This is a genomic window from Allobosea sp. LC85, from assembly GCF_000735605.1.
Lineage (GTDB): Bacteria > Pseudomonadota > Alphaproteobacteria > Rhizobiales > Beijerinckiaceae > Allobosea.
This window is the reverse complement of record NZ_JPKG01000022.1, coordinates 1-57,671: the sequence shown is the minus strand read 5'-3', so window position 1 is coordinate 57,671 and position 57,671 is coordinate 1. Positions and strand designations below refer to the sequence as shown.

Genomic DNA, 57,671 nt, shown 5'->3' with positions numbered 1-57,671 from the left:
TTTCGGTCCGATGTTCTAGCCTGGCTGCAATGATCATTCGTCAGCTTGTCTATCTGGACGCTCTTGCCCGCGAGAAGCATTTTCGACGCGCGGCCGAGGCCTGCCATGTCTCCCAACCAACCCTGTCGACGGCTATCGGACAGCTGGAGGAGGAACTTGGCGTGCTCATCGTCGAGCGTGGGCGCCGATTTCAGGGGCTGACCAAGGAGGGCGAGGTGGTGCTCGCCCATGCCCGCCGGATCCTGGCGGAGGCAGACCTGCTGAAGGAATCGATCGTCGAGCTCAAGCAGGGCGTGAGCGGTCGCATCAGGCTCGGCGCCATTCCGACAGCCCTGCCGATGATCGCCCATATCACCGCGCCGTTCTCCGAGCGCTACCCGACCGTCTCCCTGACCGTGCTGTCGCTGACCTCGGCGGAGATCCAAAGCCGGATCGACAATTTCGAGCTCGATGTCGGCGTCACCTATCTCGACAACGAACCGCTCGACAGGGTGATCTCGAAGCCGATCTACCAGGAATCCTATGTGCTGCTGACGCGCGAGGATGGCGCGCTCGGCGGACAGGACACCATCACCTGGGCGGAAGCGGCGGAACTCAAGCTCTGCCTGCTGACCGCCGACATGCAGAACCGGCGGATCATCGACGGCATCTTTCGCTCGGTCGGACATGCGCCGCGGCCGGCGATCGAAACCAATTCGATCTTCAACCTGTGCTCCCATGCCGGAATCCAGGGCGTCTCGAGCATCGTCTCGCTGCAGCTTCTCGAGTTCTTCGGTGTGCCGCTCGGAACCAAGGCCCTGCCCCTGGTGGAACCGGACGCCAAACGCACCATCGGGCTGATCGTGGCGGATCGCCAGCCCTTCGCGCCGCTGACGCGCAACCTGCTGATGATGTCGCATCCGATCAGCGAAGCCGGCCTGCCTCGCCTGCCCATCGTGAGATAGCTGCATTCTATCTAACACGGCAGATCCGGCGCATCGCAGCGGGGAACCACAACCAATCGGGCGCGCTTCTAGCGATCGGTACGCAAAATGATGCGACGGGCATCCCGCTACGGCGGTTTTTGATAGCCAAAAACTATCATATAGTTGGAACAAACAATTTGAAATCGTTCCAACCTTGGTCACCCTAGCGACAAGCACGAAAGCCGATTCAACGGCGCCGCTGGAGGAAATATGGCTGAGTTTTCGGCATGGGACCGGGACGTGGCACGCCGGATCATTGGCGGGCTCGTTCATCTCGAGGGCGCAACCCTGCCCATCCTGCACGCCTTGCAGGAAGAGTTCGGCTATATCGACGCCGAAGCTGTACCACTGATTTCCGAAGCCTTGAATCTGTCGCGTGCCGAGGTTCACGGCACGATCACCTTCTATCACGACTTCCGGACTGAGCCGCCGCCGCGTCGCGTCGTCAAGCTGTGCCGGGCCGAGGCCTGCCAGGCGCGGGGCTGCGAAGGCCTCGTCATGCATCTGGCCCAAGCGGGCGGGATCGCCCTTGATAATCCGGCGGCGGGCAGCCCGGTCGTCGTCGAGACGGTCTATTGTCTCGGCAACTGCGCGCTCGGCCCCTCCGCCATGGTGGACGGCGAGTTGATCGGTCGTGTCGACGCTGCGCGCCTCCTCGCGCTTTGCGAGGTGTCGACTGGCTCCGGGGATCAGCGATGAGCGACATGATCCCCCGCATCCGCATCTTCGTGCCGATCGATGCCGCCGCCTTGTCGGTCGGTGCCGAGGGTGTCGCGCAGGCGATCCTGCGAGAAGCAGCGGAGCGCGGCGTCGAGATCGAACTCGTCCGCAATGGTTCGCGCGGCCTGCTCTGGCTGGAACCGATGGTCGAGGTCGAAACCAGCGAGGGCCGTATCGCCTATGCCCCGGTCACGGCTGCCGCGGTGGCGGGCCTGTTCGATGCCGGGTTCATGCATGGCGCTGCGCATGCGCTGCGCCTTGGTCCGGTCGCCGAACTCGACTGGATGAAACGGCAGCAACGCCTGACCTTCGAGCGTGTCGGCGTGACCGACCCGCTCTCGCTGGCCGACTATCGCGCTCATGGCGGTCTGGCCGGATTGCAGGCGGCGCTCGCGCTTCAGCCGGCCGAAATCGTCGAAACGGTTCGCGCCTCCGGTCTGCGCGGTCGGGGCGGCGCCGGGTTCCCGACGGGGATCAAATGGAAGACCGTCCATGATGCCAGGGCCGAGCAGAAATATATCGTCTGCAATGCCGATGAGGGCGATTCCGGTACCTTTGCTGACCGCATGCTCATCGAGGGCGATCCCTTCCTCCTGATCGAAGGCATGGCGATCGCGGCGGTCGCCGTCGGCGCGACCCGTGGCTACATCTATCTGCGCTCGGAATATCCGCATGCCTATCGCGCACTCTGCCGCGCCATTCTGAAGGCGGAGGACGCAGGCCTGCTGGGCGCCTCGGTTCTCGGGTCCGGACAGGCTTTCCACCTCGAGGCGCGGCTCGGAGCCGGCGCCTATATCTGCGGCGAGGAGACTTCGCTGCTCGAAAGCCTGGAAGGAAAGCGGGCGATCGTCCGGGCCAAGCCGCCCCTGCCGGCGCTGCAGGGGCTGTTCGGCAAGCCCACAATCGTCAACAACGTGCTGTCCTTCGCAGCCGTGCCATGGATCCTGGCCCATGGCGCGCAGGCCTATGCCGATTTCGGCATGGGCCGCTCGCGCGGCACGCTGCCGGTGCAGCTTGGCGGCAATGTCAGGCGCGGCGGCCTGATCGAGCTCGCCTTCGGCATCTCGCTGAGGGAGATCATCGAGGGCTTCGGCGGCGGGACGCAGAGCGGCCGGTCGATCCGTGCCGTGCAGGTTGGCGGCCCGCTGGGCGCCTATCTGACTGCGAGGCAGCTCGACACGCCGATGGACTACGAGGCGCTGGCGGCGATGCAGGCGATGCTCGGCCATGGCGGCATCGTCGTCTTCGACGACACGGTCGATATGGCGAAGCAGGCGCGCTTCGCCTTCGCCTTCTGCGCCAAGGAAAGCTGCGGCAAGTGCACGCCCTGCCGCATCGGCGCGACGCGCGGCGTCGAGGTTATGGACCGCATCATCGCCGGGCAGGAGCGTCCGAAGAACATCGCCGTGCTGCGCGATCTTTCGCACGTGATGACCGACGCCTCGCTCTGCGCGATGGGTGGCCTGACCCCGATGCCGGTGCTGAGCGCGCTGAACCATTTTTCCGAGGATTTCGACCGGCCACCGCTGCCGATGGCCGCCGAATGAGGAGCCTCTGATGACCCTGATCAAGGAGATCGATTTCGGGACGCCGATCCGCATGGCGGAGAAACTGGTCACGCTGACGGTCGACGGGCAAAGCGTCACGGTTCCGGCAGGCACCTCGGTGATGGCTGCAGCGATGAGCCTCGGCACCACGATCCCCAAGCTGTGCGCCACCGATACGCTCGAACCCTTCGGCTCGTGCCGGCTCTGCCTCGTCGAGATCGAGGGGCGGCGCGGCACGCCTGCCTCCTGCACCACACCGGCCGAGGACGGCATGGTGGTCAGGACGCAAAGCGAGCAGCTCTCGACGCTTCGCAAGGGCGTGATGGAGCTCTACATCTCCGATCATCCGCTCGACTGCCTGACCTGCTCGGCCAATGGCGACTGCGAATTGCAGGACATGGCCGGCGCTGTCGGCCTGCGCGAGGTGCGCTACGGCTATGAGGGAGAGAACCATGTCTTTGCGAAACAGGATGGCGCGGCCAACGGGCTGTTCCTCGGCAAGGACACTTCGAACCCCTATTTCACCTACGACCCGTCGAAATGCATCGTCTGCAACCGTTGCGTCCGCGCCTGCGAGGAGGTGCAGGGCACATTTGCGCTGACGATCACCGGACGCGGCTTCGAGTCGCGCGTCGCGGCTGGCCCGACGGACTTCCTCGGCTCCGAATGCGTCTCCTGCGGAGCCTGCGTCCAGGCCTGCCCGACCGCGACCTTGATGGAAAACTCCGTCATCGCGATGGGCCAGCCGGAGCATTCGACGGTCACGACCTGCGCCTATTGCGGTGTCGGCTGCTCGTTCAAGGCCGAGATGCAGGGCGACCGCGTCGTGCGGATGGTTCCCTACAAGGACGGCAAGGCGAATGAGGGACATTCCTGCGTCAAGGGGCGCTTCGCCTGGGGCTATGCGAACCACAAGGACCGCATCACGCAGCCGATGATCCGCGCGTCGATCACCGATCCCTGGCGCGAGGTGTCCTGGGAGGAGGCGATCGGCTACGCCGCCTCCGAGTTCAAGCGGATCCAGGCCAGCTACGGCCGGGAATCGGTTGGTGCGATCAGCTCGTCCCGCTGCACCAATGAAGAGGTTTTCCTCGTCCAGAAGCTGGTGCGCGCCGCGTTCCGCAACAACAATATCGATACCTGCGCCCGCGTCTGCCACTCGCCGACGGGCTACGGGCTGAAGACGACTTTTGGCACCTCCGCCGGCACCCAGGACTTCAAGTCCGTGTCCAAGGCGGATGTGATCATCGTCATCGGCGCGAACCCGACCGAGGGACATCCGGTCTTCGCCTCACGGATGAAGAAGCGCCTGCGCGAAGGAGCGAAGCTGATCGTCGCCGATCCACGCAGGATCGACCTTGTGAAGTCGCCGCATGTCGAGGCCGAGCACCATCTTCAGCTCAAGCCCGGCACCAATGTCGCGCTGGTCAATGCGATGGCCCATGTCGTGGTCACCGAAGGACTGATCGACGAGGATTATGTCCGCGAGCGCTGCGACCTCACCGATTTCGAGTTCTGGGCCCGCTTCATCGCCGAGGAGCGCAACTCGCCCGAGGCGAGCGAGGCGTTCACCGGCGTACCGGCGGCGGACGTCCGCGCCGCCGCACGCCTCTTCGCCACCGGCGGCAATGGCGCGATCTATTACGGGCTTGGCGTGACCGAGCACAGCCAGGGCTCGACCACCGTCATGGCCATGGCGAACCTGGCGATGGCCACCGGGAATATCGGCCGCGAGGGCGTCGGCATCAACCCGCTGCGCGGACAGAACAATGTTCAGGGCTCCTGTGACATGGGGTCGTTCCCGCATGAGTTTTCCGGTTATCGCCACGTCTCGGACGATGCGACCCGCGAGATCTTCGAGATGATGTGGGGCGTGCCGCTCGAGACAGAGCCGGGCCTGCGCATTCCCAACATGCTCGACGAGGCGGTCGGGGGCACCTTCAAGGGGCTCTATGTCCAGGGCGAGGACATTGCGCAGTCCGATCCCAACACCCAGCACGTCACGGCGGGTCTCGCTGCGATGGAATGCGTCGTGATCCAGGATCTGTTCCTGAACGAGACGGCGAAATACGCGCATGTCTTCCTGCCGGGCTCATCCTTCCTGGAAAAGGACGGCACGTTCACCAATGCCGAACGCCGGATCAACCGTGTGCGCCAGGTCATGGCGCCGCTCCCGGGCAAGTCGGAATGGCAGGTCACGATCGATCTCGCCAATGCGCTTGGCTATGACATGGCCTATGCGCATCCCAGCGAAATCATGGACGAGATCGCGCGCCTGACGCCGAGCTTTGCCGGTGTGAGCTATGACAAGCTCGACAAGCAGGGCTCGGTGCAATGGCCCTGCAACGAGAAAGCCCCGAACGGCACGCCACTGATGCATGTCGATCGCTTCGTGCGCGGCAAGGGCAAGTTCATGATCACGGAATTCGTGGCGACGCAGGAGCGCACCGGCCCGCGCTTCCCGCTGATCCTGACGACCGGCCGCATTCTCTCGCAGTACAATGTCGGGGCGCAGACGCGCCGGACCGAGAATACGATCTGGCATGATGAGGATGTGCTCGAGATTCACCCGTTCGACGCGGAGAACCGCGGCATCCAGACGGGCGATCTGGTCTCCCTTGCCAGCCGCTCGGGCGATATCGCGCTCCGGGCCGAGGTCTCGGAGCGCATGCAGCCGGGGGTGGTCTACACGACCTTCCACCATGCCTCGACCGGCGCCAACGTCATCACCACCGATTATTCGGACTGGGCGACGAACTGCCCGGAATACAAGGTCACGGCCGTCGAGGTGCGGCGCACCAACGCTTATTCGCAATGGCAGGAGCGCAACCGGGAAGAAGACGTCTCGCTGCGGCTGATTGCAGACAGGTTGCCGGATGCCGCGGAATAATTCGCCCGCCCAGCCCCCGGCCACCTGCGCCGTCCAGGTCGAACCGCTGCGGTTCGATGCCGGCCCGCAGCCGCTCGCGACCGCCGAGGTGCCGGTCGAGATGCCGGTGAACGTCGTCTATGGCACCCTGCCCTATGCGGTGATGATGGCGAGCCCGGCCGACCTGGAGGATTTCGTCGCCGGTTTCAGCCTGACCGAGGGCATCATCACCGGGGTCGAGGAGATCCGCGAGATCCGGGTCGCCCAGCAGGATGACGGCATATTGGTCTCGGTCGAGCTCGCACCCGGTCGTTTCCGCGAGCATCTCGCCCGCCGCCGCAACCTCTCGGGCCGCACCTCCTGCGGCTTATGCGGCGTCGAAACCCTCGCCGATCTGCCGGTCGCGGAGCTGGTGTCCCGCGGCAGCACCCCGATCACGCCCAGCGCCATCCGCGCGTCGCTTGCCGCCCTCGAAGGCCATCAACCCCTGCATCGCCTGACGCACGCCGTGCATGCCGCCGCCTGGTGCGACAGCACGGGTGCGATCCTGGCTGCACGGGAGGATGTCGGCCGCCACAACGCGCTGGACAAGCTGATCGGCGCCCGGCTTCGCGCCGGCAAAGACGCCGAGGGCGGCTTCATCCTTGTCACCAGCCGCGCCTCCTTCGAAATGGTCGAGAAGGCCGCGATCTTCGGGGCGGGAACGCTGGTTTCGGTTTCGGCCCCGACATCCCTGGCGATCGAGCGGGCAAGGCGCCTCGGTCTCACCCTTGTCAGCATCGCCCGCAGCGATGCGGCCATGCTCTTTGTCGGTACGCTCGCGCATGAGCGGGAGGCCCATACATCATGAGCACGACCAGTCATCCGCCCTCCTCCCATGCCGAAGCGGTCCTGGCAGGCAAAGTCGCCAAGCTCGCTCATATGGGCGGCCAGATCGCCGAGTTCTTCAAAGCCTACCCGGACGAGCAGGCCGTGCCCGCCATCGCCGACCACATCAACCAGTTCTGGAGCCGCCGCATGCGGGACGACTTCATTGCAGCCTTTGGCGAGGACCCGTCCGGATTGCCGCCGCTACTGCGCAAGGCGCTGCCCAGGATCAAGGGCGCGCCCCCCGGACACTGACATCTCTGCTGCTCGGGGAAACGTTCGGATAGATCGAGGGCGGCAAGCGTGGCCGGTATTCCAGTTACGCGCCTGACAGCGGCCGTTCCGCCATTTCCTTGGCAACCGACGCGTCGATCGGCGTGTCATAGGTCATCAGGATATAGCCCAGCACGGAATAGAAGCCGACGGTCGCGATCAGGTCGAAGACCGCCTTGCGCCCGAACGCCTCGGCAAGCTCGGCCTCGAGTTCGGCCGGAAGGCGGCGCTGATCGAACAGCGCGTCGACCGCACGCGCGACCAGCCCGTCCTCGCCCTCCGGCATCCCGCGCATCGCGGCGATCCGCGCATCGCTCATCCCCAGCACCCGGGACCGGCTGACATGATGGGCCCATTCATAGGGCGAGCCCATCCGGTGCGCGGCGCGCAGGATCACCAGTTCCGATCGCACGGCTCCGAGCGCGCTGTCCTTCACCACATGCTGACGCAGCGCCGCCCAGGCCTTCAGAAGTTCCGGGTGATGCGCCATCGTCCGGTAGACATTGAGCGCGCCGGCGAATCCGGTTCGCATCTCGGCAATCTGGTCGGGCCAGTCGGCATCCGCGATCGGTGGGCAGGGAGAGGTCGTCATCGTTAATCTCGTTGGAAGGCAGCGCCGGAGGATGCCGGCTCTCCACAGCATCGGCCCGAAACGTGGATAGCGGTTTTCGGGGGACGTCGATGCAAGCACATTAGGTTAGATCATCGGACCGGATACGGGATCCGCTCCAATGATCAAGGCGCGAGATATTTCGCGTAGAGGGCGGGAGCACGATCGGCCCAGATGCCGGTGAAGCTGCGATAGCGCGCGATCTCGGCAAGATCGATGCTCACGCGCAGCACGTCCTCGCGATCATGGTCGAGCGCACCGAGCAGCGTGCCATCCGGCCCCACCGCGCAGGAGCGGCCGAAGAAACGCTGGCCGCCGCGGCTGCCGCTGCGGTTGCAGCTGAGGAAGAAGACGCCGTTCTCCGTCGCCCGCGTATAGGCACGGTGGATGAAGAGTGCCTCATCGCTGACCGGAGCGTTCTCGGCGCCGAAGGAGGCCCAGACCGAGGTAACGATGCTCGCGCCCTGCAAGGCGAGGATACGGGTGATCTCGGGAAAGCGGATGTCGTAGCAGATCTGCATCCCGAGCCGCGTCCCGAAGACCGGGAAGGTCTCGATCCGGTCGCCGCCGGTGAAGAAGAGCTTCTCGTTCTGCCACTGATGGACCTTGGTGTAGGAGCCAAGCACGCCATCTGGCCCGATCAGCAGCGAGGCGTTGTGCATCACCCCGGCGCGTAGCGGATCGCGCAGCCCGAGCCCGATGACGAGATGGACGCGATGCCGGGCGGCGAGCGCCACAAGCGCCCGGACCTCCTCGCCATCCGGTTCGGCGCAGGCCCCATAGAGCGCTTCGCCGAAATGCGGCACGTCGCTGACGATCGAACCACCGGGCACGAGCGGCTCGACATAGCCGGTATTCGCGAGTTCCGGGAACAGGATAAGCTCTGCCCCCCGGGCAGCCTCAGCCGCGACGAACTCATGGATCCGCCGGAAATTCTCGGCCGGCGCCAGCGCGCGGATGTCGAGCTGAACGAGGCTGGCGGAAATCATGCGAACGCTCCGGTGATGCGGCGGCCGGCCGCGAAATCCCAGCCGCGGCCAGGGGCGGCGTTGATCAGCGCACGCGTATACTCGTGATGCGGACGCGCCAGAACCTCTGCGGCCGGCCCATGTTCGACGACGCGGCCGCGTTGCATCACCATCACCTCGTCGCAGATCTGGGCGGCGACGCGGAGGTCATGGGTGATGAACAGCACCGCGAGATTGCGGCGCTGCTGGATCTCGGAAAGAAGCGCGAGCACCTGCGCCTGGACGGAGACGTCGAGCGCCGAGACGGCTTCGTCGGCGACGATGACCTCGGGCTCCATCATCAGTGCGCGGGCGATCGCGATGCGCTGGCGCTGGCCTCCCGAGAACTGGTGCGGAAAGCGCTCGAGGCTGGCGCGCGGCAGGCCGACCACTTCGAGCAACTCGCCCGCGCGCTGCAGCACCGAGGCCCTATCCTCGCCGAGATTCAGCGGCCCCTCGATCAGGCTCTCGCCGATGCGCAGGCGCGGATTGAGCGAGCGGTTGGGGTCCTGAAAGACCATCTGAACCCGTCGCCGGGCCGGCGCCAGCGCCTTCTGCCCCTGAAGCGCGGCGATGTCCTGGCCATTGACCCGGATTTCCCCGCCGGTCGGATGCTCCAGCCGCAGCAGGCAGCGTGCAACCGTCGACTTGCCCGAGCCGCTTTCCCCGACGATGCCGAGCGTGCGGCCGCGGGCAAGGCGGAAGCTGACATCGTTGACCGCGCGCACGGTGCGGATGTCGCGTTTCAGCAGCGCTCCGAGCAGCGAGCCGAAGCTGAAGACTTTTTCGAGATTGCGGACCTCGACGACGGCATCCTCGGCCCCTGCCGCCCGCGGCGCGCGCGGGACCAGGGACGGCACGGCCTGCAGCAGGTCGCGCGTATACTCCTCGCGCGGACGGGCAAGCACCTCCTCGACCGATCCGGTCTCGACGACCTCACCCCGGCGCATCACGCAGACACGGTCGGCGATGTCGACGACCACGCCCATGTCATGGGTGATGAAGAGCACGGCGGTGTTCTGCTTCTCCTGCAGCTCGCGGATCAGGCTCAGGATCTGCTTCTGGGTCGTGACGTCGAGCGCCGTTGTCGGTTCGTCGGCGATCAGGAGCTTCGGCTTGAGGGCGAGCGCCATCGCGATCATCACGCGCTGGCGCTGGCCGCCGGAGAGCTGGTGCGGGTAACTGTCGTAGATCCGCGCCGGATCGGGCAGATGCACCGAGGCGAAGGCGGCGAGTGCGGCTTCGCGGCGCTCCTTCGGCCGCATCCGCGTATGCGCCCAGAAGACTTCGTCCATCTGCAGCCCGATGGTCAGAACCGGGTTCAGCGCCGTCATCGGCTCCTGGAAGATCATCGCCATTTCGGCGCCGCGCAGCGCCTTGGTCCGGGCCGGCGTCGCGGTCAGGATGTCCTCGCCGTTGAGCCGGACCGTGCCGGCTGTCGCCCGCAGCTCGTCGCGCGCCAGCAGGTCCATCGTGACCAGCGAGGTCACCGATTTGCCGGAGCCGGATTCGCCGACGAGGCACAGCGTCTCGCCGGGCTGGATGTCGAAGCTGATGCCCTTCAGGATCTCGACCGGCTGGCGGCCGCAGGTCGCGACGCTGAGGTTCCGGACTGAAAGCACGGGCTTAGGGGTGGCGGCGGGCGTCATCACGGGCTCCTCCCCTTCATCTTGGGGTCGAGGCGGTCGCGCAGCGCGTCGCCGAGCAGGTTGATCGACAGGATGCAGAGCGACAGCACGATGGCCGGCCAGAAGACGAGCCACGGATTGATCGCGAAATAGAGCCTGCCCTCGGCCATGATGTTGCCCCAGGTCGGGATCTCGGTGCCGATGCCGACGCCGAGGAACGACAGGGCCGCCTCGGTGAGGATGGCCGCGGCGTAGATATAGGTTCCCTGCACGATCAGCGGCGCGATGGTGGCGGGGAAGAGATGCCGCGTGATCAGCCTGGTCGCCGGCGTGCCGAGCAGCATCGCCGCATCGACATAGGTTTCCGAGCGGGCCGCGATCACGCGCGAGCGCACCAGGCGCACCACCTGCGGGATCTCTGGCAGGGTGATGGCGACGATCACCGTGACCAGCCCGGCCTTGGTCAGCGCCACGACGGCGATGGCGAGAAGGATGCCGGGAATGGCCATCATCCCGTCCATCATCCGCATCAGCACCGCATCGAACCCGCGGAACCAGCCGGCGAGCAGTCCGAGCGGCAGCCCGATCAGGACCGAGGCCAGCGTGACGCCGCCGCCGACCAGCAGCGAGACCTGCGCGCCATAGACGACGCGCGAATAGAGGTCCCGCCCGAAGCTGTCGGTGCCGAGCCAGTAGGTCGACGAGGCCGGCTTGAGCCGCATCGCCGGATTGAGCTTGGTCGGCTCGAAGGGGGCGATCTGGGAGGCGAAGACCGCCATGGCGATCACCGCGACGAGGATGACGACCGCGAGCACCGTCGTCCAATGCGGCGGCGCGTCGAGCAGGCGGCGGCGAGGCAGCGCGTCTGGTGTGGTGGCTGTCACGGCTGGCCTCACTTGTAACGGATGCGCGGATCGGTCAGCGCATAGGAGAGGTCGATCAGCAGGTTGATCAGGACATAGGCCCCGGCTGTCAGGAGGATGATCGCCTGGATCAGCGGATAGTCGCGTGCGAGCACCGCTTCGACGACGAGCCGCCCGATGCCGGGGATGTTGAATACCGTCTCGGTGACGACCACGCCGGAGATCATCATGGCAAAGCCCGTGCCGACCACCGTCAGGATCGGGATCGCGGCATTGCGCAGGGCGTGGCGGAACAGGACGATCCGGTCGGACAGACCCTTGGCCCGGGCGGTGCGGACGTAATCCTCGCCCAGCACCTCCAGCATGGATGCGCGGGTCATCCGCGAGACCAGGGCGATATAGATCGAGGCCAGGGCGAAACCGGGCAGGACGATGCGATGCAGGAAGGCCCCTAACCCCTCGGCAAGCGGCTTGTAACCCTGCACCGGAAACCATTTCAGGTTCACCGCGAAGATGCTGATCAGCACATAGCCGATGACGAAGATCGGCACGGAGAAGCCGAGCACCGAGAGCGACATGACGAAACGGTCGATCAGCCCGCCATGACGCCAGGCCGCCAGGACCCCGAGCGGCAGCGAGATGAGCACCGTCAGCATCATCGCGACGCTCGCCAGCGCGAGCGTCGGGCCGATGCGCTGGCCGATCATCTCCAGCACCGGCCGCTGCGAGATCAGCGATTTCCCGAAATCCCCCAGAATCATGTCCCCGACCCAGGCCAGGAACTGGCTGGCCAGCGGCTGGTCGAGGCCGAGGCTCTCGCGGATCGCGGCCAGTTGCTGCGGCGTGGCGTGGTCGCCCGCGATCGCCTGGGCCGGGTCGCCCGGCGTCAGGCGCAGCAGCAGGAAGATGAAGAGTGCGATGAAGGCCATGACGGGGACCGCCATCAGCACCCTGCGCAGGAAATAGGAGGCCATGGGCTTCTCCGATCGGGGGAAAGCGAGGACGGCGGCGCAGACGGGCCGTCTCCGCGGGCTCTCGCGTCAGGTCCGGCTTATTTGGCGACGCCCCAGAACAGCGTGAGCGGGCCGGGCTGCAGTCCCTTCAGCGATGTCCGCCAGGCCGCGACGGACTGGAATTCGCCGGCGTTGAAGTAGAAGCCCTCGTCGAAGGCGATCTGCTGGATCTCGCGCGCGATTGTCTTCTGCTCGTCGAGGGTCGTCGCGGCGATATAGGCGGTGCGCAGCTCCTCGACGCGGGCATTGCGCGGCCAGCCCGACCAGGCGGTATCCGAGCCCGAGCCGTCGAGCATCGCATGGACGACCGGGTTCCAGATGCCGGACACGCCCCAATAGGTGAAGAAGAAGTTCCAGCCGCCCTGCGCCACAGGCTGCCAGCCATTCTTGCGCGACTGCAGCGTGGCCCAGTCCATCGAAGCGACCTCGACCTTGAAGCCGGCCTCGCGCAGCCGCTCCGCGGCGACGATCGGCTGGGTGGAGAGCACGGTCAGGTCCGTCGGCTGCATCATCAGCACCGGCTTCCCGTCATAGCCCGAAGCCTTCAGCAGCTCCCTCGCCTTGGCCATGCGCGTCTTGGCGCTGCCGGCGAGATATTCGGAGCCGGCATCGGAGGCCAGCGGCACGTCGCAACCATAGAGCGAGGCGCAGAGCTTGTAGAACTCGCCATCGCCGATCGCGGTCTGCATCAGCTGGTCCTGATCGAGCGCATACATTGCCGCCTGGCGCACCTTGGGATTGTCGAAGGGCGGCTGGCGATGGTTGAAGCGGCCGGTGACCTGGCTGCCGAGCGCATTGATGGCGCCGGTCTTGATCTCGTCATTGGCCTTGAGCAGCGGCAGCAGGTCGATCGTCACCTGCTCGATCAGGTCGACATCGCCCGATTGCAGCGCGTTGATCGAGGTCTGCATGTCGGGCATCGACTTCCAGACGACCTTGTCGACATTGACGAGCTTGCCGCCGGCGGTCCAGCTCATCGGTTCGGAACGCGGCACATAGTCCTTGTTCCTGACATAGACCGCCTGATCGCCCGGCCGGTACTGATCCGCCACGAAGCGGAACGGGCCGGAACCGACCATCTCGGTCACCTGCTGGCCGCTCGGCGTCTCGGCGAGGCGCTTGGGCATCATGAAGGGCGGCACCGGCGAGGGTTTCGCCAGCAGCTCCAGCACCTGTCCGAAGGGTTTTGACAGCCGGATGACGAGTTGCTTGTCGGAGGTCGCCTCGAGGGCGGCGACATGCGCCATCATCGTGCGGCCGGCACCGTCATTCGCCGCCCAGCGCTTGATCGAGGCGACGCAATCCTCGGCCTTGACCGGCGTGCCGTCATGCCATTTCAGCCCGTCGCGCAGGGTGAACGTATAGGTCATCTTGTCGGCAGAGACGGTGTAGTCCGCCATCTGCGGCTGCGGATTGTACTTGGCGTCCATGCCGAGCAGCGTGTCGAACACCATGAAGCCATGCGTGCGGACGATCTGGGCGGTGCTCAGGATCGGGTCGAGCGTCCTGAGCGGCGCCTGCATGACGACGTTCAGCGTGGTCTCCGCCAGCGCCGGCAGGCCGTATAGCGAACCGGCAACCAGCGTTGCTGCGGCGAAACTCCTGAATTGAATGCTCATCTGTCCCCTCATTTTTCTGGTTGGTTATGGTGTCGGCGCGCCATCGTTCCGCCAGGGATAGGCTGCGGCCGTATCAAGCTGTCGGTATGGGATCAGGCGCACATCGGCCGGGCCGAGATCGGGCGTGTCGACCACAAGGATGCGGTCGGCCAAGGGCTCGTAGAAATCGCGGAAATGCGTCTTCGAGCGCAGCAGGATCACGTCGTAGTCCTCGGGGCGCTCGCCGAAGATAAGGAACGGGTCGCCATCGACCGCGAAGGCGAAGTGGGAGACGACCGAGACGCGGATCCGCCCGATCTGGAGCAGCGCGGTGAGGCCGAGATCGACGAAGGAGCCGCGCTGGTAGCGCCCGGAAACGGTGAAGGATTTTGGCCCCGACCAGATCACCCGCGCGGTTGCCTCAACCGGGCCTCCCGTCTCCGGCGCGGTCCTGCCGGCGAGCGCAACGGCGATCTCGGCCCCCGCCCCCGCCGCATGGGCCCGGGCGGCGGTTTCCGGGTCGAGCAGGAACGGGACGTTGACCCGCCCGACATCGCGATCGAGCAAGGCTCGCAACAGATGGGTCGAGTCGTTCATGCGGTCGGCATGCTCGAGCAGCACGATCGGTCGCCCCTGTGCCGGCCGGCGCTCGAGATCGGACAGGGCCTCATCCGCCGTCATGATCGGAATGGCGGCAGCGATGGCGTGCCGGGCGCCGTGGAGCCGCCCCGCATGGGCCTTGGCCTTGGCCTCGGCTGCGGCCTGCCCGTCCCAATCCAGGCAGATCACCGACATGCCGGTGTTCGTGCTGTCGGCATAGGAGAAGCCGGCCATCACCGAGATGTCGCAATCGCCCGCCGCCTCGACTGCCCGCGCCTCGGCCATGATCGTGGCGAGCGGCTCCAGGGCCGTGGCCGACATGATCGAGGGAATGACGATACCGGGCCGAGCCACTGCGAGACCGGGGCGACGCCCCTCGCGCAGCAGGCGCAGCAGGGCCCGCGTCACGCGTTCGCCGGTCTCGCCCATGTCGATATGCGGGGAATGGCGATAGGCGACCGCGATATCCGCGCCGCGCAGCGTCTGGCTGTCGATATTGCCGTGGTAGTCGAGCGCGACCGCGATCGGCAGGGATGGCGCCCTGGCGCGAACGGCGTCGATGACGGAGCGTTCGACGTCTTCATAGCCGGCGGCCCAGCAGGCACCGTGCAGGAACAGGATCACACCATCGAGCGGGCCGGCGTTCTCGATCCCGTCGAGGATCTCCTGCGTGAACTGCGCGACGGCCTCATCCGATGCCGGTCCGAGCGCGCCAAGCAGCGTATGGAACAGGGGCACCAGCTCGGCGCCCTCTGCTTCGCAGACCTTGAGACAGCCGCCCGGAACCGTATTCGTGCCGCGAAACCGCGCGGTGAGCTCCGCCCCGCGCACGCAGACACGCTCGAACGCCTCGCTATCGACCACCTGAGGAACGGCCGTGACCGATTCGAGATTGAAGCCGGCGAAGGCGATGCGCTGTGTCATCGGGCCCGTCAGCTCCGCACCGCGGCGTCGATCGCCGCGCCGATCCGTTCGACGATCAGGTCGATCTCGTCGGGCTGGATGATGTAGGGCGGCGCAAGCAGCACATGGTCGCCAATGCGCCCGTCGACGGTGCCACCCATCGGGTAGCTCATCAGGCCGCGCGCCATCGCCTCCTTCTTGATCCGGGCGTGCAGCTTCAGGGCCGGATCGAAGGGGGCCTTGGTTTCCTTGTCGGCGACGATTTCGATGCCGCGGAACAGGCCGCGCCCGCGGATGTCGCCGACATGGGCGTGCTGGCCGAGCCGTGCGTCGAGCCCGGCCTGCAGGCGCTCGCCCATCAGCCGGACGTTTTCCATCATCTCCGGCTTCGAGATGATCTCGACGACCTTGTTCGCCGCTGCCGCCGCGAGCGGGTGGCAGATATAGGTATGGCCATGCTGGAACAGCCCTGAGCCCTGGGCGAAGGAATCGTAGATCCGCTGCGACAGCAGCACCGCACCGATCGGCTGGTAGCCGCCACCCAGCCCCTTGGCGATGGTGACGAGATCCGGCGAGATGCCGTCCTGCTCGCAGGCGAACATCGTGCCGGTGCGGCCCATGCCGCACATCACCTCGTCGAGGATCAGCAGCACGCCGTATTTGTCGCAGATGCGGCGCACCCGCGCGAAATAATCGGCGACCGGACCGACGGCGCCCAGCGTCGCGCCGACCACCGGCTCGGCCACGAAGGCGATGACCTCCTCGGCGCCGAGCTCGAGGATCTTCGCCTCCAGTTCGTCGGCGAGCCGTGCGGCATAGCCTTCCAAGGTCTCGCCCGGCCTCAGATCGCGATAGGCATAGCAGGGCGAGACATGGTGGGTCTTTGGCAGGATCGGCTGGAACTGGGCCCGCCGCCAGGCATTGCCGCCGGCCGCCAGCGCGCCGAGCGTATTGCCGTGGTAACTCTGTCGGCGGGCGATGAAATGGCGGCGCTGCGGCTGGCCGATCTCGACGAAATACTGCCGCGCCATCTTGAGCGCCGCCTCGACCGCCTCCGACCCGCCCGAGACCAGGTAGACGTAATCCAGGCCCGCCGGCGCCAGGTCGATCAGCCGCTCCGCGAGCTCTTCGGCAATGTCGGTGGTGAAGAAGGAAGTATGGGCATAGCTGATGCGGTCCATCTGCGAGCGCATCGCCGCGAGCACATCGGGGTGGCCATGGCCGAGGCAGGAGACGGCGGCGCCGCCGGAGCCATCGATATAGCTGCGGCCTTCCGCGTCGGTGATGGTGACGCCCTGCCCGGCAACGGCTTCAGGCAACCGCCCATTGAGGGAGCGATGAAGAATCCTGGTCATCTTGGCTTCCGGGTTGTCGTGGACCCCGCCGCCCTCACCGCGGCCCGCAGCTCATCGCACAGCATGGAGATCGATGCAACGATTGTTTTATATGATACATAAACGAAACGATTGAGTCCGATACTGTTTCATCGATACAATCGGACCACAGCGCCCGGAGCGATCGGAAACAGCGACAACGTCCCGAAGTGTTGAGGGAAAGCCGAGATTCCGTTTGAATTCCGGACGCGGCGTGGGAATGGTCGGATCAGGCTGAAGGATGGGCGCGATTCAAATGTTGCAGAACGACGCCATGCGCGAACACATCATCAGCCGCTTCGACGAGATGTCGCCGCAGCTGCAGCAAGCGGCGCGCTATCTGCTTGAGCATCCGCGCGAGGTGGCGCTCGTTTCGATGCGTGAATTGTCCCGGAATGCCGGGGTCCAGCCATCGACGATGACGCGCCTGGCGAAGTTCCTCGGCCTGTCCGGCTATGAGGATATCCGCGCCCATCATGCCGAAGCGATCCGGTTCCGCACCGACGGCTTCGCAGCCCGCGCGATGCAGCACACCAGCGAGGGCGAGCAGGATGTCGCCGGTGCGCAGCTCTCGCGGCGCATGCTGCAAGGGCTTGCCGCCCAGATCGCGCAGCTTTCGGAACCGGCCTCGCTCGACCGCCTCTCGGCCGCGGCGGAGCAACTGGCCCATGCACGCAAGATCTTCGTGCTGGGGCTTCGCTCCTGCCACTCCGTCGCGTGGCAGTTCCATTACGTGATGACGCTGCTCGGCGACAAAACGATCCATCTCGACGGGCCGGCCGATACGGTGGGCGACGGCCTGATCCGCGCGGGGGCGGAGGACGTCCTGCTGGTGATCTCGATCAACCCCTACGCGCTGCACAGTCTCGAACTGGCGCAGCTGGCGCGCGAGAAGGGCCTCGGCATCGTCGCGATCACCGACAGCGAGGTCTCCCCCCTTGTCGGCATCGCCGATCAGGCGATCCTGTGCTCGACCGAGAGCCAGAGCTTCTTTCATACACTGACGCCGGCGCTCGCGATTTCGGAAGTTCTGTGCGGCCTGCTGGCGAACAAGGACCGGACCGCGGCGCTCGAGGCACTGCAGCGCGCCGACCGGCACCTGCTCTCGCTGAACACCTATGCGAGCGCCATTCCGCGCCGCAGGATCTGACGCAGCGGTCGTTTCACCTTCTATTTTGCGGGCGATGAATGGTTGCCAGGTCCTGAGCCCTGCGCAGAGGCAGGGCCTCACTGACGTTACGTTCGTATCTCTTGAAAGCACAAAGGAAGTGCTTTATATCTTCGGCATGGTTCCGCGCTATCAGTCGACCATGAGCTACGTCCTGGCCCCTTCGCCGGATGACATGCGCGCGATCCGCGCGACGCTTGCGGATTATGCCGAGATGATGCGCATTCTCGACGAGATCGAGCGAGATCGCGGTGCCAGCGCAAATCTCGTCGCCCTGCACGAGCAGGCCTACGCCACCATCCGCGAACAGACCCGGTTGCCGGCGCGGCTGGTGACGCTCGGCCTGCGCGATCACGCCGCCCGGACGAGCGGAGCCATCGTCGCAGACCTGCCGCTGGATGGGCGGCTCTATGCCATCAAGACCCCCACGCATCTGAGCCTCTCCACCATCGAGGGGCGCAGGCTCATACCCTACTCTGTTGCCGGCTACGTACCGGGTTGGTCGGATCACGCCGAAGCACGGCTGGTCCTGAGGGATGACGAAACGCTCATCCTCGTCGGCATCGCTGCTGCCATCACACCGAAGGAAACCGTCATGGCCACCGAAGGAATTCTGTCGCGCATCGGGCGTATCATTGCGGGCGCCGCCCACGGCACCGTCGACGCGCTCGAAGGCGCCAACGCCATCGTCACGGTCGAGCAGTCAATCAGGGAGATCGACGCGGTCGCGGAGGATGCGCGGGCGGGCGCCGGCAAGGCGCGCGCTGAGGAGCACCGCCTCAAGGCGAAGATCGCCGAGATCAACGAGGAGATCGAGGATCTCGCCGGCAAGATCGAGCTGGGCCTGGCCAGCGGGCGCGAGGATCTGGTCACGCCCGTGATCGGCCTGCAGATCGACCTGGAGGCGCAGCGCTCGGCCCTCGAGACAGCGCTGGCCGAGGCTGCCGGCAAGATCGAGGAGGCGGGCAAGGCGCTGCAGGCGGTCAACTCCGCCAGGCAGGATGCCGTTGCCCGGCTCGCCGCCCTGAAGAAGAGCAAGGGCGCGGAGGATGCAAGCCAGGGCGTGAGCGCCTCGGTCCGCAACGACAACCGGCTGGCGCAATCGCTGAACGCGATCGAGCGCGTCACCGGTGTCTCGGGTCGGCCGACGACGGGCGCCTCCGAGGTCGAGGAACTCGCCCGCCTGCAACGCGAGAAGGCGATCCAGGAGCGACTGGCCCGCTATAAGGGGCACCGCGGTTCATGAGCGCACTCACTGCGCCGGGCTTCTATCCCTTCACGATCGCAGCGCTGATCCTCGTCGGCATCGTCGCCATCGAGATCCTTGCCATGGTCGTGGGGATGTCGATCTCCTCGCTGGTGAATGACGGGCTCTCCCATCACGGCGTCCATAGCGAGCACGGCCCGCTCGATGCCTGGATGTCCTGGCTCAACCGGGGCGGCGTGCCACTGCTCGTGTTGATCATGATCTGGCTGGCGTCGTTCGCCATCGCCGGCTTCGCCATTCAGGGCCTGGCCCAGGCGCTCCTTGCGCCACTGCCGACACTGATCGCCAGCCTGCTCGCCGTGATGGCGGCGCTGCCGATGACACGTGCGCTGTCCCGTTGGACGGCGCGGATTATCCCGGGCGATGAATCCAACGCCATCAGCCAGTCCGACCTGATCGGGCTGACCGGCACGGTGACGCTGGGCCCGCTCGACCAGGGCAAGCCGGGACGCGTCCGCGTCAGGGACCTGCACGGCAACATCCACGTCCTGCGGGCAAAAGCCGCCGCGGGCCACCTCATCCCGCAAGGGGCGAGCGTCCTGGTGGTCGATGGTTCCAATGGGTTGTTCGAGGCCATTCCTGCGCCGGAGGAACTCGGCGCGCAGACTTGAAGCTGGGTAAGGGGAAATACGTTCATGGACTATGTTTCCGTCCTCACGATTGCCGGAACGGCGATCACGCTCATTATCGGCATCGGCGTGGTCATGGCGGCGCTGTATACGCGCTCGACCCGGGACAAGGCCTATGTCCGCACCGGCCTCGGCGGCAAGAAGGTCGTCCTGGACGGCGGCTCGGTCATCCTGCCGATCTTCCATTCCTATTCCTGGGTGCAGCTGAGCACGCTGCGGCTTGAGGTTCAGCGCAGCGAAGGCGAGTCGCTGATCACGGCCGATCGCATGCGCGCCGATATCACCGCCGAGTTCTACGTGCGGGTGAAGCCGGATGCGGACAATATCGCCCTGGCGGCCCAGACCCTCGGCGACCGCACGAACAATGCCGACCTGCTGAAGACGCTGGTGGAGGCGAAGTTCGTCGACGGACTTCGCTCCGTCGCTGCGACCATGAGCCTGAAGGACCTGCAGGAAAAACGCTCAGAATTCGTGAAGGCCGTGCAGGATGCCGTTGCGGCCGACCTGCAGTCCAACGGTCTCGAGCTCGAATCCGTCTCGCTCACGCGCCTCGACCAGACCGACATCAAGCATTTCAACCCGAACAACACCTTTGACGCCGAGGGCCTGACCGCGCTCACCCGCGTCACCGAGGAGCGGCGCCGCGAACGCAATGAGATCGTTCGCGAAAACGAGGTGGCGATCGCGACGAAGGACCGCGAGGCGGCGTTGCAGCGCCTGACGATCGCGCGCGAGCAACGCGACGCCGAACTCAACCAGCAGCGCGACATCGTCAACAAGACGGCGGAGACGCGCGCGGAACAGGCCCGTGCGGAGCAGGCCGCGCGCCTGGCCGAGGAGACGGCCCGGCTCGAGACCGAACGCGGTGTCGCCAAGAACGAAGCGGAGGCACGACAGGCAAAGGAGACCGCCCGCATCACGGCCGAGCGCGGCATTGCCGAAAGCGAGGCCGAGGCGACGCGCATCACCGAGACGGCCAGGATCGACGCCGCCATCGCCGTCGCACAGAAGAGCGAGGCCGAGTCGCAAGCCAAGGCCAAGGCGGAAGAAGCCAAGGCCGCGGCTGTCACGGCCGAGGAACAGGTCGCGACCGCACGCGCCGTCGAGATCGCCGAACGCGCCAAGAAGATCGCCGTCATCGACGCTCGCAAGGATGCCGAGCAGGCCGCGACCGGGATCACGGTCAAGGCCGAGGCCGAACGGGAAGCCGCCGAGAACCTCGCAGCGGCCATGCTGACCCAGGCGCAGGCCGAGGCCGATGCCGCCAAGTTCCGTGCCGGCGGCATCATCGAGCTCGGCGAGGCGGAAGCGAAGCGCGAGCGCGCGCTCAACGAGGCTCGCAATTCCCTCTCGCCGCAAATGGTCGATTTCGAGCTGACGAAGCAGCGGATCGCCGTCATTCCCGAAGCTCTCGCGCAGGCAATGAAGCCGATCGAGAAGATCTCCGATATCAAGATCTTCAGCGCCGGCGGCCTGCTCGGTGCCATGGGCGCAGGGAGCGCAGGACCTGTCGGCTCCGCGGGCCCGATCGCGGATCTCAGCAGCCAGCTTCTCAGCTACGGCGCGCAAAAGCCGATCGTCGATGCGATCCTGGCCCAGGCCGGCTTCGCAGGAGACGATCCCGTCCATGCCTTGCTCAACGGAACGCAGCGCCAAATCGCGCTTCCGACGACCGAAACCGGCGCGGCGTAAGCGAGCGAGCGCCGCGCGATATCAGGCGCGGCGCTCTCAAGCACCGCTTGGTCCCATGGGTTGAGGGCCAGAAAGCAGGCCGGGCGAAGGTTCCAGTGTGGACCGCCCCGTCGTCAGAGGCCAGAAGACTGATCGATAAGCGTCAACCGGGGGATTTTGGTCCCCCGGCCGATGATGGCGCCGGGGGCGATGACCGCGTTCGCGCCGATCCGCACGTGATCCCCGACGAGCGCCCCGAACTTGTCGACGCCGGGCTCCACGACCTGCCCATCGAAGACAAGGCGGATGGCCTTCTCCTCCCATTCGTTGCGATGGTTCGCAATGATGGCACCGGCTTCGAGATTAACGTCCGCGCCCAGGATCGAGTCGCCGACGAAGTTGAAATGCGCGAGCTTCGATCCCTTGAACATGAAGCTCGACTTGAGCTCGCATCCGGGCCCGATGATGCAGTTCTCGTCGAGGAACACGCCGCCACGCAGATAGGCCCCGGCCGCCAGGAAGCAGCCCGGCCCGATAATCGCGGGCCCCTTCAGGACAGCCCCGCTCTCGATGGTCACGGTCCGGTGCACGGCGATGTCGCCCTCGCGCCTGTAACCGTCATCAAGATAGTGGAGCGTCGCCCCGACCAGTTGCACGGCCCTCTGGGTTACCTGCCAGGCGCAATGATCGCCCCGCCCGAATGGCGAGTCCGGCCAAGACGTGACGAATTGTGCGATCCGCAGATCGGCAGACATGGCGCCTCCTCACTCTCCATGGGCATGAGACGCGATGTCAGCGCCGGTCGTCAGTTGATAGTCGCGTCTGTCTCGCCTTCAAGTCGGGATAGCGCCCACAGCGTTGAATTGCAGTCTGTTCGGCAGGAGCTTGGCGAGATGCTGCCCGTCAAAGCGACGCGGTTGGTGACGCCTCGACCGTCGTCGTCGATGCTCCGGGTCTCCTGAACGTTGCGCGTGCCGCATCGACGTCAGCGCGGATGACGCAATCTTCGCTGTGATCGTTCACGAGGCCCATCGCCTGCATGAAGGCGTACACCGTCGTCGGCCCGACGAACTGCCAGCCGCGCTTCTTGAGAGCCTTCGATAATACAACCGACTCCGGCGAGGTGGATCTGGTCTGCGCTTCGCCCGGCAGCGCTTGGCCGAGATCGAAGCTCCAGACCCACGCTGCCAGGGAGCCGAACTCGCGAACGATCTCTTCGGCCCGCTGCGCGTTGTTGATGACGGCTTCAATCTTGCCGCGATGGCGGACGATGCCTTCGTCCGCGAGCAACCGCTGGACATCCCCCGCATCGAAGCGGGCGACACGGGCGATATCGAAGCCGTGGAACGCCCGCCGGAAATTCTCGCGCTTGGCGAGGATGGTGCGCCAGCTCAGGCCCGACTGGAAGGCTTCGAGGCTCAGCTTCTCGAAAAGGCGATTATCGCTACTGACGGGAAAGCCCCACTCCTTGTCATGGTAGGACAGAAACTCCGGAGCCGCGGCACACCATCGGCAACGCAGGCGGCCATCCGGCCCCGGGATCGTGGTCCCGCTCATGGCAGATCCTTCAGGAAGGCGAGCCGGTCATCGGTCCGGCCGGGCGCGATCTCATGCAGTTCGATGCGGACAACATCCTCCGCGACGAACGGGTCCTCGGCGAGGCGTGCCATCAACTCATCCCGCATCATGCCCTGCGCCAGGATGGCACCGCCGCCCCCGGGCTTCAGGCTGCCGGCGAGCAGAAACGCGCCGTCGTCGAAGCCCTTCTTCAGCCAGGCGTTGTGGCCGTCCATCAAGCGGGCCGCGCTGGGCCTGTTGGTCGACAATCGGAGCAGGACTAAGAACATCGGCTTGCCTCGCGAAAGTGGCGCGCAGCTTGCCGCCGAGCGCGCCGAATGATGTGGGTTGGAATGGCGGACTTCCCGGGAAGTCCACCCTATGCGCTCACGGAAGAAGCGCTGCCTCTCGCATCGGGAGGCCGGGCCAGGCTCGCGCTGACCCATTCACGCATGAGCTGGACTTCCCGCGCGGCGAACTCCGTGTCGTGGAAGGCGTTGAGCAGCGTGGCGACTCCTTGGCTACGCATCAGCAGATGCATCGCCAACCGGTCGGCATCCGCCTCCTCGCAGCCTGCCGCGCGGAACTGCCGGGCGAGCCAGGTCCGGAAGATGGTGAAGAGTTTGTTCGCCTCGCTCCGCGCAGCATGGTTCAGCTTGGCCAACTCGCTCGTCAGCGTGCCGATGGGGCAGCCGTAATGCATGATCTTCGCGCCATTGACGGTGAGGATCTCGACGAAACTCAGGATGCGTTCCTCGGGCGTCGCGCCGCCGATCTCCCATCGCTGCATCATCGCCATCCTGTCCGCGATCCGCTTCTCGATCACGGAATCCAGGATCTCATCCTTGGTCTTGAAGTGATGATAGAAATTGCCGCGCGAAATCCCGACCGCATCCGCGATATGCGCGAAAGACGTGTGGTCGAAGCCTTGCCTGTAGAAGAGATCATCTGCGGCGGCGACGATTTCCTGGCGTGTCGTGGTCCGGCTCATCGCATCTCTCCGCAGGGCGGCATCGACCATGTCAGGCGGCGGCACGCTCGCCGAAAATGAAGGGATAATCGGCGTATCCGGTCGCATCGCCGCCGTAGTCACCAACATCAAAGCCCTCCGATCTACCTAGGACGACCGCCCTAATTCGCTTCTAGGGCAATCGTCCTACTTTGTCGAGTGGCCAGCTCCCCGGGGAACTGGCTCCCGAGGCAGCGTATGGGGGACATTCGCGAACGCTGAAGGCGGAGTCCAAGAAGGGCTGGAACGCTGGCACTGCTCCCGGCTAGGATCGCACTCGGACCCCATCCGCTGCGCCCGCTGGCCGAAACATGCTCAAGCTCGACCATCTCTCCGTGATTGCGCCGACCCTGGACGAAGGGGTTTCCCACGTTCGGAGCTGCCTCGATCTCGATGTCCCCTTCGGACAACGCCATGGCTTTATGGGCACCCATAACCACCTGCTCCAGCTTGGCGGTACCGTCTATCTGGAGATCGTCGCGCTTGACCCCGATGCCGAAGGGCCAGGTCGTGCACGCTGGTTCGGCCTCGATGATAGCAGTGCCGTGAAGGCCGATTGGGATGCCGGGCGCCGCCTGCGCGGCTGGGTCGCGCGGACGGATACGATCGACCTTGTCCTGCGAGGCCGCGAAGGCATCTTCGGACGAAAGGTCTCGCTGCCATGGTCCGACCCTTCCTTTGACTTCGCCATCCCCGATGACGGCGCCCTGCCCTTCGACGGAGCCGCCCCCTCCATCATCGACAGGCGCGGCAAGCCGCGGGCGATGGCTGCGATCGCGGATCTGGGTGCGCGGCTGCGCGCGTTCACGCTTCAACACCGTGACGCGGCGGCGCTCTCGGCGCTCTATCGCGAACTCGGGATCGACCGCCCCCCTGTCATCGTACCGGGCGATGATCTGCGCTATCGCGCGCTGATCGAAACGCCGGCCGGCGTCAAGGAGCTGTCCTGAGCGACCCGAAGGCCCGCTCCATGGGACGGGGGGCTTCACCGCCCGGAGAACGGCCACCGTCTGCTCGCCACCAAGCGCTTGGAAACAGCAGACGATGCCGAGGCGGTGACGCCCGTTCGCCGGAATGTGGAAGCCACTTGCGCCTTCCACCTGATCCGGGGCTCCGCTACTCCAGCGAAGCAAGCTCCTTCAGCCCTTGAGCTTCGTCCAGCGCGCATTTGCCTTCGATGACGCCACCGCGGCCTCGATGAAGGCCATGCCCTGAAGCCCGTCGTCCAGCGTCGGGACCATGCAGTCGCCGGGGATGGGCTCTCCGGCCTGACGCGCCCGGATGGCGGCGGCGGCCTCCCGGTAGATCGTGGCGAAGGCTTCGAGATAGCCTTCGGGATGCCCGGCCGGGATGCGGGTGACGCGGGCTGCTGCCGCATTGGCGCCGCCGGAGCCGCGCGTGACGATGCGCGGGGGCTGGCCGAAGGACGACCACTTGAGCTGATCGGGCTGTTCCTGCGCCCATTCGAGCCCGCCCTTGTCGCCAAAGATCCGCAGGCGCAGGCCGTTCTCGTTGCCGGGCGCGACCTGGCACGCCCAGAGGCTGCCGCGCGCGCCGTTCTCGTAGCGCAGCATGATCTGGACATTGTCGTCGAGGCGCCGACCGGCCACGAAACTGGTGAGTTCGGCCGAGATCTCCGTCACCGCAAGCCCCGAGACGAAGCCGGCCAGGTGAAAGGCATGCGTGCCGATATCGCCGACTGACCCGCCCGCGCCGGAGCGCGCTGGGTCCGTACGCCATTCCGCCTGTTTCTGGCCGGTCTGCTCGAGCGGCTCAGTGAGCCATTCCTGCGGGTACTCGACCTGGACGACCCGGACTCGGCCGATCTCGCCGGCTGCGACCATGGCCCGGGCATGGCGAACCATGGCGTAGCCGGAGTAGTTATAGGTGACCGCGAAGACCACGCCCGCGCGTTCCGCCGCCGCCTTCAGGCTTCGCGCCTGCTTCAGGCTCGTCGCCAGCGGCTTGTCGCAGATCACATGGATGCCGCGCTTCAGGAAGGCGAGCGCGGCCGGCGCATGCATGTGGTTCGGCGTGACGATGGCCACCGCCTCGATGCCGTCACGACGCCGCGCTTCCGCCCGCGCCATCGCCTCGAAATCGGCATAGACCCGTGCCGGATCGAGACCGAGTGCAAGGCCCGAGCGCTGGGCCTTCTCGGGCGTGGAGGAGAGCGCGCCGGCGAGAAGCTCGTATTCGCCATCGAGACGCGCCGCCATGCGGTGCACCACGCCGATGAAGGCGCCCTCGCCGCCGCCAACCATGCCGAGCCGGATGCGCGCATTCATCGGGTGAGCCCCAGGAGTTTGCCGTTGGTCGCACTGTCGGCGCCGCTCGCAGCGAAATCGTCGAAGGCCCGTTCGGCCCTGCGGATCATATGGCTGCGGACGAACGCCGCTCCCTCGGCTGCACCCTGTTCAGGGTGCTTCAGGGCGCATTCCCATTCGACGACAGCCCAGCCCCGATAATTGTACTGGGTCAGCTTCGAGAAAATGCCGGCGAAATCGACATGCCCGTCGCCCGGCGAGCGAAAGCGACCGGGCCGCTCGACCCAACCCTGATAGCCGCCATAGACGCCGGAACGACCGGTCGGGTTCAGTTCGGCATCCTTGACGTGAAAGGCGCGGATGCGCGCGTGGTAGATGTCGATGAAGGCGAGATAATCGAGCGCCTGCAGCAGGAAATGCGAGGGATCGTAGAGGATGCTCGCGCGCGGATGTTCACCTACGGCCTCAAGAAACCGCTCGAAGCTGATGCCATCATGAAGATCTTCGCCGGGATGGATTTCATAGGCGAGATCGACGCCGGCCTCGTCGAAGGCGTCGAGAATGGGCCTCCAGCGCCGGCCCAGCTCCGAGAAAGCTTCCTCGATGAGGCCCGACGGCCGCTGCGGCCACGGATAGACATAGGGCCAGGCCAATGCACCGGAGAAGGTGGCATGCGTGGCGAGGCCGAGGTTCTGCGATGCCTTGGCCGCGAGTTTGAGCTGTTCCACCGCCCAGGCCTGCCGCTCGGCCGGCTTGCCGCGCAAGGCAGGGGGCGCAAAGCCGTCGAAGAGCAGGTCATAGGCCGGATGCACGGCGACCAACTGGCCCTGGAGATGGGTCGATAGCTCGGACACCTGAAGGCCATGGCGATCGAGCCTGGCGGCGACGTCCTCGCAATAGGATTTCGACTGCGCCGCCTGCGCGAGATCGAACAGCGCCGGGTCGTTGGTCGGAATCTGGACGCCGACATAGCCATGCCCGGCCGCCCAGCCGGCAAGGCCATCGAGACTGTCGAAGGGCGCCGTCGGGCCGACGAACTGGGCGAGGAACAGGGCTGGACCTTTCATCGTCTCATTCCTTCGTTCTCGGGTTGGGGTGCGGGTGCTGTCGCACGGGAGCGGTGGAACCGCGCACGACGAGGCGCGTCTCCATCACCAGATTGGCGGCGGCCGGCTCCTTGCCGAGGAGACCGATCATGCGCGCCATTGCCTGCCGCCCGATATCGAAACGCGGCTGGTGGATGGTGGTCAGGGGCGGCACGAAGGCGTCGGCGAGCACGATGTCGTCGAAGCCGACGACCGAGACGTCGCCGGGGACCGAAAGCCCGCAGGCGCGCAATTCGCTGATCGCACCGAACGCCATCTGGTCGCTGGCCGCAAACAGCGCCGTGAAGCTCGTGCCGGTCTCATTGAGACGGCGCACGGCCTTGCGGCCGGCGTCCAGGCTGAAATCGCCCTCGACGATCAACGCCTCATCGGCCGTGATACCTGCCGCGGCGAGACCGCTGCGATACCCTGCCAGCCGGTCGACGGCGAGCCGCTCCGGCAGCGGCCCGGTGATATGGGCGATGCGGCGGTGGCCGAGCTCGAGCAGGTGCTCGACGGCCTGCCGGGCCGCCGCGATGTTGTCGATCGAGACGGTCGGCAGGACGAGCTCGGGAAAGGTCTCGAGCGCGATGACGATCGGCGGCAACCGCGACAGCTCCGTCTTCAAGGCCTCCGGGAAACGGCCGACCATCAGGATGAGCCCGTCGGCATGGCGCGCGCGCACCATGTCGACATAGTGGGTGATGCGCTCGTCATCATCGCGCGCATCGCCCATCAGCACCTTGTAGCCGGCCCGCATGGCCGCCTCTTCGACGCCCTTGTAGATCTCCAGGTAGAACGGGTTCGAGATGTCGCGCACCAGCAGGATGACCGTGCGGGTCGCGCGGCTCCTGAGATTGCGCGCCTGGGAATTCGGAACGAAACCCGTCGCCGCCACGGCCTCGAGCACGCGTCGCCGCGTCTCCGGCTGCACCTTGTCGGGGCGCTGCAGCGCGCGCGAGACGGTCGCCGTCGAGACGCCGGCGAGTTCCGCGACCGTGGCAATGGTGGGCACGCTCATCGTCAGACCCGCAGCCGGGCCTGGCGGCCATAGAGCAGCATCAGCACCAGGAGCGTCAGGCCGAAGATCATCTGACGGCCATAGGTTTCAAGCTGCAAGGTCGTCAGCACGCTCTGCAGCAGCACGAGCGCAAGTGCGCCCAGGACAGTGCCGAGATAGCCGCCGGCCCCGCCTGCGAGCGAGGTGCCGCCGATGACCACCGCAATGATCGAGGTCAGGACGTACTGGTCGCCGACGCTGATGAAGGAGCTGCCGGTGTAGCCGATGACGCAGACCCCCGCGAGGCCGGCGAACAGGCCGGAAAAGCCGTAGAGCAGGCAACGGATGCGCGCGACCGGAAGCCCGACGAGCATGGCAGCGCGCTCATTGGCCCCGATCGCGTAGACGCCAAGCCCGAAGGCCGTGCAGCGCAGGACGAAGCCGAGTGCCAGCGCGATGACGGCCCAGACCAGGAGGATGCCGGGCAGCCCGAACAGCAACGGGCGATTGACGAAGGCCATCAGGGCGGGCGCGGCATTGCCGGACGGCACGCCCTGCGAATAGACGACGAGGCCGCCCTGGATGATCGCGGTCATGCCGAGCGTCATGACCAGCGGCGGAATCCGGATCACGGTGACGCCAAGCCCGTTGACCAGCCCGATGGCAAAGGTCACGGCGCAGGCGGCCAGCACCGCCGGCAGGATGGCGGCGTCCTGTCCGGCCATGACGTTGCCGGCGATGACCGCACCGAGCGAGACCATCGGACCGACCGAGAGATCGATGCCTTCGCGCCCGCCGAGAATGACGAGGTTCTGCCCGGCCGCGACGATGCCGAGGATCGCCGCCACCGTCGTCAGGCGGACGATCTGGTCGCCCTGGGCAAAGCCCGGCGACAGCGCTTCGCCGATGGCGAGCAAGAGCGCGATCGCCCCTGCGGCGAGCGTCAGCGGATTGGTGAGAAGGGCCCGCGCCGTCATCGCCGCGTCACCAGCACGCCGCCGGCCAGCGCCGCGAGCACGATGACGCCCTGGACCAAGGTCTGCCAGGCGAAAGGCAGGCCGGCGAAGAAGATGACATTGCCGATCATGCCGAGCACCAGCGCGCCGAGCACCGAACCGACCGGGCTGCCCGAGCCGCCGGAGAGCGCCGTGCCGCCGAGCACGACGGCCGAAATCGACGAGAGCGCGAGGCTCTGTCCGAGCAGGGGATCGCCGCTCGCCGTCTCGCCGGTCAGGCACAGGGCCGCGAATCCGGCAAAGAGGCCTGACAGGACAAAGGCGCCGATGCGGATGCGCTCCAGCCTGAGACCGGTCTGAAAGGCACCGACACGACTGCCGCCGACGGCAAGCAGATGCGCCGCGAAGGGCCGGCGGGCGAAGACGAGCGTAAAGGCGAGACCGGCCAGCAGGATCCAGAGGACGACCGGCAGCCCGAGCAGCGTCGCGCCATAGCTACGCCAGAACCGTTCCGGAACCGGCAAGCCCGCCTGCGGCAGCACGAAAAGTGCCGCGCCCGCGAAGACGATACCGGTCGCGAAGGTGGTGACGATGGCCTGGAGCCGGAGCAGCGCGACGAGCAGGCCGTTGAGAAGCCCGCAGAGCAGCGCGGTCGCGAGCCCCGCCAGCATGCCGGCAAGGATGGCCGCCATCCCCTCGCCTCCGATCGCCGCGATGACGCTGACCGTCACCACATTGACGAGCGCGGCCATGGCGCCGACGGAAAGATCGATATCGCCGCTGAGCACGACATAGGTCTGGCCGATGGCGACAAGCGCCAGCGGCAGGAATGTCGTGAGGTTCGATTGCAGCACCGCAGGCTGGACGAAGGACGGCTGGAACGCCGTGTTGACCAGGACGAGAACGATCAGCGCGGCGAGCGTCAGCATCCAGGGGCGGCTGCGGATCAGAGCCGTGCTCATGCCACCTCTCCATAGGAGGCGCGCGTCAGGTGGAAGGGATCCAGCGTGTTCTCCGCGAGCTCGGCCACGATCCGCCCGGCATTGAAGACGGCGACGCGATCGCACCATTCCAGCAGCTCGGCATCTTCGGAGGAGTAGATCAGGATGCTCGCGCCTTCATCGGCGAGCTGCCGCATGATCGCCAGCAGATCGGCCTTGGCAGAAAGATCGATGCCCTTGGTCGGATCGTCGAGCAGGATGACGCGCGGCCCCGTCGCGAGCCAGCGGGCGATGAAGACCTTTTGCTGGTTGCCGCCCGACAGCGTGCCGATCGCTGCGGCGAGGCTCGCATATTTCGTCCTGAGGCTGTCGGCATGCTGCGTCGCGCGCGGCACGAGCGCGCTGCGTCGGACGAGCGCCCGCTTCTCGCGGACAAGGACGGCGGCGATCAGGTTCTCGAAGATCGAGCGGCCGCTGAGGGCGGCGTCGCGACCGCGGTCACCGGAGACATAGGCGAGGCCGCGGCGGATGGCATCGGCCGGCCGGGCCGGCATGAAGGGCTCGCCCGCCAGCGTGACCGCCCCGGAGGAAAACGGCAGGACGCCGAACAGCCCTTGCAGGAAGGCCGACTGCCCCTGCCCCTGCAGCCCGCCGAGACCGATGATCTCGCCCGGCGCCACCCTGAGCGAGACATCGCGCAGGCGTGGGTTCGAGACATGCGCCACGACCAGCCCGGCCTCCGCCTGCACCGCAGGCGGGCGCCGCCCGGCAGCGGGGCGAAGCTTCGTCTCGCCGACCATGTGCCGCACGACCGTGTCGCGATCAGTCTCGGCCGATGCGAGCTCGGCAACCGTCGCCCCGCCGCGCATCACCGTGATCCTGTCGGCGACGGCAAAAACCTCGTCGAGACGGTGCGAGATCATCAGGGTCGAGACCCCCTCGCTCTTGCGCCGGCGCAGGATCTCGAAGAGCCGCTCGGCCTGCCGCCCGTCGAGCGCGGCCGTCGCCTCGTCCAGGATCAGGAGGCGGGGCTCGCGGGCAAGCACCTTCAGGATCTCGACGATCTGGCGCAGATCCGGCGTCAGATCGGCAATCAGCGCCTCGGGTGTCAGTTCCGGCCCCGCGACGCCGTCGAAGAGCGCGATGAGTTCGCGCGCCCTCGCCCGCAGGCTGCGGCGGTCGATGAAGCCCAGCCGCGTGCGCGGCTCATGGCCGAGGCCGAGATTGGCCTCGACGCTGAGCTGCGGGATCAGGCTGAGCTCCTGGTAGAACAGCGCGATGCCGGCCCGTTCCGCATCGCGCGGGCCGCGGAAACGCCGCGGCTCGGCATCGATCGCAATGGTGCCCGCATCAGGCGCGACGGCGCCTGCCACGGTCTTGCACAGGGTGCTCTTGCCGCAGCCATTGGCGCCGAGAAGGGCGTGGATCTCGCCCGCCTCGACCCTGAGCCGCCCGTCGGAGAGAGCGACGACGGCGCCAAAGCGCTTGCCGACGCCCCGGGCCTCGAGGAGAGCCATGGCTATTTGAAATACTGCTGGGCCTCGTCGGGCGTCACGACCGCGGTGACCGACCAGTAGCCGGGCTTGCCATCCGCCTGCTTCAGGGCCGCCGGCAGGCTGGCATTGTCGACGAACGGGATCGGGATGTAGATGGCGTTGCCATACTGCCCCTTGAACACCCCGTCCTTGAACTCCTTGCCCATCAGGCGCAGCACCGCGACGTTGAGCGCCGAGGCCATGACGCCGGGCGGATTGACCGAGGCGCCGGAGTTCAGCTTCTGCTCGGACCACCGCGTCAGAAAATCCTTGCGGATCTCGCCGGTCGCAGCGGTCTGGTCCTTCTTGCCGGCGGCATCGATCGCGCGCCAGGCGCCATCCGCCATGCCGTCCTGCACCCAGACGCCGTTGAGCGCCGGATAGGTCGCGAGCAGGTTCTGCATCGCCTGCTGGCCCTTGGCCTGGTCCCAGTCGGCATTGGCCTGGTTCAGGACCTTGATGTCGGGATGCTTGGCGAAGACCTCGCGATAGCCCGCGACCCGCATCTCGTTGGCAGGATGGCCGGCGATGCCGTTGATGGTGACGATATTGCCCTTGCCATTGAGTGCCTTGGCCAGCCACTCCGCCGATTTCACCGCCCAGTCCTTCTGGTCGATGCCGACATAGATCGCGTCCTTGGACGAGACCTCGGCATCGGTGGACACGACGAGGATGTTGCGCGCCTTGGCCTGGGCGAAGACCGGGTCGAAGGCGGTCGGGCTGTTCGGGTTGATGATGATGGCGTTGACGCCCTGGTTCACGAAGTTGCGGACATGGCCGATCTGGCCTTGCACGTCCACGGTCGAGCTCTGGACCACGACTTCGACATTGACGCCCTTCGCCTTCCAGGCGGCGGCAGCGGCCTGGGCCTCCTCGATCATCTGCGTGCGCCATTCGCTGCCGACCCAACCGTTCGACAGCCCGATCTTGTAGGATTGTTGTGCGCTCGCTGCGCCGCTCATCGCGAGCACGGCGGCAGCCGTCAGAAGTCCCCTGCGGGTTGTGATGCCGTTGACCATCGTTTCCTCCCTTGTCCCGTATTAATCGGGACTACGGGCAGGATGTAATCGATTGCATCGAGCGTCAATACGCCAAATGGCTGGTTCGATTTACCTCATGGCGTCCTGGGATCAGAGGTGCGCCGTGAGGCGGCAAGGCGGCAAGGCGGCGATCAGCGCGGACTGCAACGAAGCAAGGGGCGCCCGAGGGCACCCCTTGCCGAAGGTCTGGCAGGTTTCGTCCGGTCAGAATTTGACGGCGAGACTGCCCTTGACGGTCTGCTTGATCGCATGGGCGCTGTACTGGCCGCCATAGGACAGGCTGAGCGTCGCATTGCGCGCCACGGCGAGGTCGAGCCCGGCATCGAGCACAGCCGCATTCTTCGCGATCGGGATACCCGTGATGCTGAAGGGGCTGCCGCCGGCGAATGACAGGAGCGAGGCTGGCGTGACATCGCCGAAGGCGTGCCGCCAGGCGAGCGCCCCGCGCAATTCCAGCGCCATGCCCTTCACGGTCACATTCGTCGATGCCCGCATGCCCAGCGTCGTGAAGGCGGTGCTCATGTCGGAGCTGCGGCCGGCGAGAGCCGCCGTGCCGCCCCGCTCGGTGAAGCCGTCGCTTTGCAGGTTGACATAGGCGAGGCCGGCAAAGGGCTCGAGCGCGACGCGCCCGGCATCGATGCGATAACCCAGTTCGCCGAAGACCTGTGCGGTCGCGGCGTTGTAGTCGCTCCTCAGCCGGTCGGAGAAACCGGTGAAGGAGACGGCGCGATCGATCGACAGGTCGTGCCAGCTATAGGCGGCGCCGGCGCGCAGTCCGAAAGCGCCCCACTGGCCGCCGCCATAGAGACCGAGATGGTAGTTGTCGCTGTTGCCAGAGGAAATCCGCCCCTTCGCCTCGAAGGTCGAACGGCTGTAGCCGCTGTAGAGACCGACGCGCCAGGTGTCGAAGACCGAGGCATCGGCGCCGAGCAGGAAGCCGCCGCTCGACCGCGACAGTTTCGACACGCCGCCCTGCGCCTCATTGCGTCCCCAGGAGCCGAAGCCCTGGCCCCAGACCGCGAAACGATCGTTGGGGACGAGCCGCGGCATCGGTCCGGTGACGGGCGCTGCCATATCGGCCGCGAAGCCATAGGTCATGACCGGTTGCTGCGAAGCCGCGACGGTCCCGAACGCCGACCTCAGGCGATCGATCGCCGTTCCGCGCACGACAGTGCTCTCCTCGACCAGGATGCCTTGCGCGGAGGCGTGCACCTCGCCTGACAGGGCGTCAAAAGCCTGGCGCGCCGAGGGGGCATCGAGCTTGACGATGGCATCATAGACCGGATTGCCGGTGCCGAGCTGCTCGCCTGCCAAGCCCAGGCTCGTCTGGTTGCGTGTCTGGCCGACGCTGCCGAACGAGACGTCGTTGCGTGCAATCGTCAGGAAGGTCTGCGAGGCATCATAGCTCAGGCCCGACGTCAGGAAGGCGAAATTGCTCGTCACCGAGGTGAACTGGCCGGACACGCCGCCAGCTGCATCGAAGAGCTTGAAGCGCACCGACGGCGGCATCGCGCCTGAGATCGCGGCGATCGCGAGCGTCGCGCCGGACACCGTGATGGTGCCGGTCGAGATGATCTGGTCCGACTGGCCGGCGCCATTCACCTCGACCTGATAGATCGAGCCCGGAGCGAAGCTCACGTTGCCGTTGACGGTCAAGGTGCCGATCGAGTTCCCCGGGGCGACAATGCCCCCGGCGAGCACGTTCAGGCGGCCGATCGTGCCATTGCCGCCAAGCGTCGCGCCGCTTTCGACGGTCACGGCGGAACTGGCGAGCGAACCGTTCACGGCCAGGCGCCCGGCGGCGATCGTCGTGGGCCCCGACAGCGTGCTGGTGCCGGTCAGGTTGAGCGAGCCCGTACCCGTCTTGGTGAAGCGGCCATTGCCGTTGATGGCGTTGGCGAATTGCGCGTCGCTGTTCTGGTCGATCACCAGGGCGGCGTTGTTCAGGATCGCGCCGCTGCCAAAGCTGGCCGCACTGCCGCGCAGCGTGCCGGCCGCGATCGTCGTACCGCCGGAATAGCTGTTGACGCCGGTCAGGTTGAGCGTGCCGGTTCCGAGCTGCTTCAGCGCTCCCGTCCCCGAAATCTCGCCGGAGAAGGCGATCAGGTCGGATCGGTTGAAGGCCAGCGTGCCGCTATTGGCGACGTTGCCGCTGATCGCACCTGTCGTGCCGCCATTGCCGATCTGCAAGGCGCCGGCGCTGATCGTGGTGCCGCCCGTATAGCTATTGGTGCCCGTCAGCGTCAGCGTGCCCGCGCCCATCTGCGTCAACGCGCCCGACCCGGATATGGCCCCCGAGAAAATCGGGTCATCCGAACGATTGAAGGCAATCCGGCTGTTGTTGACGACCGTGCCGGTGATCTCCCCGGTCGTGCCGCCGGCGCCGACCTGCAAGGTGCCGGCCGAGATCGTCGTGCCGCCGGTATAGGTGTTCGCGCCGGTCAGGATGAGCGTGCCCGCGCCCTGCTTGGTGAACCCGCCGGTGCCGCCGAGAGTCTGGCTCAGAGTGAAGCTGTTGGCCGCATCCGCGATGTCGAAGCCGCCGCCATTGCTGTCCCAGCTCACCGCCCGGCTGGTCGAGGTGAAGCTCGTGCCGGTCACGCGCAGCACGCCGCCATTGAAGACCAGGCCACTCGTAGCGTGGCCGAGATTGCTGTCGGACGAGACCGAAAGCGTGCCCGCGTTCAGCAGCGTGTTGCCGGTGTAGCTGTTGGTGCCGGAGAGGACGAGCGTGCCAAGATCGGTCTTCACCAGCTCGCTCGCACCGGTCAGGTTCGACGCGATGGTGGCGACATAGGAGGCGCCGCCCGAAGTGCCGTCGCCGACACGGATGATCGCCTGCGCGCCGCTGAGGGTGACCGTGCCGCCTTCGATCCTGTAGCCGTCCGCGGCGAACTGCAGGCCCGTTGCCGAGACCGCGCCAGGGCCGGTGTCGACCGTGACGATGCCGCTCGTGCCCTGGAAGACCATGAAGCCCGGGGCCGGCGCCGCCGGGCCGTTGATGTTGCCGTCCTGGCCGGTCCAGTTGCCGCTCGTCGCGCTCCAGATTCCGGCGCCGCCATCGATTGCGCCGTTATTGGCGTTGCCCGCCGTGCGGCCATCCCAGAACTTCAGGGTGAGGCCGTTGCTGTTGACCAGATTGACCTGGCGCGCGACGGAGGTCTGCACCGAGAGATCGCCCGCGGACACGCCGCCCGGCAGCGTGCCCAGCGCCAGGCCGCCATTCGTCAACGCACCGCCATAGTTGAACAGGCGATAGATGCCGCCGCCGAAGCCGCCGGCATTCGCGATGTTGAGCGTGCCGGCCAGCGTGAGATTGCCGGTCACGTCGACGCGATCGCTGCCGCTCGCGGTCGGGAGGTTGGGCAGGCCGAGATCGAAATCGAGCTGCGAACCCGAGGACAATGTCAGCGCGCCGACGTTCAGCACGCCCGTGGTCAGTGTGCCGGGATTGGCGCCTGGCGCCAGGCGGGCACCGCTGGCGATGGTGACCGCGCCGGCGATCGAGCTGCCGCCGGCCAGCGTCGCCCCGCTCTGCACCGAGACCGCGGTGTTGCCGAGCGAGCCCGACACCTCCAGCGTGCCGCCGCTGACCGTGGTCGCGCCGGTATAGGTGCTGGCGCCCGAGAGTTTGGTGACGCCCGTGCCGCCGGTACCCCCGGTCGTTTCGAAACTGCCGGCGCCGCTGATGGCGCCGCTGATCGTGATCGCGTTGTTCTTGTCGATCACGAGCGCACCGGCATTGGCGATATCGCCGGTGCCGAGTGAGCCCTGCGCACCGCCGCTGCCGACCTGCAGGATGCCGGCCTCGATCACCGTGCCGCCACTATAGGTCATGCCGTCGCCGAGGATCGTCGTGCCGCTGCCGCGCTGGGCGAAGCGCCCGGCGCCGCTGACGGCGTTGGGCGGCGCATAGGTGTCGGAGCGCTTGACCGCGAATTCGGCTCCGGCCGCAACCGCGACCGAGCCCGCGATCGAGCCTGACGCAAGGCCGTTGCCGATCTGCAGCGCGCCGGCATTGACGGTGGTGCCGCCCGTATAGGTGTTTGCGCCGATAAAGATCGTCCGGCCGGTGCCGTTCTGCTCGACCACGCCTACGCCGGCGCCGTCGGAAATCACCTTGTCGAAGATGTATTCGTTCGTGCGGTGGAAGGCGAGGACGCCGCTACTGCTGACATCGGTCGCAAGCGCGCCAGCCGTTCCGGCATTGCCGATCTGCAGCGTGCCGGCGGCGATCGTCGTGCTGCCGGTAAAGGTGTTGTCGCCCGCCAGGGTCAGGCGGCCCGTGCCCGTCTTGGTCAGCGAGCCCGCGCCGCTGATGACGCCGGCAAAGATCGAATCGGTGGTCGTGCCCGCGCTGAGCGCCCCGCCCGAACCGAGCTTGACCTCACCTGCATCGCTGAGTGCGCCGATGCCTTGCGAGAAGCCGCCAAGGTCGAAGGACGCTCCCGAGGAGACCGAGACATCGCTGCTCGCGTTCAACCGGTTGTTGCCGCCGAGCAGCAAGGTGCCGGCGACGATGGAGGTCGGGCCGGAATAAGTGCTGGCGCCGGTCAAGGTCAGCGTGTTGCTGCCAAGCTTGCGGAGCACGCCATTGCCGGAGATCACGCCGGCAAAGCTGGCAGCGTTCAGGTTGTCGAATTCGAGCACGCCGTTATTGGTGATAGCGCCGCCGATCGAACCATCATTCGTGCCGTCATTGCCGATCTGCAGCGCGCCGAAGGTGTTGATGGTCGTGCCACCGGAAAAGGTATTCACCGCCGTCAGCGTCAGGTAGCCGGCGCCGGCCTGGGTCAGCGAGCCGCTGCCGCTGATCACGCCGGCATAGCTGTATTGGCCGATGCGCCGGAAGATCAGCGCGGCATTATTGAGGATGTTTCCGTGAACTGCGCCGGTCGTGTCGTTGTCGCCGACTTGCAGGGCGCCGGCGCTGATCGTCGTGCCGCCGGTATGGCTGGCCGCGCCTTTCAGGATCAGCGTGCCCGCCCCGCTCTTGGTGAGCACGCCCGTGCCGGAGATATTGCCCGCCAAGGTCAGGCTGCCGGTGCGGTCGACGGCGAGCGCGGCGTTGTTGACGACATTGCCGACGAGCGAGCCGGTGCCGCCGCCATCGCCGATCTGCAATGTGCCGCCGCTAATCGTCGTGCCGGCCGTATAGGTGTTCGCCCCCGTCAGGATGAGCGTGCCGGCGCCCAGCTTCGCAAGTGAGCCGCCGCCGGCGATGACGCCTTCGAAGGTCCCTGAAATGGCGCCCGTGCTCAGCACGCCCCCGGTGCCGGTTTCAACCGTGCCGGCCCCGGTGAGCATGCGAACGCTCTGACCGTGTCCGTTGAGATCGAACACCGCGCCCGAAGCGATCGTCACGTTGCCATTGCCGTTCAGGCTGCCGCCCGCCCCCAGCTTCAGCGTACCGCCGCTGATCGTCGTGCCGCCGCTGTACTCTTTCGCGCTGGTGAATGTCAGGACGCCCGCGCTCGACTTGGTCAGACTGCCGGAGCCGTAGATGCGGGCTCCATGGCTCGCAGCGTTCACATTGTTGAAGACCAGGGCCGCGTTGACGAAAATATCCCCGCTGATCGAGCCATCCGTGTTGCCGTCGCCAATCTGCAGAGTGCCCGCGTTGAGCGAGGTCAGGCCGGTAAAGCTGTTGCTTCCGGTCAGGGTCAGCGTGCCATTGCCGGTCTTGGTCAAGGCGCCCGATCCGGAAATGTTGCCGGCGAAGGTGTAATCATTCGAGCGGCTGAAGGCGATATTGGCGTTGTTGGCGACATCGCCCTGGATCGAGCCCGTCGTCCCGCCGTTGCCGATCTGCAGGAAGCCGCCGCTGATCGTCGTGCCGCCGGTATAGCTGTTGTCGCCGGTCAGTATCAGCGTGCCATTGCCGCTCTTGGTCAGCGAGCCTGCCCCCGAGATCACGCCGGAATACGTCGCGGAGCTGAAGCTCATATCGCTCGTGAGTGCGCCGGTTCCGAGCCTGACCTCGCCCATCCCATTGAGCTGGCCGATTGTCTGGGTCTGGCCGTTGAGGTCGAAGACCGCACTCGCCGAGGTGAGCGCCACATTGCCAGTGCTGCTCAAGCTGCCGCCCGCACCCAGCTTCAGCGTGCCGCCATTGATCGAAGTTCCGCCGGAATAGCTGTTGGCGCCGGTCAGCGTCATGACACCGGCGCCATTCTTGTTGACTGCGCCGGAACCGCTGATGATCCCGCCAAAGCTGAAATCATTCGAGCGGTTGAAAGTCAGCCCCGCGTCATTGAGGATATTGCCGGTGATCGAACCCGTCGTTCCGCCATTGCCGATCTGCAACTGGCCGGCGCTCACCGTGGTGCCACCCGAATAGGTGTTGTCGCCCGTCAGGGTCAGGATGCCGGTGCCGGTCTTGGTCAGGCCAGCGCTGCCGGCCAGGGTCGCGCCAATCGTGCCGGCCGAAAGGTTGAACGCGGTCGTGGCCGTGAGCGTGCCCGTACCGGTGACGCTGCCGCCGGTCATCGTGAACGTCCCGACGCCGAGATCATAACCTGCGGTGACGTTGACGGTCGCGGTGCCGCTATTGGTCAGCGTGCCGATGCCGCTCATGTTGCCGCCGGTCAGCGAGAGCGTGCCGTTGTTCTGGTTGCTGATGTCGCCGGTGACGGCGACGTCGCCGCCAAGCACCTTGATCTGCCCGTCATTGTTGATGCCCTGGCCGGCGGACAGCACCGCCGTGCCGATCGGGCCGTTGAAATTGATCGTGCCGCCGCCCTGGTTGTTGATCGCGCCGGCATCGATGACGCTGCCGCCGACACCGACATCGATGACCGCGTTGTTGTTGAGCGTGTTGCCGGTGCCGCGAAGGGTCGCGCCGGCTGCGATGGTGATCGTGCCCGCGCCATTGCTGATGGTCTGGGCGCTGAGCGTGCGTCCGGTGCCGATCGAGGTTGCGCCGTGATTTGTGAAGGTGGTGATGCCGGTGACATCGTCGGCCGCGGTCGCGCCGCTCACCGACATGGCAACGCCGCCATGGACCAGGATCGTGTTGTTGAAGACGCCCGCCAGCGTGGTGGTGCCGCCGAGTTCGATCGCGCCGATCGAGCTGCCGGCGAGCGCCCTGATGCTGTTGGTGCCGCCGGTGATGACGATCGCGGCGGAAGGCGCGCCGGCCATCCCCGCGGCGCCGCCCAGGGCGCCGCCTGCGATCGTGCCGCTGTTGATGATCGTCAGGTTCTGCCCGATGATACCGTTGCCACCGGGCTGCAGCCGATAGGGCTGTGCGTTTTGGAAATCCGAGCCGCCGCCGCCGCCCTTGATCGTTCCAGTATTCGTGATCGTCAGGCCGGCCGAGCTGGTCGCGGTGATGCCGTTGCCGCCTCTGCCGCCGACGCCATTGCCGGAGGGATCTGCGAAGGGATTGCTGATGCCCGGCCCGGTGACGGCGGCTCCTCCGCCGCCATTGCCGCCGGTGATCGTTCCGGAATTGGTGAGAGTGGCGCCCGTCGAAACGATGATGCCGGAACCACCGCCACCGCCGCCGCCACCGCCGCCATAGTTGTAGGACTGAGCGTAGTTGGCAGCACCAAACCCGCCATGGCCGCCATTGCCACCGGTGATCGCGGCGCTGTTGATCATATCCGTGGTCAGTGTCAGCCCCGCACCGCCGGCGCCACCGCCACCGCCGCCCGCTCCCATGCTATAGCCGCCGCCGCCGCCGCCAGCGCCATCCGAGCCGCCGCCGCTGCCGCCTCGGTTCCCTTGTCCCGAGGTCGATCCGCCGCCGCCGCCAGGTGCGGTCGCGCTGCCGTCTCCGTAGGCGCCGCCCGCAGAACCACCGCCCGCCGTCGACCAGTTGGGCGCATTGCCACCGTTTCCACCATTGCCTCCGGTGAATTGCGCCAGCACAGGCTGCGTCGCGGCCAGCATGACCGGCATGACCAGCGCCGTGCAGGCAAGAAGCACCGCGCGGCGCCTGCGCCAGTGGCGGACCGGCAGGGCTGCCGCGTTGTTCACGGGAGCCATCCCGCCGTCGACGCCTGCTTCAGTCAGCCGAAGCTGGCGACCCGTCTCGATCTTTACGCTCATGGCGAAGCCCGAATCCCCCCAGGCGCCAAGCGCCTCAGTCCCTTGGCAACCCCGCTGGCGAGGCCACCCCTGTCGTCTCAATCAGCGCCAGTCAGGGCGCTGTCGGCCAAAAATCACATCAGATCGGCAGCGAGCACCGTCTCGCGCCGCCGTTCGTTCCCAGTCCGGCGCTTGTCGCGCAGCCGCGCCGGAGGCGCGGGGTGACAAGCAGCCGACCAAGTGTCGGGAAATCTCGGGAGCGGCTTCCACGATCACGCCGAGCAGGCCCCTCGCCGGCATGCCTCGCGAATGGTCGAAACCTTCGCCCGGGTGAGTATCGTCGGTACGCCAGGCAAGCAGCGCTCCCTCCCGGGCTCATCGCCCGTGCTCCGCCCTCCGGCGGAGCCTCCATGACCATCACCACCGCGAGCACGAAGCAGGAACCTGCCGCTGCGGCATCCCGGTCTTACCAGAACGCCCGGACGGGACCAGACGGCCACGGCCGCGTCATGTGAACAGTCGTTAGCATTTGAAGGGATTCATGATTTCATCCCTGCGAAACGCGCGCCATGTGGCCGATCAGGAGCCCTCGGCAGGCGACGGGCGAAACCAGGGCTGCAGGCCGTTCCGCACATCGCTGCCGGCAGCTCGGGTCACCCGAGCCGATGGCCGTGTCCGCCCCGACGGAGCGAATGTGAGAGACAGGCCGTGGCCGCCGTCAGGCCGCGAGGCGCATCTTCTCAAGACGCGAAAAGACCTGCGCGACGTCCGCAGCGGGCGTCGGAGGCCCGAAATAATAGCCCTGCACCTCGGTGCAACCGACCGCCATGACGGCCTCCAGCTGTTCCCGGGTTTCAACGCCCTCGGCGGTGGTCGTCATGTTCAGGCTCTGCCCGAGATGGGCGATCGAGGTGACGATGGCGCGGCAATCCTCTTGCACATCCATGTCTTTGACGAAGGACCGGTCAATCTTGATCTTGTCGAAGGGGAAGCTGCGCAGGTAGCTGAGCGAGGAGAAGCCGGTGCCGAAATCGTCCATGCAGGTGCGGATGCCGAATCCACGCAATTGGTGAAGCACGGCGAGCGTCGCATCGCTGTCCTGAAGCAGCACGGATTCGGTGATCTCCAGTTCGAGCTGATGAGCCGGCAACTGGGTGGCAGCCAGTGCGCTGAACACGATCTGCGCGAAGTCGTCGTTGCGGAGCTGGACGGCCGAAAGATTGACCGACACCCGCGTGCCGTTTGGCCATTGCGCGGCATCGGCGCAGGCGCGCCGCAGCACCCATTCTCCTATCGCCACGATGAGGCCGGTTTCCTCGGCGACCGGAATGAATTCCGCTGGCGAGATCGCGCCTCGGACCGGATGGGTCCAGCGCAGCAGCGCCTCGAAACTGACGATCTCCATCCGTTTCAGATTGACGATGGGCTGGTAGTAAACCTCCAGCTGGTTTTCCTGAAGCGCCCGACGCAGCGCATCTTCGAGCGCGCGCCGCGCATCGATCTGCTCTTCCATGGGGGCTTCATAGAAGCAGTAGGTTCCCCTCCCGGTGTTTTTCGCCGCGTACATCGCCATGTCGGCATGGCGCAGCAGCGAATCGCAATCGCTGCCATCCTTGACGGCCAGCGCGATGCCGACGCAGGTCCCGATCCTGATGTCGCGGCCACCGATACGAAAAGGCTGACCCATGCGCTCGACGATACGCCCGGCGATCCGGCGAAGCTCGTCGAGATCGGGGCGTCCGCGACACAGGACAGCGAATTCGTCGCCGCCGAAGCGAGAGACGATATCGCTGCCCCGGACCGCCTTCTTCAATCGCACGCTGACGGCTTTCAACAGGGCATCGCCCAGTTCGTGACCGAGCGTGTCATTGACGGTCTTGAACCGATCGAGGTCCAGATAGAGCACCGCGAAACTGCTCGCCTCGCCGCGATGCTGATCGAGCGCGCGCTCCAGATGTTCGCGAAACTGGGCGCGGTTGGGCAAGTCCGTCAACGCATCATGATGCGCCATATAGGCAATGCGTTCCTCCGATCGCCGGCGTTCGGTCACGTCCTCATAGGTCGCAACCCAGCCACCGTCGGGCATCGGCTGTTGCGACACGGAGCAGACAGTGCCGGCGGCAAGCTCGAACGAGAATGTCGCCGAGCGTGGTCCGGACGCGATTGCCTTTTGATGGGCGAGCATAGCAGCGAAGCGCTCGTCAGCCACAGTCGTCAGGCTCGCTCCGGGCTTGGTGCTCGTCGCCGGCAATTCGAACATCTGGCGATAGCGCTCGTTGCAGACGATCAGGCGATGCTCGCCGTCAACCAGCAGCAATCCCTGCGACATGTTGTTCAAGGCCGCATCGAAGCGCTGGTTCTGTGTCCGCAGCTCGATGTCGCGCAGCACCAGCATCTCGTTTTGAGTCTTCAGGCTGTCGTTCTTGCTGGAAATGTCCTCATTGGCCTGCTCGAGTTCGCCCTTCGCCTCCTTGAGTCCATCCGTGAGCGCATGCATCTCGCGATGGGCATGATTGAGCAGGCGGTTGCGAAAATGAAGCAGCAGAACCAGGCCAAGCGACATCAGTACGAGCGTCACGATGATGCCGGAGAAGAACCAGTGCAGACTCAGCAATTCGCGTTGATCGCCGTCGACCTGATCGCCGGACGTGCGATTGGCCGCGGCCGCGAGGCTCGACATCTTCTGGTCGAAAGGGGCCAGCCGAGCGCGGATCCGGGCAGCATTCTCCGGGGTGAGATTCTCGACCCATGGCTCGATATCGGTCAAGGCGTGGCGGAATTCTTCGACGGTCGCGCGCCGATCGGCACTCTGATTGACGAAATCCTCGAAGTCGCCGGAGCTGAGCAGGCTGAGGCGGTTGAGCAGGATCTGATAGCGCAGCGCCACCTCGTCGGCATCGACCTTGCTGGAGGGTATGCTGAAGCTGGCGACCCGTTCCTGGAAGCGCTGAAGTTCGACGACGGACTGGCTTGCGAGCCAGGTTACATTGTAGCGCGCGGTCTGCCGGATGAGGTTCTGCTGTTCGACGATAAGACTTGATACATACAATGCAGACAAAACGAGGCCGACAAGAACGGCCCCGAGCAAGGTTTCTATTTTTCGCATCTTCAGCATGAGTTGATCCGGCAGATTCTCCCGCAGATGCTAAATAGTTGTCGTTACCTACCCTGTCCCTAGCGGACAATCAACTTTGAAACCTGCCAGGCAGAGCGGCTGTAGAACTTCTGACTGCGCAACTCAGGGTTGCTATCATAGGGATAGACGATGAACAGCGGGCCCTTGTCACGAATCGGCATGTATTCGCCGTTGCGCCTGAGCGCCAGAATGACGTTGTACTTCGCGAAGTCCTCAAGCGGTATTTCTGTCGTATAGTCGTTGAGCGCGATCGCTTGAACGGTGTCGCCCTTGGCGCCGACCGATTTCATCAGTTTATCGAGCGAGATGCCCTCGAATTTCTGCGGTCCGGAGTACCACGGGGTGTTCGTCTCGATTGTCATGAGCCCCATCGCTTCGATCGCGGCGCGATCGAACTGTGCGGCATCGGCGCTATTGGTCACCGAGATCTTTCCGGATATCGTCAGGATGACCTTGTCCGTCGGAGCGGCCAAAGTCTGGGCGCTGACCGACCGAGCCATAAGCAGACCAATGGACGAGATCGCGCCCAGGGTGATTCCACGTCGCAATGTGTCTATAGACATGAGGGGCTCCCGATCGACCTAGCTCGAAATCTTAAGAGCTGGCCCTTAAAAACCTCTAAAGCGGAAATCCATTAAATTGTTGATATAATTGTGCAAGACTCCTCCGAATTCCCAAATGTTTTCGACGTACTGAACCCGACCCACGCGCGACCCCCATCGCCCACGAAGGCATCTGGATGCGACATGTCACGAGCGAATAGCCTACCCAACTCAGCCCGCCTCGGAAACCACGCCGTCGAGGGCTACCTGGACAAGACCGAACGGACGGCAATGCGAAACGCGGCCGCCAAGAAGATCGAAGAGCTGTTCGATATTCTGCAGATCGATCACCAGAACGACCATAACACCCGCGACACACCGGCCCGGGTCGCCAAGATGTTCGTCGAGGAACTCCTCCACGGCCGCTACAACGCGCCGCCGAAGATCACCGAATTCGACAATGCCACCAGCTACGACCAGTTGATCGTCACCGGTCCGATCGATGTGCGCTCGACCTGCGCCCATCACCTGATGCCGATCTATGGCGTGGCCTTCATCGGCGTCCTGCCGTCGCCGGAAGGCAAGATCATCGGCCTGTCGAAATATGATCGCATCATTCAGCACTTCGCCGCCCGCCTCCAGATCCAGGAGGAGCTGGTCAAGCAGATCGAGCAGCATATCGTCGAGACAACCAATCCCCGCGGCCTGGCGGTGAGGATCAGCGCTGTCCACATGTGCAAGACCCATCGCGGCGTTCGGGCCAGCCATGCCAGCCGCATGGTGAACAGCTCATTCTACGGCGAATTTGCCACGAACGCCTCATACAAGGCCGAATTCATCCAGGAATGCACATCCCTGGAACGCCTTTAGGACCCCAAATCAATGGATAGCGTGGCAATGATGCAGGACCACAGGCCTGTGCGAATCGTTCACCGGGATGTCTATCGATCCACCAAGACCTATGACTTCACCGAAGGCCTTTCCTGCTGCTTCCGCCAATGGCGCGCCACGCATTCGCATTGCAGCCTGGTCCACGGTTATGCGCTGTCCTTCAAATTCGTCTTCGCCACCCACGAGCTCGACGAGCGCAACTGGTGCTTCGATTTCGGCGGGATGAAGGAGATCAAGACCTGGTTGAAGCACATGTTCGACCACACGATGATCGTCGCGTCCGATGACCCGCATCTCGACGCGTTCCAGGGGCTGGCCGACAAGGGGCTTGTCGACCTGCGGATCATGCCCGCAGTCGGCTGCGAAGCGACCGCTCGCTACACGTTCGACCATGTTGCGGCCTGGCTCGCCAATCAGATCGGTGAGCGGGTCTGGCTGGAATCGGTCGAGGTCCGCGAGCACGACGGAAATTCGGCGATCTTCGAGCGCCGGCAGGGCTGAGGGCTCTCGAGATGACAGGCCCGGGGCCGCGGCGAAATCCCGGCGGCCTCGGCCAACACCCGAATGCCATGATCGGTCCATGGCGTTCGCCGCACTGACGACAACCGAGATCCTGTCATATGGAGCCGGCATGGATAGTGCCGGCATGGACTTGGCATGCAGTGGCGCCGGCCATGACGACAAGCGCGTCCAGCCGTGGCGGCACGCCACGAATGCCGGTTACGGGGCCGGAAATCCAGATTCACAGCATCGACGGGCGGATGAAAGTCCCGCTATAGTTCGCGAAAGTCGAGCAGTGGGGGAACGGATGCCTATCGCCTCTTACGCAAGTGCAGCCATCGCCGGCCTTGTCGCCGCAACAGCCCTGGTCTCGCATGGCTCGGCGGCTGAAGGCCGGTTCGCGGCCTATCAGGGAGCCTGGCTGGCAGACGGCACGGCCTGTGAAGAGGTTTTCTCCACGAGCCGAAACGGAATGGTCTTCAAGAGCCCGCCCGATCTTTTCGTGTCGGCCTTCATCATCAACGGCGACCGCATCAAAACGCCCTTTGCCACCTGCAGGATCGGGTCAGTCAAACGCGTCGGCGATCGCGACACCCTGTCGCTCGGCTGTGCCAGCCCGGTCTCGACGGGACAGGCTTCCGCGACCCTGTCCAAGGAACCCGATGGCCGCCTCAAGCGCTATTACAGCGCGTCCGACACCAGCGGTACCAACTACAGACTTTGCCCGAAATAGGCAGGCATCTCTCAAGGGACCTCGCGGTGATCTGCTGAACCTGCCGGATCAGAAAACGAATCAAGACCTTCAACGAATCCATTCAGCTAAAACAGAAAATGGATTTCTCACCCCTCTGTGGGGCGGTGGGTCGCGTCAATACCATCCGTGCGGAAAGACCATCCGTGCGGCAAGCGTCGTGACGTGACCTTCCAAAGCCTCGTCGTCACCTCCCGAGCAGCGAGGACAGCTGGCGACAAGATCAGCAGGACCGCCTCCATGGCGATCCTGCTGCGCCCCAATGATCAGGACGACAGGTCGGGAGCGAGCGCCGCCAGGAAGTCCCTTGCGTCGAAGAGTGCGCCCGGAGCGAAGACGCCGCCCCGTTGCTTTTCGCTGTTCAGGATCCGCTCGACGGCTTCGACCACCAGGGGCGCGGTGATGGCATAGATGTCCTGGCCCCGGGCCACCGCCCGCCGCACGGTATTCCCCTGGCGGATTTCGACCTCGACGAGGAATCTCTGCGCCGAGCGCCCGGACGCGTCGGCCGCGACCGGCGCGGGTGTGGCGACGTCACGCAGATCACGCAACGGCGCCGTGTTCAGGTAGCTGTGGAGTTCCGACAGCTGAAGATGGCTCCCGATCAGGATCGCTTCGGTGAAGGGCAGCTCGACCATCTCCTGCGCGCCGAAGGGGTCGGCGAAGGGCCAGACCGTGTTCGGAGCCGGATCGGGCAGATGCTGCAGCCTGCCCTCCGCGATCGTCACCCGCCTTGCCGTGTTGCGCTGCCCCGTCACCCGCGTCCCCTCGGTCGGATGCCAGCTGTCGAGCGCGATCGCGATGCGCGCCTCGTCGGCGCGGCTCCAGTCGCCCATCGCCGCCGTCACCAGCAGGTCGCTCAGGCCGCCATAGAAGCCCATGGCCGGAATGACGGCGACGCCGGCCTCTTCCGCGGCTGAGGAATAACGCTCGAAGGTCGCCCGGGCGCTAGGCTGCTCGGCCGTCACGTCGAGATAGGGGATGCGCGCCTGCATGGCGGCCGGGACCAGGAATTCGGCCGTGTCGAGGAACGGGCCGGCGCAGTTGATCAGCGCCGACGCTCCGGTGAGGGCGCGGGCGAGCGAAGTGGAGTCCGCAAGCGCTGCGACCTCTCGCCTGACGTCGGCCGGAAAATCGGCCGCCGCGAGCTTTTCCGCATCGCGCCCGATCGCGATGGCCGAGAAGCCGCGTCGCAACAGCTCCCTGATCACGAAACGGCCCGTATGTCCGGCGGCCCCGTAGACCGCAATGGCAGGCTTGCTGACCCCTGCCCCGTCAAACCGATCGCTCATGATGCCCTCGCGCTACAGACCTGTCTGTTTCTTTTGGGTACAGACAGGTCTGTAGCGTGTCAAGCGGAGAACTGCTATCATCACTTCGTGAGAGGAGAGCAGCGCATGCGGACGGAGCCAAAGGACCAGCGGCCGGGCGAGGACACGGGCCAGGTCGACATGCGCGAACGGCTGCTCGCAACCGCCTCCGACCTGTTCTACCGGCGCGGCGTCCGCGCGGTCGGCGTCGATGTGATCATCGAAGCGGCCGGCGTCGCCAAGACGAGCCTCTACCGTCACTTCCGCACGAAGGACGAGCTCATCGCCGCATTCCTGCAGCGGGAGGACGAGGATTTCTGGGCGTGCTGGGATGACGTGGCGGCGCGCCACTCAGACGATGGCGAAGCCGAGCTCGACGCCCAGATGGGCTGGATCGGCGAGCGCGTCGGCCGGCCGCATTATCGCGGCTGCCCCCAGATCAACGTCGCTGCGGAGTTCCCGGACGAGGACCACCCTGCCCGGCTCGTGGCCAAGACGCATAAGCAGCAGTTGCACCGCCGCCTGCGGGCCATCGCCGAGCAGCTGCAGATCAAGCATCCCGAGGTGCTGGCGACCCAGTTGCTGGTGCTCATCAACGGGGCCTTCGTCAGTTCGCAGATCCTGGCCGAGGGCGACGCGACATCGCTGCTGCGACACATGACGCACGCCCTGGTCGCAGCGGCCCGGACCGCTCCGGCCAACGCCTCGTAACCCTAGCCGTTGGCGAGCCCGCAGCCGGCGGCGCATGGCCAAGTGCCGCACTTTCCACCGTCGCGCCGGCCGCGCATCGCAACCGATCAGAAGCGCGGCCGCCCCCTCCGGCGGCATGGCTCCTTGCCTGCGAAGTGGTCACCGGGCACAGTAGCTTTGCTTGGACCACGCATGTCTCCTTCAGCCGTTGCTATCGCATAGAGAAGGAAGTCGCTATGAATCCCAAGGAAACTCCAGTTGAACTTCCGGGTAATACTGAGAAAATCGTCGATCGCCGCAGCATCCTGCTCGGGGGCACTGCGCTCGCGGCGGCGGGCCTGTCGGGCACGACCGCTGTCGCACAGGCGCAGCCGGCGCCCGCGGCACCGGCCGGTTCGGCAGGGCGCAAGCCCAACATCGTCGTGATCTTCGGCGACGATATCGGCATTCCCCAGATCAGCGCCTACACCATGGGCATGATGGGCTATCGCACCCCCAATATCGACCGTATCGCGCAGGAAGGCGCGATCTTCACCGACAGCTATGGCCAACAGAGCTGCACGGCCGGCCGTGCCTCCTTCATTCTCGGCCAGGAGCCCTTCCGCACCGGTCTTCTGACCATCGGCATGCCGGGCGACCCGCACGGCATCCAGGACTGGATGCCGACCATTGCCGATGTGATGAAGACGCAAGGGTATGCGACCGGCCAATTCGGCAAGAACCATCTCGGCGATCGCGACGAACATCTGCCGACGCGGCATGGCTTCGACGAATTCTTCGGCAATCTCTATCACCTCAACGCCGAGGAGGAGCCGGAGGGTTACTTCTATCCGAAGGATCCGGACTTCAAGCGCAAATTCGGCCCGCGTGGCGTGATCAAATCCTCAGCAGACGGCAGGATCGAGGATACCGGACCGCTCAACACCAAGCGCATGGAAACCGTCGACGAGGAATTCCTGGCCGGCGCCAAGGATTTCGTCGACCGGCAGGTGAAGGCGAACCGGCCCTTCTTCCTCTGGTTCAACTCGACCCGCATGCATGTCTTCACCCATCTGAAGAAGGAATCGATGGGCAAGACCGGCAAGGGCATCCATGCCGACGGCATGGTCGAGCATGACGGCATGGTCGGCGAACTTCTGAAGCAGCTCGACGATCTGCGCATCGCCGACAACACGATCGTGGTCTACACGACCGATAACGGTGCCGAGCTTGCCCTCTGGCCGGACGGCGCGATGACGCCGTTCAAGAGCGAGAAGGGCACGACCTGGGAAGGCGGCATGCGCATTCCCATGATGGTGCGCTGGCCAGGCGTGATCAAACCCGGCACGCAGTACAACGATACCATCTCACTGATCGACTGGTTCCCGACGCTTTGCGCCGCCGCCGGGGCGGGAGACATCAAGGAGAAGATGAAGGCCGGCTTCACCGCGGGCACCAAGACCTTCAAGGTCCATCTCGATGGCTTTGATTTCGGGCCCTATTTCAGGGGCGACGTCAAAACCGGACCGCGGGACGCATTGATGTATTTCGATCAGGGCGGCAATCTCAACGCCATCCGCTGGAATGACTGGAAGCTCAGCTTTGCCCAGGCAAAGGGCAATATCGCGACCGGCACACGCGAGGTCACGGCCTGGGCGATGATCACGAACCTGCGCATGGATCCGTACGAGCGCGGCCTTGAGGAAGGCGGCGGAGCCATGACGTTCCTGGCGCAGAACATGTGGCTGCTCGTGCCCATACAGGGGAAGATCAAGGAGTTCTTCTCCGACTTCGACCAGTATCCCTACCAATCCGGCAGTTCGCTCAATGCCGGTGGCATCAATTACGGACTGCTCAACCAGCAAGCGGCGATGAAACGCCTCAAGGAACTGGAAGCGCTCCGGCCTCGCTGAGAACCCGGTGGCCCGCGCTGTCCCGGTGCCCGTAACCGAGGCAGCGCGGATTTTGGCGCTGATATCCGCTTCGCCCGCGAGCTGCTTCGACCGAAGGGGATATGCGCGACGCGTCCGGACGCGCAATCGGATACACGCAAGTCAGCGACCCGAGCGCGCCCAATCCGGCGGCTCGAGGGATCACCTGTCCTTGGTCTGCCGGACGGTGTCGAGAAAGGCCCTCACGATCCGGCTGGCTTCGCGCTTCCGCAAGATCACGACATGCGCATAGGTGTAGATCGCCGCATCCGCGATCGGGATCAGGCGCAGCGCCGGATCAGGCACGAATTCGGCGACTGAGACATAGCTGATGCCGAGCCCCCGGATGACGGCCTCGCGAATCGCCTCGCGGCTGCCGATCTCCATGACCGTGCGCGGCTTCGTCTTCGCCGCGACGAGGGCTTGCTCAAAGGCCCGTCGCGTCGTCGAGCCGCGTTCGCGTACGATCATCGCCTCGCCGTCAAGCGCCGCAATCTCGATGCTCTTGCATCCGGCAAGCCGATGATCCTCCCGCACGAACACGGCGACGGGATGCCGGCGATAGGGGATGGTGAGCAGCCGATCGTCCTCGTCGATATAGGCGAGCACCGCGACGTCGCAGCGATACTCGAAGAGATCATCCAGGACTTCGGTCGAGTTGCCGATCTTCACGGCGAGTTCGATCCCGGGATAGGCGCGGTTGAAGGCTGCGAGCATCTCGGTGACGTGATAGGGACCGACGGCGCTGATCGACAACCGGCCGGTCCTGAGCTCGCGCGACTGCTCGAGAAAGGCGATCGCCTCGTCCTCCTCGGAGAACAGCCGGGTGGTGATCGCCAGCAATTGCCGCCCCGCGTCGCTCAGTTCCCGGCGCCGCCCCTTCCGGACGAAGAGTTCGACCCCGTACTCCTCCTCGAGCGCCCCCACCTGCGCGGTCAGCGTCGGCTGGCTGATGTTGAACTCCGCGGCAGCGGCGTTGAAGCCACCGGCACTGGCCACCGCATGGAATGATCGCAGACGCGTATAACGCATAGCAAATTTCTATCTATCAGCGCCGAAAAATCAATTTGTTTATTGGTTCGTCCTTTGTGAACATCCACTCCAACGGCGCCGGAAAAGTGCGGCGGCAAGACGGAACGAGGGTGGAACGCATGCATTGGGCCTATTGGAATCCCGTCAGGATCCGTTTTGGCGCCGGCCTCTTCGACGAGGTCGCAGGTCTGATCGGCAAGCGGCGCTGGGCGCTCGTCACCTATGACCAGCCGATCTTTCGCAACCTCGCAGAGCGCCTCGCACAGGCTGCCGGGGCGCCGGTGGCGACGATCGCCAATATCGAGACCAACCCGGACTGTGCCGATCTCGTCGAATCCTGCCGCCTGTTCGGCACGTCCGCGCAGCGGGCCGAGGTCATCGTCGCGCTCGGCGGCGGCTCGATGATCGACGCCGCCAAGGTGCTCGCCGCCAGCGGCGGCGATTTCGAAACGGTGCGCCGCCATCTCGTCGACAAGGCACCGCTCGATGCCTCGAACATCATCCCGATCATCGCCGTTCCCACGACGGCCGGAACCGGCAGCGAAGTCACCTCCTGGGCCACCGTCTGGGATGCCGACCATGGCAGCAAATACTCGCTCGCCCATCCCCGGCTCTATCCTGAAGCCGCGGTGCTCGACCCTGCCCTGACGCTGGGTGCACCGCGCGGCCTGACGCTTGCGACCGGGCTCGACGCGCTCTCGCATGCGCTGGAGAGCATCTGGAACGTCAATGGCAACCCGGTCTCGGCCAATTACGCCGTCGAGGCAGCACGCGAGATCATCGAGACGCTGCCGCGCCTGATCGAGCGCCTCGACGATATCGGCCTCAGGGAGCGTCAGATGCGCGCCAGTCTGCTGGCGGGCCTCGCCTTCTCCAACACCAAGACGGCGCTGGCCCACAACATCTCCTACGACATCACGCTGAAGAGCGGCACGATCCACGGCATCGCCTGCTCCTTCTCGCTGCCGATCGTGATGCGCTGGGCCATGGGCACGCAGCCGCAATGCGACGCCGCGCTGCGTCGGGTCTTCGGCAGCGATCTCGATGCCGGCGCCGAACGGCTCGGCCTGTTCCTGCAGGGTCTCGGCGTCAAGACCGACCCGTCCGCCTATGGCGTCTCTCCGGCCGAATGGGACCGGCTGGTCGCAAAGGCGCTGGAGGGTGAGCGGGGTCGCAATTTCATCGGGAGACAGGCCGCCAAAGCTGCCTAACATCGTTCACATCAGGGCTACGACGCCCGCATCGGTTCACCGGCAAGGTCAAAGGGCCACCGGATCATCTTGGGAGGATGACATGGACATTTCGCGTCGGAAGGTATTGACGGGATCGCTTGCCGCTGCGGGGGCCGTGTTGGCCATGCCGCATCTGGTTCGGGCCCAGACGAAGCTGATCCGGGTCGGCCTGATTCCTTCGGAGGATTCGCGAGCGATGCTGGAATCAAGCCAGCAATTGCTGGACGCATTGCAGAAAAATCTCGGCATCAAGGTGCAGGGCTTCGTCGCCTCGGACTATAACGGCGTCATCGAAGCCATGCGCTCGGGCCATGTCGAGGTCGCCTATCTCGGCCCGTTCTCCTATGTGCTCGGTACCACGGTTGCGCCGATCGAGGCCTTCGCGACCGCCGAAACGGCGAAGTCCGGCCGCACCTATTACCACAGCCAGATCATCACGCGGAAAGACAGCGGCATCAAGGAGGTGAAGGACCTGAAAGGCCGTACCTTCGCCTTCGTCGATCCCTCGTCGACCTCCGGCCACCTCTTCCCGAAGGCCGGTCTGATGAAGCTCGGTTTCGACCCCGAGAAGGATTTCAGCCGCGTGCTCTTCACCGGCTCGCATGATGCCAATGCGCTGGCCGTCGCCAACAAGCGCGTCGACGCCGCGACGATCGCCGACCGTATCTTCGATGCCGCGGCCCAGAAGAAGCTGATCGACCCCGCGGATATCCAGGTCGTCTGGCGCTCCGACCCGATCCCGGAATCGCCGACCTGCTGGCGCAAGAACCTGCCCGATGACCTGAAGAAGCAGATCAGGACCGCGTTCCTGAACATCAGGGACATCACCTGGGCCGATCAGGGCAAGCTCAACCGCTTCGTCGAGACCAACGACCAAGCCTACGACATCATCCGGGACACAGCGAAGGTGCTGAATCTCGATCTGGCCAAGATGAAGTAGCCGCGCCCGGCGCGGCTCCACGGAGGATCCGAGATGATCAAGATCGAAGGGCTGAAGAAGTCCTATGTCGGTCGGCCGGTGCTCCAGGGCATCGACCTGACCGTGAAAGCAGGCGAGTTCCTGGTCGTGCTCGGCCCCAGCGGCGCCGGCAAGTCGACCCTGCTGCGCTGCATCAACGGGCTGGCCCAGCCCGATGCGGGACGGACGGTGATCGACGGCACCGTCTTCGATGCCAAGCGCAGCGTGCGCGGCGAGCGGCCCGTCGCCATGATCTTCCAGCACCACAATCTGGTGAAGCGCCTCTCGGTGCTGAAGAACGTACTCGTCGGCCGCATGGCCGGGCTGTCATCCTTCCTGTCGATGCTGCAGCTCTTTCCCAGGCGGGATGTCGATATCGCGATGGAATGCCTGACGCGGGTCGAGCTGGCACACAAGGCCAATTCCCGTGGCGACCAGCTTTCCGGCGGCGAGCAGCAGCGTGTCGGCATCGCCAGGGCCCTGGCGCAACAGCCAGCGGTGATCCTGTGTGACGAGCCGGTGGCGAGCCTCGATCCGAAAACCTCGCGCGTCGTGCTCGGGTACCTCAAGGCGATCTGCAAGGAAGAAGGCATCGCCGTGATCTGCAACCTGCACCAGGTCGACTATGCCGTCGAATTCGGGGAGCGCATCGTCGGGCTCAGCGGCGGCAGGGTGATCTTCGACGACACGCCGGACCAGCTGACCTCCGAGATCGTCCATCAGATCTATCCCGGCCTGGAAGACCCCGGCATCAGCCGCGTCCTGAAACCGCGTGCGGTGGCCCAGCCGATGCTGGCGCCGCTCGTCGCCACCGCAACTGCCTGAACGCGACGAGGAGCCCGATCATGTCATTTGGAACATTGCAACTCGTCCTTCGTCCGCCGCAGGGCCGTTTCGGCTGGTGGGGCGTCAGCGCCCTGTCACTCGCGATCGTCATCTTCCTGTGGTGGGCCGCGCTCGGCTCGCAGATCAATGCCAGCAATCTGTGGAACGGCATTCCCTATATGTGGGATTTCCTGGTCCGCATGGTGCCGCCCAATCCGGATTTCCTGGAGCGGCTCTGGAAGCCGGCGCTCGAAAGCCTGCAGGTCGCCGTCTGGGGCACGCTGCTCGGCGTCGTCATCGCGCTGCCGATCTGCTTCTTTGCCGCCCGGAATCTCAGCCCGAGCCCGGTCGTCTATCACGCTACGCGCCAGGTGCTGAACTGCATGCGCGGCATCAACGAGATCATCCTGGCGCTGATCTTCGTCGCCGCCATCGGCCTTGGCCCCTTCGCGGGCGTCCTGGCCCTTGCGATCCACGGCGCCGGCATGCTCGGCAAATTCTTCGCCGAGGCAATGGAAGATATCGACGAGGGGCCGCTGGAGGCCTTCCGCTCGGCTGGCGTCGGGCCATTCCAGACCTTCTTCTTCGGCGTCCTGCCGCAGGTACTGCCGACCTGGCTGGGCACGGTGTTCTACCGGCTGGAAACCAATGTCCGCCAGTCGACCGTGCTGGGCATGGTGGGCGCCGGCGGCATCGGCTTCGAGCTCGTCTCCTCGATGAAGCTCTTCAAGTACCAGGATACCGCGACCTGCATCCTGTTGATCCTGGCCATGGTGCTCGCGGCCGATCTCATCTCGTCGCGTGTCCGCGCCATGATCCGGTAACGACCCCGACCGTGGCTCCCCCTGCCACGGTCGGCTGACCTCCCTGCACGGCTGACCGTGCTCACCCCTGCCCCATCGGCCTAGAGCATCGGACCGAAAACTGGAATCCGGTTTTCGGAAAAATCCGATGCCCAAACAAGGAGATAGATCGTCCATCCCGCGTCCGAACGGACGCACGGCGATCTATGTCGCTGAAGCGCCAGCCAGCGTCTCGAAAGGAAGAACCATGCTCACGCGAGCCCCCAACACCGTGGCCGCCAATGGCCGCAGCTATCGCCTGCCGGAGGTCCCGACCGTCGTGGTCTGCATCGATGGCTCCGAGCCCGGCTATATCGAGGCGGCCATCGCCAGGGGACTGGCGCCCAATCTCGACCGCCTGCTGCGCGCCGGCTCCTACCGGCTGGCGCGCTCGGTGATCCCGAGCTTCACCAATCCGAACAACATCTCGATCATCACCGGCCAGCCGCCGGCGGTCCACGGCATCGCCGGCAACTACTTCTACGATCGGGCTGCCGGCGAAGAGGTGATGATGAACGATGTGCGATTCATGCGCGCCGGCACCATCATGCAGGCCTTCGAGGAGGCCGGGGCCAAGGTCGCCGTCGTCACAGCCAAGGACAAGCTCCGGACCCTGCTCGGCAAGGGCCTGGATCCGAAGAGCGGCCGCTCGATCGCCTTCTCCTCGGAAAAGGCCGACAAGGCGACTCTTGCCGAGAACGGCATCGAGAACCTCCTCGCCTTCGTCGGCAAGCCGCTGCCGGAGGTCTACTCGGCCGACCTCTCGGAGTTCGTCTTCGCGGCGGGCGTGAAGCTGATCACGACGTTCCGGCCGGACGTCATGTATCTTTCGACCACGGACTATATCCAGCACAAGGCCGCGCCGGACAGCGAAGTCGCCAACGCCTTCTATGCGATGATGGATCGCTATGTCGGCGAACTTGATGCGCTCGGCTGCGTGCTGGCGCTCACTGCCGATCACGGCATGAACGACAAGCACTTGGCCTCGGGCGAGCCCGATGTGCTCTATCTCCAGGATTGGGCCGACCTGCGCTGCGGTGCCGGCCAGGCGCGCGTCATCCTGCCGATCACCGACCCCTATGTCGCCCATCACGGCGCGCTCGGCTCCTTCGCCACCATCTACCTGACGGAGGGAGCGGACGGCCGCGCGCTGCTGAGCGAGCTCGCTGCCACCGACGGCGTCGAGGTCGTGCTCGACAGCGCCGCCGCCTGCATCCGCTTCGCGCTGCCGGCCGACCGGATCGGCGACATCGTGGTGATCTCGACCCGCCACAAGGTCCTCGGCACCAGCGCGGCGCGGCACGACCTGACGGGTTTGACCGAGCCGCTGCGCTCGCATGGCGGACTGACCGAGCAGCTGGTGCCGATGCTGGTCAACCGCGCCGTCGACTGGCCGAAGGAGCAGTTGCGCAATTTCGACGTCTTCGACGTCGCCCTGAACTGCGTCGCGGTTTGAGAGGACCAGTGATGAACGCTCCCTTCAGCCCCACACCCCGCCGCGAGACGATGCGGATCGCCGGCAAGCTCGTCACCACCGACGACATGGTCGAGGTCCGCAACCCCTATGACAATTCCGTCGTCGGCCTGGTCCCGGCCGCCCGCCCCGAGCATGTCCGCGAGGCTTTTGCCAAGGCCAGGGCCTTCAAGCCGACGCTGACCCGCTACGAGCGCCAGCAGATCCTGCAGAAGACGGCCGAGCTGCTGCGCGACCGCAAGGAGCAGTTCGCCCGGCTGATCACGGCGGAAGCCGGGCTGTGCTGGAAGGACTCGCTCTATGAGGCGAGCCGGGCCTATGACGTCTGGTCCTTCGCGGCCCAGCTGACGATCAAGGACGATGGCGAGATGTTCTCCTGCGACATCTCGCCGAACGGCAAGGCGCGCAAGATCTTCACGACGCGCCAACCCCTGCTTGGCGTTATCTCGGCGATCACGCCGTTCAACCACCCGCTCAACATGGTCAGCCACAAGCTGGCGCCGGCGATCGCGACGAATAACCGCCTCGTGCTGAAGCCGACCGAGCTGACGCCGCTGACCGCGCTGGCGCTCGCCGATGTGC

Annotated in this window: 46 protein-coding genes and 1 pseudogene; 22 read left to right on the top strand and 25 right to left on the bottom strand. The window is 65.7% G+C overall.

Translation table 11 applies throughout. The features are described from left to right. Positions 1 to 29 precede the first annotated feature (29 nt). The 6 genes from FG93_RS10900 (at position 30) to FG93_RS10875 (ending at position 7,223) form a co-directional block, all read left to right on the top strand. Positions 30 to 944: a LysR substrate-binding domain-containing protein gene (locus FG93_RS10900; RefSeq protein WP_081881449.1), complete on the top strand. Its 915-nt coding sequence runs from the start codon at positions 30 to 32 to the stop codon at positions 942 to 944. Between the two features lie 231 nt (positions 945 to 1,175). After that, complete coding sequence (locus tag FG93_RS10895; protein WP_043234382.1) at positions 1,176 to 1,664, top strand: NAD(P)H-dependent oxidoreductase subunit E; 489 nt, start codon at positions 1,176 to 1,178, stop codon at positions 1,662 to 1,664. After that, positions 1,661 to 3,232 (top strand): NADH-quinone oxidoreductase subunit NuoF, encoded by a 1,572-nt coding sequence (locus FG93_RS10890; RefSeq protein ID WP_244448566.1) that lies wholly within the window; start codon positions 1,661 to 1,663, stop codon positions 3,230 to 3,232. Before FG93_RS10895 ends, FG93_RS10890 begins: the two co-directional genes overlap by 4 nt. A 10-nt stretch (positions 3,233 to 3,242) precedes the next feature. Further along, entirely contained in the window at positions 3,243 to 6,122 is a 2,880-nt protein-coding gene (gene fdhF, locus FG93_RS10885) for a formate dehydrogenase subunit alpha (protein WP_043234378.1), read from the top strand. Further along, positions 6,109 to 6,951, top strand: coding sequence for a formate dehydrogenase accessory sulfurtransferase FdhD (gene fdhD, locus FG93_RS10880; protein ID WP_052513619.1), 843 nt, complete (start codon positions 6,109 to 6,111; stop codon positions 6,949 to 6,951). Before fdhF ends, fdhD begins: the two co-directional genes overlap by 14 nt. Continuing rightward, positions 6,948 to 7,223, top strand: a complete 276-nt coding sequence (locus FG93_RS10875) for a formate dehydrogenase subunit delta (RefSeq protein WP_052513618.1) — start codon at positions 6,948 to 6,950, stop codon at positions 7,221 to 7,223. The genes fdhD and FG93_RS10875 overlap by 4 nt, the downstream gene beginning before the upstream one ends. A gap of 64 nt (positions 7,224 to 7,287) precedes the next feature. On the opposite strand, the gene FG93_RS10870 is transcribed toward FG93_RS10875, so the two are convergent. The 8 genes from FG93_RS10870 to FG93_RS10835 all read right to left on the bottom strand — a co-directional run bounded on the left by FG93_RS10870 (position 7,288) and on the right by FG93_RS10835 (position 16,818). Continuing rightward, on the bottom strand, positions 7,288 to 7,833 hold the full coding sequence (locus tag FG93_RS10870) for a carboxymuconolactone decarboxylase family protein (RefSeq protein WP_043234377.1): 546 nt from the start codon (positions 7,831 to 7,833) through the stop codon (positions 7,288 to 7,290). 143 nt (positions 7,834 to 7,976) lie between these two features. Next, entirely contained in the window at positions 7,977 to 8,840 is an 864-nt protein-coding gene (locus FG93_RS10865; RefSeq protein WP_043234376.1) for a carbon-nitrogen hydrolase family protein, read from the bottom strand. Continuing rightward, complete coding sequence (locus FG93_RS10860; protein WP_043234374.1) at positions 8,837 to 10,507, bottom strand: ABC transporter ATP-binding protein; 1,671 nt, start codon at positions 10,505 to 10,507, stop codon at positions 8,837 to 8,839. The genes FG93_RS10865 and FG93_RS10860 overlap by 4 nt, the downstream gene beginning before the upstream one ends. Next, positions 10,507 to 11,331: an ABC transporter permease gene (locus tag FG93_RS10855; protein ID WP_244448571.1), complete on the bottom strand. Its 825-nt coding sequence runs from the start codon at positions 11,329 to 11,331 to the stop codon at positions 10,507 to 10,509. Before FG93_RS10855 ends, FG93_RS10860 begins: the two co-directional genes overlap by 1 nt. Positions 11,332 to 11,378: 47 nt before the next feature. Then, a complete protein-coding gene (locus FG93_RS10850) occupies positions 11,379 to 12,323 on the bottom strand; it encodes an ABC transporter permease (RefSeq protein WP_043234371.1) in 945 nt (314 codons plus the stop codon). A 77-nt stretch (positions 12,324 to 12,400) separates the two neighbouring features. Then, a complete protein-coding gene (locus FG93_RS10845; protein WP_043234370.1) occupies positions 12,401 to 13,981 on the bottom strand; it encodes an ABC transporter substrate-binding protein in 1,581 nt (526 codons plus the stop codon). Positions 13,982 to 14,005: 24 nt separating this feature from the next. After that, positions 14,006 to 15,484: a M81 family metallopeptidase gene (locus FG93_RS10840; RefSeq protein WP_043234369.1), complete on the bottom strand. Its 1,479-nt coding sequence runs from the start codon at positions 15,482 to 15,484 to the stop codon at positions 14,006 to 14,008. Positions 15,485 to 15,492: 8 nt separating this feature from the next. Continuing rightward, a complete protein-coding gene (locus FG93_RS10835; RefSeq protein WP_043234368.1) occupies positions 15,493 to 16,818 on the bottom strand; it encodes an aspartate aminotransferase family protein in 1,326 nt (441 codons plus the stop codon). Positions 16,819 to 17,110: 292 nt separating this feature from the next. On the opposite strand from FG93_RS10835, the gene FG93_RS10830 reads away from it, so the two are divergent. The 4 genes from FG93_RS10830 (at position 17,111) to FG93_RS10815 (ending at position 21,592) form a co-directional block, all read left to right on the top strand. Then, positions 17,111 to 17,986: a MurR/RpiR family transcriptional regulator gene (locus FG93_RS10830; RefSeq protein ID WP_244448565.1), complete on the top strand. Its 876-nt coding sequence runs from the start codon at positions 17,111 to 17,113 to the stop codon at positions 17,984 to 17,986. A gap of 118 nt (positions 17,987 to 18,104) precedes the next feature. Further along, a complete protein-coding gene (locus FG93_RS10825) occupies positions 18,105 to 19,250 on the top strand; it encodes a PspA/IM30 family protein (RefSeq protein ID WP_052513616.1) in 1,146 nt (381 codons plus the stop codon). Beyond that, on the top strand, positions 19,247 to 19,882 hold the full coding sequence (locus tag FG93_RS10820) for an OB-fold-containig protein (protein ID WP_043234366.1): 636 nt from the start codon (positions 19,247 to 19,249) through the stop codon (positions 19,880 to 19,882). The genes FG93_RS10825 and FG93_RS10820 overlap by 4 nt, the downstream gene beginning before the upstream one ends. Before the next feature lie 24 nt (positions 19,883 to 19,906). Beyond that, complete coding sequence (locus FG93_RS10815; RefSeq protein WP_052513615.1) at positions 19,907 to 21,592, top strand: flotillin family protein; 1,686 nt, start codon at positions 19,907 to 19,909, stop codon at positions 21,590 to 21,592. Between the two features lie 113 nt (positions 21,593 to 21,705). Here the strand turns inward: FG93_RS10815 and FG93_RS10810 are convergent, their stop codons facing one another. From FG93_RS10810 to FG93_RS10795, 4 genes are all read right to left on the bottom strand, one after another. Beyond that, entirely contained in the window at positions 21,706 to 22,326 is a 621-nt protein-coding gene (locus FG93_RS10810) for a hypothetical protein (protein WP_043234365.1), read from the bottom strand. Between the two features lie 148 nt (positions 22,327 to 22,474). Next, positions 22,475 to 23,128 (bottom strand): DNA-3-methyladenine glycosylase I, encoded by a 654-nt coding sequence (locus FG93_RS10805; protein WP_052513614.1) that lies wholly within the window; start codon positions 23,126 to 23,128, stop codon positions 22,475 to 22,477. Further along, complete coding sequence (locus FG93_RS10800) at positions 23,125 to 23,418, bottom strand: YciI family protein (RefSeq protein ID WP_043234363.1); 294 nt, start codon at positions 23,416 to 23,418, stop codon at positions 23,125 to 23,127. Before FG93_RS10800 ends, FG93_RS10805 begins: the two co-directional genes overlap by 4 nt. Before the next feature lie 89 nt (positions 23,419 to 23,507). Next, entirely contained in the window at positions 23,508 to 24,119 is a 612-nt protein-coding gene (locus FG93_RS10795) for a TetR/AcrR family transcriptional regulator (RefSeq protein ID WP_052513625.1), read from the bottom strand. Positions 24,120 to 24,448: 329 nt separating this feature from the next. Between FG93_RS10795 and FG93_RS10790 the strand changes: the two genes are divergently transcribed. After that, positions 24,449 to 25,087, top strand: coding sequence for a VOC family protein (locus FG93_RS10790; protein WP_043234360.1), 639 nt, complete (start codon positions 24,449 to 24,451; stop codon positions 25,085 to 25,087). A gap of 189 nt (positions 25,088 to 25,276) precedes the next feature. Here the strand turns inward: FG93_RS10790 and FG93_RS10785 are convergent, their stop codons facing one another. The 11 genes and pseudogenes from FG93_RS10785 to FG93_RS10735 form a co-directional block, all read right to left on the bottom strand. Then, entirely contained in the window at positions 25,277 to 26,425 is a 1,149-nt protein-coding gene (locus FG93_RS10785; RefSeq protein WP_244448564.1) for a Gfo/Idh/MocA family protein, read from the bottom strand. Continuing rightward, positions 26,422 to 27,471, bottom strand: coding sequence for a sugar phosphate isomerase/epimerase (locus tag FG93_RS10780; RefSeq protein ID WP_043234359.1), 1,050 nt, complete (start codon positions 27,469 to 27,471; stop codon positions 26,422 to 26,424). Before FG93_RS10780 ends, FG93_RS10785 begins: the two co-directional genes overlap by 4 nt. Positions 27,472 to 27,475: 4 nt before the next feature. Then, a complete protein-coding gene (locus tag FG93_RS10775; RefSeq protein WP_043234357.1) occupies positions 27,476 to 28,510 on the bottom strand; it encodes a LacI family DNA-binding transcriptional regulator in 1,035 nt (344 codons plus the stop codon). Between the two features lie 2 nt (positions 28,511 to 28,512). Beyond that, positions 28,513 to 29,466: an ABC transporter permease gene (locus tag FG93_RS10770; protein ID WP_043234356.1), complete on the bottom strand. Its 954-nt coding sequence runs from the start codon at positions 29,464 to 29,466 to the stop codon at positions 28,513 to 28,515. Then, the gene (locus tag FG93_RS10765; protein ID WP_043234355.1) at positions 29,463 to 30,407 is read right to left on the bottom strand and encodes an ABC transporter permease; all 945 of its coding nucleotides are present in this window, start codon (positions 30,405 to 30,407) and stop codon (positions 29,463 to 29,465) included. The genes FG93_RS10770 and FG93_RS10765 overlap by 4 nt, the downstream gene beginning before the upstream one ends. Beyond that, a complete protein-coding gene (locus FG93_RS10760; protein ID WP_043234353.1) occupies positions 30,404 to 31,903 on the bottom strand; it encodes a sugar ABC transporter ATP-binding protein in 1,500 nt (499 codons plus the stop codon). Before FG93_RS10760 ends, FG93_RS10765 begins: the two co-directional genes overlap by 4 nt. Before the next feature lie 2 nt (positions 31,904 to 31,905). Continuing rightward, entirely contained in the window at positions 31,906 to 32,940 is a 1,035-nt protein-coding gene (locus tag FG93_RS10755) for a substrate-binding domain-containing protein (RefSeq protein ID WP_043234352.1), read from the bottom strand. 225 nt (positions 32,941 to 33,165) lie between these two features. Beyond that, positions 33,166 to 41,016, bottom strand: coding sequence for an autotransporter-associated beta strand repeat-containing protein (locus FG93_RS33830; protein WP_052513613.1), 7,851 nt, complete (start codon positions 41,014 to 41,016; stop codon positions 33,166 to 33,168). A gap of 697 nt (positions 41,017 to 41,713) precedes the next feature. After that, positions 41,714 to 42,568: a bifunctional diguanylate cyclase/phosphodiesterase gene (locus FG93_RS33540; protein ID WP_244448563.1), complete on the bottom strand. Its 855-nt coding sequence runs from the start codon at positions 42,566 to 42,568 to the stop codon at positions 41,714 to 41,716. Between the two features lie 18 nt (positions 42,569 to 42,586). Next, positions 42,587 to 43,324 (bottom strand): annotated as a pseudogene (locus FG93_RS34010) (diguanylate cyclase); the annotation flags it as partial. Positions 43,325 to 44,169: 845 nt separating this feature from the next. Continuing rightward, positions 44,170 to 44,631, bottom strand: a complete 462-nt coding sequence (locus FG93_RS10735) for a molybdopterin-dependent oxidoreductase (RefSeq protein ID WP_052513612.1) — start codon at positions 44,629 to 44,631, stop codon at positions 44,170 to 44,172. A 246-nt stretch (positions 44,632 to 44,877) separates the two neighbouring features. Here FG93_RS10735 and folE point away from each other — a divergent pair, with 246 nt between their 5' ends. From folE to FG93_RS10720, 3 genes are all read left to right on the top strand, one after another. Further along, the gene (gene folE / locus FG93_RS10730; protein ID WP_052513611.1) at positions 44,878 to 45,543 is read left to right on the top strand and encodes a GTP cyclohydrolase I; all 666 of its coding nucleotides are present in this window, start codon (positions 44,878 to 44,880) and stop codon (positions 45,541 to 45,543) included. A gap of 12 nt (positions 45,544 to 45,555) precedes the next feature. Next, positions 45,556 to 46,065 carry a 6-carboxytetrahydropterin synthase gene (locus FG93_RS10725; protein ID WP_200878093.1) on the top strand — a complete coding sequence of 170 codons (510 nt, stop codon included), beginning with the start codon at positions 45,556 to 45,558 and terminating at the stop codon, positions 46,063 to 46,065. Positions 46,066 to 46,144: 79 nt separating this feature from the next. Continuing rightward, complete coding sequence (locus FG93_RS10720; protein ID WP_152579388.1) at positions 46,145 to 46,798, top strand: hypothetical protein; 654 nt, start codon at positions 46,145 to 46,147, stop codon at positions 46,796 to 46,798. A gap of 284 nt (positions 46,799 to 47,082) precedes the next feature. On the opposite strand, the gene FG93_RS10715 is transcribed toward FG93_RS10720, so the two are convergent. Then, on the bottom strand, positions 47,083 to 48,108 hold the full coding sequence (locus tag FG93_RS10715; protein WP_043234344.1) for a trans-acting enoyl reductase family protein: 1,026 nt from the start codon (positions 48,106 to 48,108) through the stop codon (positions 47,083 to 47,085). 105 nt (positions 48,109 to 48,213) lie between these two features. On the opposite strand from FG93_RS10715, the gene FG93_RS10710 reads away from it, so the two are divergent. Together FG93_RS10710 and FG93_RS10705 are read left to right on the top strand one after the other, a co-directional pair. Then, positions 48,214 to 48,837, top strand: a complete 624-nt coding sequence (locus FG93_RS10710; RefSeq protein ID WP_043234343.1) for a TetR/AcrR family transcriptional regulator — start codon at positions 48,214 to 48,216, stop codon at positions 48,835 to 48,837. 215 nt (positions 48,838 to 49,052) lie between these two features. After that, entirely contained in the window at positions 49,053 to 50,708 is a 1,656-nt protein-coding gene (locus FG93_RS10705) for an arylsulfatase (protein ID WP_052513610.1), read from the top strand. Positions 50,709 to 50,888: 180 nt separating this feature from the next. On the opposite strand, the gene FG93_RS10700 is transcribed toward FG93_RS10705, so the two are convergent. Continuing rightward, on the bottom strand, positions 50,889 to 51,758 hold the full coding sequence (locus FG93_RS10700) for a LysR substrate-binding domain-containing protein (protein ID WP_043234342.1): 870 nt from the start codon (positions 51,756 to 51,758) through the stop codon (positions 50,889 to 50,891). A gap of 119 nt (positions 51,759 to 51,877) precedes the next feature. Here FG93_RS10700 and psrA point away from each other — a divergent pair, with 119 nt between their 5' ends. The 6 genes from psrA to FG93_RS10670 form a co-directional block, all read left to right on the top strand. After that, entirely contained in the window at positions 51,878 to 52,969 is a 1,092-nt protein-coding gene (gene psrA, locus FG93_RS10695; RefSeq protein ID WP_043234419.1) for an iron-containing alcohol dehydrogenase PsrA, read from the top strand. An 82-nt stretch (positions 52,970 to 53,051) separates the two neighbouring features. Next, positions 53,052 to 53,930: a phosphonate ABC transporter substrate-binding protein gene (gene phnD, locus FG93_RS10690; protein ID WP_043234340.1), complete on the top strand. Its 879-nt coding sequence runs from the start codon at positions 53,052 to 53,054 to the stop codon at positions 53,928 to 53,930. A gap of 33 nt (positions 53,931 to 53,963) precedes the next feature. Beyond that, positions 53,964 to 54,773 carry a phosphonate ABC transporter ATP-binding protein gene (gene phnC, locus FG93_RS10685; protein WP_043234337.1) on the top strand — a complete coding sequence of 270 codons (810 nt, stop codon included), beginning with the start codon at positions 53,964 to 53,966 and terminating at the stop codon, positions 54,771 to 54,773. A gap of 20 nt (positions 54,774 to 54,793) precedes the next feature. Continuing rightward, the gene (gene phnE, locus FG93_RS10680) at positions 54,794 to 55,597 is read left to right on the top strand and encodes a phosphonate ABC transporter, permease protein PhnE (RefSeq protein ID WP_052513609.1); all 804 of its coding nucleotides are present in this window, start codon (positions 54,794 to 54,796) and stop codon (positions 55,595 to 55,597) included. Between the two features lie 226 nt (positions 55,598 to 55,823). After that, positions 55,824 to 57,071, top strand: coding sequence for a phosphonoacetate hydrolase (gene phnA, locus FG93_RS10675; RefSeq protein ID WP_043234334.1), 1,248 nt, complete (start codon positions 55,824 to 55,826; stop codon positions 57,069 to 57,071). An 11-nt stretch (positions 57,072 to 57,082) separates the two neighbouring features. Further along, positions 57,083 to 57,671 (top strand): aldehyde dehydrogenase family protein (locus FG93_RS10670; RefSeq protein WP_043234418.1); only part of this gene is annotated, 589 nt, incomplete at its 3' end.

Coding starts and splice junctions, on each gene's coding strand:
- FG93_RS10900 (WP_081881449.1), top strand. CDS start 30: ATGATCATTCGTCAGCTTGTCTATCTGGACGCTCTTGCCCGCGAGAAG.
- FG93_RS10895 (WP_043234382.1), top strand. CDS start 1,176: ATGGCTGAGTTTTCGGCATGGGACCGGGACGTGGCACGCCGGATCATT.
- FG93_RS10890 (WP_244448566.1), top strand. CDS start 1,661: ATGAGCGACATGATCCCCCGCATCCGCATCTTCGTGCCGATCGATGCC.
- fdhF (WP_043234378.1), top strand. CDS start 3,243: ATGACCCTGATCAAGGAGATCGATTTCGGGACGCCGATCCGCATGGCG.
- fdhD (WP_052513619.1), top strand. CDS start 6,109: ATGCCGCGGAATAATTCGCCCGCCCAGCCCCCGGCCACCTGCGCCGTC.
- FG93_RS10875 (WP_052513618.1), top strand. CDS start 6,948: ATGAGCACGACCAGTCATCCGCCCTCCTCCCATGCCGAAGCGGTCCTG.
- FG93_RS10870 (WP_043234377.1), bottom strand. CDS start 7,833: ATGACGACCTCTCCCTGCCCACCGATCGCGGATGCCGACTGGCCCGAC.
- FG93_RS10865 (WP_043234376.1), bottom strand. CDS start 8,840: ATGATTTCCGCCAGCCTCGTTCAGCTCGACATCCGCGCGCTGGCGCCG.
- FG93_RS10860 (WP_043234374.1), bottom strand. CDS start 10,507: ATGACGCCCGCCGCCACCCCTAAGCCCGTGCTTTCAGTCCGGAACCTC.
- FG93_RS10850 (WP_043234371.1), bottom strand. CDS start 12,323: ATGGCCTCCTATTTCCTGCGCAGGGTGCTGATGGCGGTCCCCGTCATG.
- FG93_RS10845 (WP_043234370.1), bottom strand. CDS start 13,981: ATGAGCATTCAATTCAGGAGTTTCGCCGCAGCAACGCTGGTTGCCGGT.
- FG93_RS10840 (WP_043234369.1), bottom strand. CDS start 15,484: ATGACACAGCGCATCGCCTTCGCCGGCTTCAATCTCGAATCGGTCACG.
- FG93_RS10835 (WP_043234368.1), bottom strand. CDS start 16,818: ATGACCAGGATTCTTCATCGCTCCCTCAATGGGCGGTTGCCTGAAGCC.
- FG93_RS10830 (WP_244448565.1), top strand. CDS start 17,111: ATGCGCGAACACATCATCAGCCGCTTCGACGAGATGTCGCCGCAGCTG.
- FG93_RS10820 (WP_043234366.1), top strand. CDS start 19,247: ATGAGCGCACTCACTGCGCCGGGCTTCTATCCCTTCACGATCGCAGCG.
- FG93_RS10815 (WP_052513615.1), top strand. CDS start 19,907: ATGGACTATGTTTCCGTCCTCACGATTGCCGGAACGGCGATCACGCTC.
- FG93_RS10810 (WP_043234365.1), bottom strand. CDS start 22,326: ATGTCTGCCGATCTGCGGATCGCACAATTCGTCACGTCTTGGCCGGAC.
- FG93_RS10805 (WP_052513614.1), bottom strand. CDS start 23,128: ATGAGCGGGACCACGATCCCGGGGCCGGATGGCCGCCTGCGTTGCCGA.
- FG93_RS10800 (WP_043234363.1), bottom strand. CDS start 23,418: ATGTTCTTAGTCCTGCTCCGATTGTCGACCAACAGGCCCAGCGCGGCC.
- FG93_RS10795 (WP_052513625.1), bottom strand. CDS start 24,119: ATGAGCCGGACCACGACACGCCAGGAAATCGTCGCCGCCGCAGATGAT.
- FG93_RS10790 (WP_043234360.1), top strand. CDS start 24,449: ATGCTCAAGCTCGACCATCTCTCCGTGATTGCGCCGACCCTGGACGAA.
- FG93_RS10785 (WP_244448564.1), bottom strand. CDS start 26,425: ATGAATGCGCGCATCCGGCTCGGCATGGTTGGCGGCGGCGAGGGCGCC.
- FG93_RS10780 (WP_043234359.1), bottom strand. CDS start 27,471: ATGAAAGGTCCAGCCCTGTTCCTCGCCCAGTTCGTCGGCCCGACGGCG.
- FG93_RS10775 (WP_043234357.1), bottom strand. CDS start 28,510: ATGAGCGTGCCCACCATTGCCACGGTCGCGGAACTCGCCGGCGTCTCG.
- FG93_RS10770 (WP_043234356.1), bottom strand. CDS start 29,466: ATGACGGCGCGGGCCCTTCTCACCAATCCGCTGACGCTCGCCGCAGGG.
- FG93_RS10765 (WP_043234355.1), bottom strand. CDS start 30,407: ATGAGCACGGCTCTGATCCGCAGCCGCCCCTGGATGCTGACGCTCGCC.
- FG93_RS10760 (WP_043234353.1), bottom strand. CDS start 31,903: ATGGCTCTCCTCGAGGCCCGGGGCGTCGGCAAGCGCTTTGGCGCCGTC.
- FG93_RS10755 (WP_043234352.1), bottom strand. CDS start 32,940: ATGGTCAACGGCATCACAACCCGCAGGGGACTTCTGACGGCTGCCGCC.
- FG93_RS33830 (WP_052513613.1), bottom strand. CDS start 41,016: ATGAGCGTAAAGATCGAGACGGGTCGCCAGCTTCGGCTGACTGAAGCA.
- FG93_RS33540 (WP_244448563.1), bottom strand. CDS start 42,568: ATGGCGATGTACGCGGCGAAAAACACCGGGAGGGGAACCTACTGCTTC.
- FG93_RS10735 (WP_052513612.1), bottom strand. CDS start 44,631: ATGGCTCGGTCGGTCAGCGCCCAGACTTTGGCCGCTCCGACGGACAAG.
- folE (WP_052513611.1), top strand. CDS start 44,878: ATGTCACGAGCGAATAGCCTACCCAACTCAGCCCGCCTCGGAAACCAC.
- FG93_RS10725 (WP_200878093.1), top strand. CDS start 45,556: ATGGATAGCGTGGCAATGATGCAGGACCACAGGCCTGTGCGAATCGTT.
- FG93_RS10720 (WP_152579388.1), top strand. CDS start 46,145: ATGGCGTTCGCCGCACTGACGACAACCGAGATCCTGTCATATGGAGCC.
- FG93_RS10715 (WP_043234344.1), bottom strand. CDS start 48,108: ATGAGCGATCGGTTTGACGGGGCAGGGGTCAGCAAGCCTGCCATTGCG.
- FG93_RS10710 (WP_043234343.1), top strand. CDS start 48,214: ATGCGGACGGAGCCAAAGGACCAGCGGCCGGGCGAGGACACGGGCCAG.
- FG93_RS10705 (WP_052513610.1), top strand. CDS start 49,053: ATGAATCCCAAGGAAACTCCAGTTGAACTTCCGGGTAATACTGAGAAA.
- FG93_RS10700 (WP_043234342.1), bottom strand. CDS start 51,758: ATGCGTTATACGCGTCTGCGATCATTCCATGCGGTGGCCAGTGCCGGT.
- psrA (WP_043234419.1), top strand. CDS start 51,878: ATGCATTGGGCCTATTGGAATCCCGTCAGGATCCGTTTTGGCGCCGGC.
- phnD (WP_043234340.1), top strand. CDS start 53,052: ATGGACATTTCGCGTCGGAAGGTATTGACGGGATCGCTTGCCGCTGCG.
- phnC (WP_043234337.1), top strand. CDS start 53,964: ATGATCAAGATCGAAGGGCTGAAGAAGTCCTATGTCGGTCGGCCGGTG.
- phnE (WP_052513609.1), top strand. CDS start 54,794: ATGTCATTTGGAACATTGCAACTCGTCCTTCGTCCGCCGCAGGGCCGT.
- phnA (WP_043234334.1), top strand. CDS start 55,824: ATGCTCACGCGAGCCCCCAACACCGTGGCCGCCAATGGCCGCAGCTAT.